Below are 55,628 nucleotides of genomic sequence, written 5' to 3' on the forward strand. Positions count from 1 at the left end.
AAAGACGATTACAGATCGTTTGGTTTTTCTGCATCTAACTGGGGCGGCAATACACTTGAAGTAGAAGTTCCTGACAACTTTAGCGGCGGCAACAAGACGTATAATCCAGATACCCGGGAGTGGGTTGATGACCCCGTACCGGAGCGAGATTACGCAGCAGAAGCCAACGGCCAGCGGCGTGAACTACTCAGCCTTTATTCTGCGACGATTGCGAACTGGAACACCGACCTAATGTTGGGGGATATCAGTGACGATGACCGGGCCAAACTGGTGGCCTGGCGCAATTGGCGTAAAGCCGTTGAGGCTGTCGACACGTCTATCGCATCAGAAGAAACCCCAGTAGAGTTTCCAGTTTCCCCCGTATAAATACATCAACTTATTCTACTGGAAGTGTTTTTTTGACGAATTAAATAGGGCCTGTAGATGATCGCCATCAGCTACAAGTGCTCGCTACATGTTTGAGATAATTGGAATTTGCTCACATATATTATTGTTTTTATTTGAGAAGATATGCATAAATACGACTTTGTTAGGTGAAAATAATGTCAAAAAAGCAATAGCTTACATCCGATTCTCCTCTTCTTCTCAACAGTATGGCGACTCTAAAAGACGTCAGGATCGGCTTATAGATGAATGGATATCACATAACCCTGGATATGAGTATACCCAAATAAATTCCTTATCAGATCATTGCCCTGACAATTTTCCCCTGTTATCCGGTTGATCATTCTCGTTAGTCATACTGTATATCCAAACAGTATTGAGGTGAGCATGGGTAGGCGAGATGACATTCCGTTAGCATTCAGAGAAAGCATAAAAGTCGAGGCAAGCGGGCGGCGCACGGTTGCTACAGCTGACTTTGTGAAAGCCCTGGTTGCTGTAAATCACCATGTCATTAATGCTAAATACGATTCATATGAAAATTATGTTAGTACACAACTTAGTACATATGTGTTAATTTACATTAAATTATTTGTTTTAAGTTGATGAATTATAAATAAAATGGATATAAAGCAACTTATTTATCTGTGTAATCTAGAGCGCGAGCGCCACTTTGGTCGCGCCGCCGAGGCCAGCTTTGTCAGCCAGCCTACGCTGTCGATGCGCCTGAAAAACCTGGAACGTGAGCTGGGACTGTCGCTGATTAACCGCAGCAATAACTTTGATGGTTTTACACCGGAAGGGGAACGCGTGCTGTCCTGGGCGCGGGAAATTGTCTCGGTTTATCAGGGGCTCAAGCTGGAGGTGGAGTCACTCAAACACGGCGTTAATGGAACGCTGCGTATTGGTGTGGTGCCGCAGTGCAGTATTTCCCTGCCAGTGATGCTGAAGGCGATCGGCGATCGTTACCCGCAGCTCGACTATCGTGTGGCCGTACTCAGTGCCGACCAACTGCTGGATGCGCTGAACAGTCATACCGTGGATGTAGGAATTGGCTTCTTTGAGCTGGCTACACTGCGTGAGCTGCATTTCCAGGCGGAAACCCTGGACGATAACGGCGTTGAGCTGCTTTATCATCCGCAGCATTTTCCTCAGTTACAGGGCGATGAGCCGCTGACACTGAAAGAAGTGGCCGCGCTACCGCTCTGCCTCGCTGAACAGACGCGCTATTTCCGCCGCTATATTGACGGGCACTTTCGTGATGCGGGGCTGACCCTGCGTGTGGTGCTGGAAACCACATCCGTCTTTCAACTGCTACAGGGTGTTCAGGTCGGGCTGGGATGTATGGTGTCGCCGGTCGGGCATCTGATTGACGGCATGACCAGCGGGTTGCAACGCCGCCGGGTGGCGATGCCGCCTATGTCCCGACAGGGGGCTGTGGTCATTGCTGAACCAGGGCGTGCTACGCCGCTGGCCCAGCATTTCTTTGATGAAGTCCGGCGCTGGTTAAAGGACTAGCGTTATTCGCCGTTAATGCCCAATCCCTGCATCAGCCGGTTACCCCAGCTGGCTGCCGCCACACTCAAAATAATATCGAATATCTGCGCACTGTTCAGACCCGCGTCTTTCAGCGGCTGAATATGGGCGGCATTCACTCTTTCTGGTGAACGTGTCAGCTGTGCTGCCAGTGAAATTACCGCCTGTTGCAGGGTATCCGCTACGCTCACAGCCTGTTCCACGCTCTCCTGTAATGCCGTCCGCCATTCGCTGCCTGCGGCATAACGTTCAAAACAGCTCACGCTGCCGTTGATACGTGAAGTGACTGCCGCAGCCAGCGAGGAATCGTTGCTGCTGCGTGCCGCCTCCAGCTGGTTGATCAGACGGCCCCAGCCATACAGTGCTTTGCCATCATGGGCAAACAGCCATGCGCCTGTTTCAAGTTCGGCCAGTGGCTGGCAGAAGGTGAGCGCTTCCAGCTGTTCCGGCGCTGCGTAGCGTAACTCCAGCGGCGGCAGCGCAGGGCGCCAGAGGAGGGAATTCAGGAAGTTTTCGCTGGCGGCATCCGGTGGAATGGTCACGCCGGGCATCCAGCGTACGGGCAGCGCCATCAGGGCATGAACCCCGGCGACAACGCGTGCCTGATAACTCACAAAACCGATAATCTGACCGAGCGTGATAATATCCGGCGCGCTCAGGCCGACATCGTCAAGCCGCTGCACGGAGAGGGCATCAATCAGTGTTGGCTGGCTGGCAAGCTGGCGTGCATATTCGGTGATTTGTGTCAGGCGATGATTGCTCTCACGTGATGAGTCTGGCCCCGGAAGCGGATTGAGGCGTGCAGCATAGTGATTGCAAAGACGTTGCACCCCGGTCACCTGCGCCACCGTCAGCGCACTGCTGAGGCGATCGTACAGTGTCAGCGTATGGCTCAGGGTGGTGGTGAGTTCCGATGGGAACAACAGTTGATAGAGATCGCGCGAAGCCAGCAGTGCGGGTTGCACCTGCTGTAATAAGGTGTTCAGTTCTCCTTCTGCCTGCTGCGCCAGACCCAGCAAAAACCGGTCTTCAATAGTGGCAGCTTCAGGCATCAGCGGTGCGCGCTGGGCGGGCAGGCTGGTCTGGGTTTCATGATACCAGTGGTTGTTGCCGGTAAAGCGGCGCTGTTCCATGATCATTCCTTTTCGGGTTCAAAGGCTCGCCGGGAGGGCGCCAGGAAAAGGCACCATGACCAGCGGGCCTGAATGTCATGGTTATCCTGGCGTAAGGCGCAACACGATAGAAATAATGATCTGTGCTATCAAATAGCTGAATGGCATATACCCTTTTTTACCCGTCATACTTCAAGCCGTAGCTGCGTTGGCTGCATCCGTTCAACCTGGTCACAGAGTGATTGTTGATAATACTTAGCGGTCTCTGCGCCAGGCATCAGCCGTCAGGGCTTCACCAAAATGGCTGGAGATAAGACGCTTCGTCAGGTCATGCAGCGGGCAGGCCAGCACATCGGCCGTGCTGCCGCGTTCGACAACTTCACCCTGGTGCATGACCAGCACCTTGTCGCTGATATGTTTCATCATTCCCAGATGCTGAGTGACGTAAATATAGGCGATCCCGTGTTTATCCTGCAGTTCCAGCATCAGGTTAATCAACTGAGACCGCATCGACATATCCAGCGCCGCCAGCGCCTCATCAGCAACAATCACTTTAGGCTGTAAAATCAGGGCGCGCGCCAGCCCGATACGCTGCTTCTGACCGGGAGCCAGCATATGGGGGTAGTAGGATGCGTGATCGCGCAGTAACCCGACCTGGCGCAGCGTGGCGATAATGCGTTTCTCCCGCTCGGCTGAATTCAGCTCAGTATTCAAACGCAGTGGAAAATCGAGGATCTGGCTGATGCGCTGACGCGGGTTCAGCGAGGTTGACGGGTCCTGGAAAATCATACGAATGCGCTGGCTGCGGTAACCGTAATCACCGTACTCCAGCGCATGGTCGTCAATCACGATCTCTCCGGCCGTCGGTGCGATCATGCCACTGAGCATTTTTGCCAGTGTCGACTTTCCTGAACCGTTCTCACCAATTATCGCCAGCGTCTGACGTTCCTGTAACGTGAAGCTGATCTCTTTGACCGCCTCGACGTGCTGACGTCTGAACAGACCGGTGCGGTAGCGATAGGTTTTACTCAGATTGCGCACTTCCAGCAGTGTATCAACCATTACTGACTCTCCATATTCAGCGGGAAGTGGCAGGCAAAAAGATGGCTTTTGCTGCCTGAAAGGCGCGGCGTTGCCATACAGTCTTTTTGCGCGTAAGGACAGCGTGGGCCAAGGCGGCAACCAATCGGCAGGTGTTCCAGCGAAGGAATGGTGCCTGGCAGCGTATTCAAACGACTCTTGTGCGGCAGAGAACGACCAAAATCCGGCATGGCGCGGATCAGGGCCTGAGTGTAGGGGTGGTGCGGCGCCGTAATCAACTCTTCGCTGACGGCGGTTTCAACGGTCTGTCCGCAGTACATGACGTTAATCCGATCCGCCCAGTGGCTGAGCATTTGCAGGTCATGACTGATCAGCAGAATAGTGGTGTTGTTATTCTGGTTCAGACGCGACAGCAGGCGGAAAATCTGCGCCTGCGTGGTCGGTTCCATGGCGTTGGTCGGTTCATCGGCAATCAACAGGCGCGGCTGATTGGCCAGCGCAATGGCAATCATCACTTTCTGGCATTCGCCATCTGTCAGCTCGTAAGGGAAGCTGCTCATGATGTCTTTATGATCTTTGATCCCCACGCGGTGCAGCAGCTCAATGGCACGGCGGTGGCGCCAGCCGAAGCGCTGATACCAGCGGCCTTTCCATGTCCAGCCGGGGATCGCCTGTTTTAACTGGGTGCCGATACTCTCAGATGGATCAAGGCACGACTGCGGCTCCTGAAAAATCATCGACACATTATGGCCGACGATCTTACGCCGTTCACGCGGCGAGAGGTGCAGCAGATCGATATCATTAAAGCGCATACGGTCGGCGGTGACGCGCCAGTTGTCGTTAGTGACGCCACAAATCGCTTTGGCAATCAGACTCTTCCCCGAACCTGACTCACCCACAAGGCCGCGAACCTCGCCTTCCGTCAGCGTAATACTTACCCGATCCACGGCTTTGACCGGGCCATCGGCCGTCATAAATTCAATGGTCAGGTTACGAATATCGAGTAGCGGCATTATTCAACTCCCGCATCGATGGCACGGCGTACACCGTCACCCAACAGGTTAACGATCAATACGCTCAACATAATGGCTGCACCGGGTAACATCACGGTCCAGGGCGCAACATAAATCAGTTCCAGCGAATCGCCCAGCATGGCGCCCCATTCTGGCGACGGCAACTGTGCGCCAAGATCGAGGAAGCCGAGAGCGGCAATATCGAGAATGGCCATCGACAGGGCGCGGGTAAACTCCGTCACCAGCAACGCCAGAATATTGGGCAGAATGGCGTACCACAGAATATCCAGACTGCTGGCCCCATCAAGGCGCGATGCCACCACATACTCTTTTTCCAGTTCGTCATGCACCGCACTGTAAATAGCGCGCACCAGACGCGGCAGGATGGCGAGGTACACCGCCAGCATGGCATGTTCCAGCCGCGGCCCGAGAAACGCGACGACGATTATCGCCAGCAGCAGAGAGGGGATCGACAGGAGTGTATCGAGCACATGATTAAGCGCCGCAGAGCGCAACCCGTGGGTCAGACCGGCCAGCACACCGAGCACCATGGCGCAGACGGAAGCCACCAGGGTGACGACAATCGCCGAGCCAACGGTGGGAGCAGCACCGCTCAGCAGGCGGCTTAACAGGTCGCGGCCCAGGTCGTCGGTGCCGAGGAAGAAGGAGACATCGCCGTAATGCGACCAGGACGGCGGCAGCAACTGATAGCCGAGAAATTGCTGATCAAGCCCGTAGGGGGCGATCAGGCCGCCGAAAATGCACAGCAGCAGCACGGCGATAAACGCATAGAAGCCGATCATCGCCGTGGTGTCACGGTAAAACAGCCCCCAGGTATGACGAAGGGGGCTGGGCGGTCGCTTCTCAGCGTAAATATTATCGGTGGGCATGAGTTTTCACTTCAATTCTTCTGGGTGTGTTGTCGTCTGCTATGGTTTTTTGATTCATATCATAACCTTAGTCTGCATCATCCCTTGATCGTCTCGTCATGTCAGTTTTTTTATCTCAGGCGACGTGACAATTTTCACTGTGCTCGCTGAAAAGCACAGCCTGTAACGATCAGCATAGGCGATTATCCTTCGATATCACTGTCGCAAGCAAGGGAACTCCGGCAGCAATTTATCCTCCTCACGGCACGAATGCTTCTCGGGTCTTATCGGTATCTGTTTCGGTCGAACGGTAGCCGTTTTAGTCGCCGCGTGCCGATAGTTTGCACAATCGAGCAGTCATCAAAATTTTGATTATCTTCATAACACATCCATTGTGATGGTTAAGATGAAAATGGCCCCAAACCCGAGGCCAGATTGTCATTATTGATAATCCTCTGCATCAGGGATAGGGACTGAATAGTCACGAGGATTGAAGGGATAGGGCACACCATTGACTATTTTGAACTCCGACATAATAAACCGGCGCTGCATCACCTTTGTCGGTGAGCGCAAGGCAATATCAACATTCACTTCACCTTTTTTTGGGAAATGATAGTAAGTCTGAGGGATACACAATTGGTCGTTTTCAATTTTCAATGCAGGAAGCTTTCTGTTAAAACCCGATCTCTCTGGAGCATTGCGATCTCTTATTGAAATATAGTGTGCATAATAGTCACTAGCGTTTTTTATTTGGAAACAGTATCCAGCAAAGTTTTTAGAAACGGGTGCTGTTTCATACTGAGGGAAGTATTCTCCAAACAATCCGCAACTAACAAGCAACGAAGATAACAGGATGGGACGTAGCATTTTAATTATCATCATTATATGCTCCATGGGAATGATCTCAGCGTATATTGATATTGGCGTAATAGCTCTTTATCGGATAATTCATCACAATTTTTACATGTATTGTTCGATTCCCAATCACTGCGCCCGCCGGGTTGCCTCAGAAGATAATAATCAGCAATGATCGATGCCTGTTGTTCCATACGATAGGTACTCAGTGGCCAGCTGTCTAAGGCATACTTATAGGATACCAGCCAGCTCAAACCCTTGGTTCCCTTATCAAACATAACCGCTCCTTGTTTCATCTATGGTAATTATCTTGTCAATATAGCAAATTCATTTCTTGCATCTTCATAACACAACGAGTGTGATCCTTAAGGGGAAAATGGCCCCGAAACAGGGCCAGGTTTTCTACTCTTTCTCGCGCATATAGTCAGCAGTAGGTACTGAGTATTCACGGGGAGTGAAAGGCTGCGGCTCACCATTTACCATTCTGAATTCAGAGACTATATTTCGGCGCTTCATTACTTTCGTTGGGGAATGTAAAGCAATGTCGACATTGATCTCACCATTTTCAGGGAATTTGTAGTAAGCCTCAGGGATGCACATCTGATTACTCGTGATTTTTAATGCTGGTAACAGCCTGTTAAATCCAGACATTTCCGGTGCATTCCGATCTCTTATTGAAAGGTAATGCACATAATAATCTCCGGGTTTTGTTATTTGGAAACATAACCCGGTGTTGTTTTTGGAAACCTGTGCAATTTCATATGGAGAGACGTAATAACCCAGCATTCCACATCCTGTCAAAAATGAAGAAAACAGAGCAATAATCGACATTTTACTTGTCTTCATTATAAACTCCATGGAAAGGATCTCAGTGTATATTCATACCGACTTAGTAAGTCATTGTAGGATAAATATTCACAATTAGCGCATGAATTATTCCTCTGCCAGTAGTTATGCCCATTGAATTGCGTAAGAAGATAATAATCCGCAATGATCGATGCCTGTTGTTCCATACGATAAGTAGTTAGTGGCCAACTGTCTAAAGCATATTTATAGGAGACTGCCCAGCTGATCAGGCCTCTTAACTTGACCTTCATACCCTTCTGATATTGCCAGACATGAGACAATTCATGGATGAAAATATGTTGATTGATTCGCATGGCCTTTGAAAAATCAGGACTGTAGTATTCCCTAAAATACATCTCTCCATTGGGTGACATCGATGTTCCCATACTCTGTAAACCAAAAGGCAGATAACTACCTTTATGTATCCATACCTTAGGATATGGTAATTATCTTGTCAATGAGCAGAAGTGTGCTGTTGCCTCATATGAGCCTTTGAGAAATCGGATCTGTAGTCATCTCTAAAATACATCTCTCCATTGGGTGACATCGATGTTCCCATACTCTGCAAGCCAAAAGGTAGGTAACTGCCTTTATGTATCCACACCTTCGCGTAATTAATCGTGTCACGAAAAATCTCTCGCGCCATCTTAAGCTCACCCGGTGTCATCAGGCGCAGACTGCCATCCTTAGTTCCCTTATCAAACATAACCGTTCCTTGTTTCATCCATGGTAATTACCTTGTCAATATAGCAAATTCATTTCTTGCATCTTCATAACATATAGAGCTTGATCCTTAAGGTGAAAATGGCCCCGAAACAGGGCCAGGTTTTCTACTCTTTCTCGCGCATATAGTCAGCAGTAGGTACTGAGTATTCACGGGGAGTGAAAGGCTGCGGCTCACCATCGACCATTCTGAATTCAGACACAATATAGCGACGTATCATCATTGTTTTCGTGGGTGACATTAGAGCAATGACAACGTTTATCTCACCGTATGCTGGGAATTGATAGTAATCCCCTGGGATGCAAAAATTATTTTTAGAAATGGTTAAGGCAGGTAGCTGCCTGTTGAAACCAGACATCTCGGGTGCATCTCTATCTCTGATTGCGAGGTAGTCGACATAATAATTCTCAGCATTTTTAATCTGGAAGCATAACCCATTATTCACTCTGAATGCCTCGCCGACCTCATATTGAGGTAGCTGCTCCCCTAGTAACCCACATCCAGTAAGCAGAGGGAAAAACAGGATGGTAAATAGTGATTTTTTTATTGTCATTAACGGATTCATGGGAATGCCCTTAACGTATATTTATACTGCTGCATTAACTCCTCAAAAGATAAGTCATCACAGTTAGTACATAATCTATTCATTCTCCAGTTAGTATGCCCGTTGAATTGTGTAAGGAGATAGTAATCTGCAATGATTGATGCCTGCTGCTCCATACGATAGGTACTCAGTGGCCAGCTGTCTAGAGCATATTTATAGGGCGCAGCCCAGCTTACCAGCCCCCTTAATTTAACATTCATACCGTGCTGAAACTGCCATACGTGAGACAGTTCATGAATGAAGGTGTGCTGATACAAAAAGTGAGCCTTTGAATAATCAGAGCTGTAATACTCTCGAAAATACATCTCTCCATTGGGTGACATTGATGCTCTTTTAAATTGTAAACCAAAAGGTAGGTAACTGCCTTTATGGATCCACACCTTAGGGTAATTAATCGCGTCACGAAAAATATCTCGCGCCATTTTAATCTCGCCCGGCGTCATCAGGCGCAGACTACCATCCTTAGTATCCTTATCAAACATCGTTAATCCTTGGTTCATCCGTGATTCATTCCTGGCAAGCATAGCAAATACACTTTGTACTAAACAGGTTGTGAGGTGTAATTTGCCTGGTGTGTCACGTTGGCCATCAATGACCGGAAAAAAGAAGGGGTAACTCGAAAGGGGTATACCCCGCCAGCTTTAAGACGTAGCGGGATATTTACATAGCGGCAGTCAAACGAATTTAATATTGCGGTGTTCAGGTTTATGAGTTGAACACCGCATAAGCACTATTGTTATTAACGCAGCGCATACCACTCTTTATGCTTCAGAGGATTGGTCATGGCGCCTAAAATATCGGAAAGCACGTTAACGGCAATCACCAGACTGCCCACTACCATCACGCCTGCGGAAATAGCGGCATAGTCCTGTTGGCGAATGGCATTAATCAGCCAGCGCCCCAGTCCAGGCCAGCTGAATACCACTTCGGTGATCATCGCCAGCGTCAGCATGGTTGAAAATTGCAGGCCAAGGCGAGGGATCACCGGTGGCAGGGCGTTATGCAGGACGTGGCGGCGAATAATGGTAAACAGTGACAACCCACGCGTGGCCGCTGCTTTCACGTAATTCTGCTCCATCACTTCACGGGTGCTGAGACGCAGCAGACGGATCACCTCCGTAGTGGGGGCAACGGCCAGCGCCGTCACTGGCAACACCATATGTTTCAGTGCGCTGATAATCATTTCATGGCGCCACGGTGAATCGGTAATCCAGGCGTCGATCAGGGCGAATCCGCTAACATGCTTTACCGGATAGAGCAGATCAAAACGACCGGACACCGGGAACCAACCGAGATTCAGTGAGAAAAACAGCGTTAACAGCAGTGCAAGCCAGAATACAGGTAATGAAAATCCGAGCAGCGCCACGGCGCTGATCGCTTTGTCCTGCCACTTGTTACGCATCACGCCTGCGGCAATCCCCAGCGGTATCCCCACCATCAGCGCCACGCTAAATGCCATAAAGCAGAGTTCCAGCGTGGCAGGGAAAACCTCGCGCAGTTGCAGATTGATCGACTGGCCGTTAATGCTGGAAACGCCAAAATCGAGCTGCAAAATCCCTTTAAACCAGAACAGCCAGGCATCCAGTAAAGACGCACCCTGCAACGGCGCGTGTGGCGTAAAGTAGCTCAGGCTGAAGCCGAGCAGCGTCAACATAAACAGCGTTACGGCAAACAGCACCAGACGGCGCAGCGTATAGATAATCACGGTGACTTCTCCTCGCCGCCATCGCGGTAAACACCGGCAAATGAGGCATTGCCAAACGGACTGAGTACCAGCCCTTTAATATCGTAGCGATAGGCCTGCAAACGCAGAGAGTAGGCCAGCGGCAGAACCGGCAGCTCCTGAGACAACATCGCCTGGGCGCGGTCATAATAATCGATGCGGTTTGCCAGTTGCTGCGACAGCAGCGCCTTGTGCAGCAATTCATCAAAGCCAGAGTGGCACCAGTGCGCATAGTTAGTCTGGGAAGCAATGCCGCACAGCTCAGCAACGGACGGAAGAAACTGTCCGGGTCATTACTGTCCGTTGCCCAGCCGGTCAGCGTCAGGTCGTGGTTCATCTCCATAAGTCTGGCTTCCTGGAAACGGCCTTCAACCTGCACGATGGTCACGCGAACGCCAACCTGGGCGAGATCTGCCTGAATCAACTCGGCAGTCTTCATCGGGCTGGGATTCCAGGACTGTGATGCCGAGGGTACCCACAGATTGAGGTGGAGATCGTCAATGCCCAGTGCCTTAAGCTGATCGCGGGATTTTTGGGGATCGTAAGGGGTCACGCGCGCATCGGTATCATAAGCCCAGGAAGCACGCGGCAGAATCGAAGCAGCGGTTTCTGCGGTACCGTAATAAATCGACTCCATCAAACGTTCGTTATTGATCGCCAGCGCCAGTGCCTGGCGTACCTCTGGGCGATCGAGCGGGGCTTTGCGCGTATTGAATGCCAGATAGGCAATATTCATTCCCGGCCGCAGCGTCAGTCGGAGGCGTGGATCATCGCGCAGGATAGAAAGCTGGCTGGCGGCAGGGTAGGCCAGCACATCGCATTCGCCGGTGAGCAGTTTGGACAACCGCCCGGTACCGCCCGCACTCATATCAATCACCACCTGTGACATGCGCGGCTTGCCCTTCCAGTAGGCGTCGTTACGTTGCAGGCGTACATACTGCCCGGCGTGATAATCGTTCAACATAAAGGGTCCGGTGCCGACCGGTTCACGGTCCAGCTGCTCCTGACGGTCCACTTTGGTGAGTTGGTCTGCGTACTCGGCCGACAGAACTGGCGCGTAGTGTGTTGCGAGATGCCAGAGGAATGAGGCGTCCGGGCTGTTAAGACGGATTTCGACGGTGTTTTTATCGATCTTTTTCACGCTCTGCACGGCGTCAGAGAACTGGAGGCTGTCAAAATAGGGATAGCTGCCGCCGTTGACGTTATGCCACGGATGCTGGCGATTAAACACACGTTCAAAGCTGAACACCACATCATCAGCGTTCATGGTACGGGTTGGCGTGAACCATGCAGTATGCTGGAAGGGCACTTTTTGGCGCAGATGGAAACGGTAGGTCGCGCCGTCGTCCAGCACTTCCCAGCTTTCAGCCAGCTCCGGCATCAGCCGATAGGTGTAAGGATCAACATCGAGCAGGCGATCGTAAAGCTGGGCGGCGAGGGTATCCACCACCAGCCCACTACTGGCCATCTGCGGATTAAACGTATTCATTACGCCATTGACGCAATACACGAAGCCACTCTGGCGAATATCACCAGGCGTGGATGACCATACAGGGGTACTCAGCGCGCTAAGGCTGAGAAGCAAAATCGAGAATAATTTGCGCATAACTCTTCTGAAAATTCAGGCAATAAACAGAGTGTACCGCACTCGGAGGCTGCACCCAAAGTTTGCGAGGGCGAGGGGAAGAAAAATGCCCACAAGCGGTTAAGGGGTGTTAATAATAAGCCTGAACTTGTTATGGAAATGAGAAAGATTCTCAACAAAGTGCTTTACAGATCGGCTTGAGAATGATTATTATTCCCCTGCGCTTCAACGGTGGCTCTACCGTGGAAGAGCACGACATTGCTCACATTGCTTCCAGTATTTTTAGCCCGCCTTGAGCGGGCTTTTTTTTGCCTGATTTCCCGGGCCTCAATCTTCACTGACACTGATATCATGCTTCTTTAACATGGCGCGCAGCTGATGATAGGTCACGCCCAGCAGCTCGGCAGCCCGGCGTTGATTAAAGCGAGCCTGAGTCAGCGCTTTTTCTACCAGCATTTTTTCCTGTTGATACTGCCAGTGACGTAAATCAAGCGGCAGGGCGGGCAGCGCATCATCACCCTGTGGTTCTGTCGTGACGGCAGGTTCCACACGCTGGAAGGGGTTAAGAATGATGTTGTCGAGTGGATCCTCGATGCTGGCATGGCGATAGACCGATCGCTCCACCACGTTTTTCAGCTCACGTACGTTACCCGGCCAGCCATAGCCCAGCAGGCGTTGCTCCGCTGCCGGGGTAAAACCCGGAAAAAGCGCCAGGCCCAGTTCGCGGCACATCTGGATGGCAAAGTGCTGTGCCATCACCAGGATGTCGCTACGGCGTTCGCGCAGCGGAGGCAGCTGCACCACATCAAACGCCAGCCTGTCGAGAAGATCGGCGCGGAATTTTCCCTCACGGGCCAGCAGCGGCAGATCGTCATTGGTGGCGCACACCAGCCGCACGCTGACCTGCAACGGCTGACTACCGCCAACGCGTTCCAGTTGGCCGTATTCAATGACACGCAGTAATTTCTCCTGCACCAGCATCGGCGCCGTTGCCAGTTCATCAAGAAACAACGTGCCGCCATCGGCACGTTCAAAGCGCCCCAGATGGCGCTTTTGCGCGCCGGTAAAGGCGCCTGCTTCATGGCCGAACAGTTCTGAGTCCAGCAGGTTTTCATTCAGTGCGGCGCAGTTCAGCGAAATAAACGGCCCCTGCCAGCGGTCAGAGAGGTAGTGCAGACGGCTGGCAATCAACTCTTTACCTGTGCCGCGTTCGCCGATGACCAGCACGGGCTTATTTAGCGGTGCCAGACGGGAAACCTGCTCCAGCACATCAATAAAGTTATTCGACTCGCCAAGCAGGGTATCAGGATTTTCACTCATCATTAATTTCACCAAGTGTTAGTGATAAAAACCACTTTAGTCGCTGCATGTCATCCTGTAAAGCGATGCACTCATTGAAAATCAATAAGATAAAAACTGGCACGCCTTTTGAATAGTGTTATGCAGCAAGAACAACAGACACTAACTCAAGAGGATTTTGATTATGGGTATTTTTTCCCGCTTTGCCGACATCGTGAATGCCAATATCAACTCGCTGCTGGAGAAAGCGGAAGATCCGCAGAAGCTGGTGCGCCTGATGATTCAGGAGATGGAAGATACGCTGGTTGAAGTTCGCTCCACCTCAGCCCGCGCGCTGGCAGAGAAGAAACAGCTGCTGCGCCGTATTGATCAGGCTGAAAGCCAGCAGGCAGAATGGCAGGAGAAAGCCGAACTGGCCCTGCGTAAAGACAAAGACGATCTCGCCCGCGCTGCGCTGATGGAAAAACAGAAACTCACCGACCTGACCGCCTCATTGCAGCAGGAGGCCAGCCAGGTTGAAGAGAGCCTGACCCGCATGAAAGGGGAAATTGGTGAACTGGAAAGCAAACTGAGCGAAACCCGCGCCCGCCAGCAGGCGCTGACGTTACGCCATCAGGCAGCATCTTCTTCGCGTGATGTTCGCCGTCAGCTCGACAGTGGTAAAATTGATGAAGCGATGGCGCGTTTTGAATCGTTCGAACGCCGCATCGACCATATGGAAGCTGAAGCCGAAAGCCACAGTTTCGGAAAAAAGAAAACGCTGGACCAGGAGTTTGCTGAGTTACAGGCTGACGATGAAATCAGCCAGCAGCTGGCGGCGTTGAAAGCGAAAATGAATCGCAGTGAGTAACGGAACTGGCCACGGCAGTGGCCAGAACAGTTAAGCTTAACCTTCAAGGAACGTGAATGAGTGTCTTCATTATTGCCTTACCCCTGACGTTGTTTCTGCTGTTCGTCGCGCCGATCTGGCTCTGGCTGCATTACACAAAACGCCAGAACGGTGGGGCGGAACTGTCGCAGAACGAACTGCAACGGCTTCAGCAGCTGACCCAGGACGCACGCAAAATGCGTGAGCGTATTCAGGCGCTGGAAGCCATCCTCGATGCCGAGCATCCTCAGTGGAGGCAGCCATGAGTCAGAAGAAACTGTACTGCATCCCTGAGCAGGGGAAGCTCAAAGGTGTCTGCGCAGGGATTGCCGACTATTTGGGTGTTCCGGTGTTACTGGTGCGTGTGATTGTTATCATGTCGCTGTTTTTCGGTTTGTTTTTACTGACCATCGTGGGCTATCTGCTGCTGGCCGCGATACTGCCGGATATGCCGCCGAGTGAGCAGGGCCGCGACAAACCACTCAGCGCACATCAGCTGTTGGATGAGCTGAGCACCGAGCTGAACGGTGGCGAGCGTGAGTTGCGCGAGGTAGAACGTTATGTCACCTCGGAAACCTTTAGCGTACGCAGCCGTTTCAGTCAGCTGTAATCTTCCGGTCCTTTTTCAGGAGTCATATTATGCGTCACTGGCAGCCCCATCCGCGCCTGAAAAAGGCCGGAAAATTTATTCTCATCAGCGCCATCACTTACGGTCCGGCCGGATTAAGCGGCTGGGCGGTGAAATCGGTGGCTCGCAGGCCGCTGAAGATCCTGCTGGCCTGGGCACTGGAACCGTTACTAAAACGCGTGATGCGCCGGGCCACCGCGCGCTGGGTGAAGCCCTCATCCTGAGTCAATATACCCGTCATACTTCAAGTTGCATGTGCGTTGGCTTCACTCAGTCACCCGAATCACATACTCGAGTAAGCTCATCGGGCCGCTTTCATGCAGCTCGAATTATTTTGGGTATAAAGCAGCAATGGCATGAGGATGTTACGATAAGGAACACACAACAATAAGGTGCCAACGCCACAGATGAAACGACTACAACATGAATTGCTGTCGCTGGTGAATCGCGGCGCGGATCGCCATCTGCGCCTGGCGGTCACCGGATTAAGCCGCAGCGGAAAAACCGCTTTTATTACCTCGCTGGTGAATCAACTTCTTAACGTCAATTCCGGTGCTCGTCTACCGATGTTCTCGGCCGTGCGCGAACAGCGTCTGCTGGGCGTGAAACGCGTCCCACAGCGCGATCTCGGTATCCCGCGTTTTACTTACGATGAAGGCGTGGCTCAACTCTATGGCACACCGGCGGCCTGGCCAACGCCAACCCGTGGCGTCAGTGAAATTCGCCTGGCGCTGCGCTACCGTTCGCAGGCATCACTGCTTCGCCACTTTAAAGAGACCTCCACGCTTTATCTGGAGATCGTCGACTACCCTGGCGAATGGCTGTTAGACCTGCCGATGCTGGAACAGGATTACCTGAGCTGGTCGCGTCAGATGACGGGCCTGTTACAGGGTGACCGCGCCGAATGGGCGCTGCAGTGGCGCCAGCTATGTGAAGGGCTGGACCCGCTGGCCCCGGCAGATGAAAACCGCCTGGCCGATATTGCCGCCGCCTGGACCGAATACCTGCAGCGCTGTAAACAGGAAGGCCTGCACTTTATCCAGCCAGGCCGCTTTGTGCTGCCCGGTGACATGGCCGGCGCACCCGCCCTGCAATTTTTCCCCTGGCCCGAGGTGGCAGAAGGGGGAGAGACGCGCCTGGCGCAGGCCGATGCGGGCAGTAATATCGGCACTTTGCGCGCCCGCTATCAGTATTATTGCCAGCACGTGGTGAAGGGGTTTTATAAAAATCACTTCCTGCGTTTCGATCGTCAGATCGTGCTGGTGGACTGTTTGCAACCGCTCAACAGCGGGCCGCAGGCGTTTAACGATATGCGCCTGGCATTGACCCAACTGATGCAAAGCTTCTCCTACGGCCAGCGCACGCTGTTTCGCCGTCTGTTTTCTCCGGTTATCGACAAACTGCAGTTTGCCGCCACCAAATCCGACCATGTCACCGCCGATCAACATGCCAATCTGGTGTCGCTGCTCCAGCAACTGGTGCAGGATGCCTGGCAGAACGCGGCGTTTGAAGGCATCAAGATGGACTGCATCGGGCTGGCATCCGTGCAGGCCACCCAAAGTGGCCGTGTTGATCACCAGGGCGAAAGCATTCCGGCACTGCGAGGGCACCGTCTGTCCGACAACACCCCGCTGACGGTTTACCCCGGTGAAGTGCCACCTCGCCTGCCGGGACAGGCATTCTGGCAGGATCAGGGATTCCATTTTGAACAGTTCCGCCCGCAGGATCTGGATGTTGACCGGCCTTTGCCACATATCCGGATGGATGCTGCACTGGAGTTTTTACTGGGAGATAAACTGCGATGAACGCACCCATTAAACCAAGAATTGATTTTGCCCAGCCGCTCAGTGACGAACCGGCGCCTGTTTTACGCCAGCAGCAGGCGTTTGCTGAGCAGCAGGATAACTTCGTGGCTACGGAGCCAGAGCTGGATGTTGAACCGGAAGGTGCCGGTGAGCTGGCGGTGGAAGCCGCACTGCGGCCTAAACGCAGCCTGTGGCGCAAAATGGTGATGGCGGGTCTGGGTCTGTTTGGTGTCAGCGTGGTTGCTCAGGGCGTACAGTGGGCACACCAGGCATGGATAACCCAGGACTGGATCGGCCTCGGCGGCAGCGTGGCGGGCGGATTGATTATCGCGGCAGGGGCCGGATCGTTGATCGGTGAATGGCGCCGTCTTTACCGCCTGCGTGAAAGGGCGGAAGAACGTGACGTGGCGCGTGAACTGCTGGCCAGCCACGGCAGCGGTCAGGGCCGCGCGTTCTGCGAAAAGCTGGCGCAGCAGGCGGGGCTGGAGTCCGGTCACCCGGCCCTGCAACGCTGGCAGGCTTCGTTGCATGAAACGCAAAACGATCGTGAAGTGGTTGCACTGTATGCCCAACTGGTGCAGCCGGTGCTGGATCGGCAGGCGCGGCGTGAAATCAGCCGTTATGCCGCTGAATCGACGTTGATGATTGCCGTCAGCCCGCTGGCGTTGGTGGATATGGCCTTTATCGCCTGGCGCAATCTGCGTCTGGTGAACCGCATTGCTGCGCTGTATGGCATTGAGCTGGGTTATTTCAGTCGGCTGCGGCTGTTCCGCCTGGTGCTGTTGAACATCGCTTTTGCAGGTGCGTCGGAGCTGATCCGCGAAGTGGGCATGGACTGGATGTCACAAGATCTTGCCGCCCGACTTTCCACCCGCGCCGCACAGGGGATTGGAGCCGGGCTGCTGACCGCCCGGCTCGGGATTAAAGCGATGGAGCTGTGCCGCCCGCTGCCGTGGCTGGAAGGAGATAAACCCCGCCTTGGTGATTTCCGCCGTGAGCTGATAGGGCAGTTAAAAGAGAGCGTGCAGCGCAGCGGGAAGGACAATCCATAAACAGACTGTCAACTTTTCATGACAGAACACTTCTGGCCTGACGAGGGATAGCGTATTATCCATCAATACGCTCCGCACTGTGATAATAAAGGTTAAAACGCATGCGTCTTGAAGTTTTTTGCCAGGATCGAATCGGTCTGACCCGTGAACTGCTGGATCTGCTGGTTGAACGCAGCATCGATCTACGCGGTATCGAAATTGCCGCCATTGGCCGCATCTATCTTAACTTTTCCACCGTCAGCTTTGAGCAGTTCAGCCAGCTGATGGCGGAAATCCGCCGCATTCCCGGCGTCACTGACGTGCGTACCGTCTCCTATTTGCCCTCAGAGCGTGAACATCGCGCACTGAGCGCGCTGCTGGTCGCCCTGCCTGATCCGGTGTTCTCCATTGACCTGAAAAGCAAAGTGGAACTGGCGAACCCGGCGGCCCAGGCCCTGTTTTCCCTTAATGAAGAGAAGATGCGCAATTACAGTGCCGGATCGTTGATCGCCGGTTTCAATTTCCAGCACTGGCTGGAAAGCGAACGCATTGAGGCTGAAGCGCATCACGTTGTGCTGCAGGGGCGCGACTTCCTGATGGAGATCACACCGATCTATGCACAGGACGAAGATACGGCGGCCCCGAACCCGGTCGGCGGCGTGGTACTGCTGAAATCCACAGCGCGTATGGGCCAGCAGCTGCAGAATCTTATCGTGAATGATGATAGTGAGTTCCAGCACATTGTTGCCGTCAGCAGCAAAATGCGCCAGGTGGTGGATCAGGCACGAAAACTGGCAATGCTTGATGCACCCCTGTTGATTGTGGGCGATACCGGTACCGGAAAAGATATGCTGGCCCGCGCCTGCCATCTGCGCAGTGCGCGCGGGAAAAAACCTTTCCTGGCGTTGAACTGTGCCTCGCTGCCGGATGATGTGGCCGAAAGTGAGCTGTTCGGACATGCGGCTGGCGCTTACCCCAATGCGCTGGAAGGGAAAAAAGGGTTCTTTGAACAGGCCAGCGGTGGCTCCGTGCTACTGGATGAGATCGGGGAAATGTCACCCCGCATGCAGACCAAACTGCTGCGTTTCCTCAACGATGGCACTTTCCGCCGTGTCGGCGAAGAGCACGAAGTTCATGTGAATGTGCGGGTGATCTGTGCCACGCAGAAAAACCTGATGGAGCTGGTGCAGCGCGGTGAGTTCCGCGAGGATCTGTTCTACCGTCTGAATGTACTGACGCTTAACCTGCCGCCGTTGCGCGATCGTCCACAGGACATCCTGCCGCTGACCGAAATGTTTGTCGCACGCTTTGCAGATGAGCAGGGCGTACCACGGCCAAAACTCTCCGCACAGCTGAATGCCTTCCTGACCCGTTACACCTGGCCGGGCAACGTGCGCCAGTTGAAAAATGCGCTGTATCGCGCACTGACTCAACTGGACGGCTATGAGCTGCGTCCACAGGATATTGTGTTGCCTGAATATGCGATGGAGATGCCGCTGGGGGATGATGCGATTGAAGGGTCGCTGGACGATATCACCAGCCGCTTTGAGCGCTCAGTATTGACCCGGCTTTATCTCTCTTATCCCAGCACGCGCAAACTGGCAAAACGCCTGGGTGTCTCGCACACCGCGATTGCCAATAAGTTGCGTGAATATGGCTTGAGTCAGAAAAAGAGCGATCCTGAATAAGGGTTACGCGTTTCGCGTCCAGTCACTGAGGAGCGGCACCAGCTCACCGTCTGCTATCGCCACGTCCACCAGGGCGCCGAACAGATAGCTGATGCCCGCCCCTTGTTTCACGGCGGCAACCAGTAATTCCGGCTCATTGACTCTCAAGGGGGCTGCGATATCCACCTCCAGCCTTTTTCCGTTCTTCTCAAACTCCCATCGCCACGCTGTATGATCCGACGGGCGAAAGTAAGAGAGACAGCGGTGCTGATGCAGATCTGCGGGATGCTGTGGGCATCCGTTTTGTGCCAGATACTGAGGGGAGGCCACCACGTGCATCTGCACATTGCCTCCCAGTGGAACAGCAATCATATCCTGATGCAGTTTTTCCCCCAGCCGTATCCCCGCGTCATACCCTGCGCTGACAATATCAATCAATCCCTCTTCTGACACAATCTCCACCTCAATCTCTGGATAACGGGCCATAAATCCGGCCACTTGAGGGGCCAGCAGATGCAGCGCTGCCAGCCTTGGAGCATTGATGCGCAACGTGCCTCTGGGAATGCGGCTGTGGCTGGCAAGGTCGGCTACTGCCGCATCCAGCTCGGCCAGCAGCGGATGCAACCGGGCAATCAGCGCTGCACCGGCTTCCGTCGCAGCCACGCTCCGCGTGGTCCGGTTCAACAGGCGAACGCCGTGGCGCTGTTCCAGAGATTTGATGGTCTGGCTGAGTGCTGAGGGCGTCAGCGCCAGGCGAGCGGCAGCACGGGCAAAATTGCCGCATTCCGCAATAGCCATCAGCGCCCGCAACTCCATAAATTCACTGCCACGCATTCTGTCTTTCCTGCTTAATACTCCATGAAGATTAAACAGTATTATTTAATAACCCGCTCAGTGCCAGACTCTCCTCTCTTAACACGAGGAGTAAACCATGAGTTTTAAGCAGCAACGCATCCTGATTACCGGCGGCAGCAGTGGTATTGGTCTGGCAGGCGCACAGCAATTAGCACGTGAAGGGGCTGAACTGATCGTTACCGGTCGTAACCCACAACACCTGGCAGAGGCAGCCAGGTTATTACCGGGGGAAACCCGGGTACTGCGTTCGGACAATAGTGAGCCTGACGATTTGACGGCATTAGTTGAGTGCGTGAAACAGACGGGGCCGCTGGATGGGCTGTGGCTGAACGCGGGTTATGCCGCTGTGGCACCCTGCGATCGGCAAGATAAGACGTTCTTTGATGCGATGATGTCGGCGAATGTGCGTGGCCCGGTATTACAACTGGCCGCGCTGTCCACTTTCCTGAAACCGGGGGCAGCCGTTGTTGTGACAGCCTCGTCTTCAGCCTATGAAGGTGCGGCGGCGACCAGTATCTATGCCGCCACTAAAGCGGCGCTGATAGCCTTAACGCGCTGCTGGGCAACGGAACTGGCGGCACGTCAGATTCGGGTTAATTGTCTGGTGCCTGGCCCGATAAGCAGCGAACTGCGCAGCTTCCTGCCGGTGGATCAACGTGAGGAATTTGAACAGGGTGTGCTGGCTCAGGTGCCGTTAGCGAGGATAGGGCGAGCAGAAGAAGCGGCGGCGGTCGCGCTGTTTTTGCTGTCAAGCGCTGCGAGTTATGTGACCGGGAGTCAGTACTGCGTGGACGGGGGATTGCTGATGCGATAGAGCAGGCCACAAGGACCAACAAACTGCGTGAATATGGCTTGAGCCAGAAGAAGAGCGATCCGTCGTAGGGGCGAGGCACGCCTCGCCCTGGGTCGGGCATGCCCGACCCCTACGAAAAAATATTACTTCAACGCTGCCAGTGCGGCATCGTAGTCTGGCTCGGTGGTGATCTCATTCACCAGTTGGCTGTAGATGACGTTATCTTTTTCATCCAGAACCACAACCGCGCGCGCAGTCAGTCCGGCCAGTGGGCCGTCAACGATTGCCACGCCGTAGTCCTTTTTGAAGTCGCCGCCACGCAGGGTGGAGAGGGTGACCACATTGCTCAGGCCATCGGAGCCGCAGAAACGGGACTGGGCAAACGGCAGGTCTGCTGAAATACACAACACAACGGCGTTATTCACATCACCCGCCAGCTGATTAAATTTACGCACAGACGTGGCACACACGCCGGTATCAATGCTTGGGAAGATGTTAAGCACTTTGCGTTTGCCCGCATAGTGGGACAGGGAGACATCGGAGAGATCTTTGGCCACCAGGGTGAACGGCTTTGCTGGCTGGCCCGGCGCTGGCAGTTGCCCGTCAACGGAAACCGGATTGCCCTGGAAATGTACGGTCTGAGACATAATCTATCCTTTTAATGTTAATGGTGTTTAACCTGCTTCAGTGTATGCCATGCTGAAGCAGTGAGACAGTATAAATGCGATACAATGTGCTGGCATCAACTCAGATTAAGGATTGAAGCATGAGATCAGTGAAGACTTATCCGGAAAGCTGGCCGTTACATACGCCGTTTGTGATCGCACGTGGCGCCCGCAGTGAAGCGGGTGTGGTGGTGGTTGAGCTGGAAGAAAATGGCATTAAATCCATCGGCGAATGCACCCCCTATGCGCGTTACGGCGAGAGTGAAGCGTCGGTGCTGGCGCAAATTACCGCGTTGTTGCCTGCGTTGCAGCAGGGGCTGACCCGGGCAGAGCTTCAGCAGCAACTGCCTGCGGGTGCCGCGCGCAATGCGATCGACAGCGCTCTGTGGGATCTGGAGGTGGCGCATGCCGGGCAAAGCCTGTGGCAATTAACAGGAAGCCATGCACCTGCGCAAATCACGATGGCGCAAACCGTGAGCATCGATGTACCCGAAATGATGGCCAGCAGTGCTTTGGCGCTATGGGAGAACGGGGCCAGATTACTGAAAATTAAACTCGACGATCATCTGATTACCGAACGTCTGGTGGCGATCCGCAGCGCCGTGCCGCAGGCCACGTTGATTGTTGATGCTAACGAGTCCTGGCACAGCGAGGGGCTGGCGGCCCGTTGCCAGTTGCTGGCTGATCTCGGCATCGCCATGCTGGAACAGCCACTGCCTGCGGCTGACGATGCCGCGCTGGAGAACTTTATTCACCCCTTGCCGATCTGTGCAGATGAGAGCTGCCATACCGCGGACAGCCTGCCTGCGCTGCACGGGCGCTATGACATGGTGAACATCAAACTGGACAAAACCGGGGGCCTGACGGCCGCGCTGGAACTGGCTCAGGCCGCGCAGGCACAGGGGTTTGCCATTATGCTCGGCTGCATGCTGTGCACCTCACGCGCCATTCGTGCCGCATTGCCGCTGGTGCCTCAGGCGCGTTTTGTCGACCTGGATGGCCCCACCTGGCTGGCGGTGGACGCCGAGCCTGCTCTACCGTTTAGCTGCGGAAGCATTGAGCTTTCACGGCTGCCAGTAGAGTAAATCGACCAGCGCCCCCAGATAGCGTTCGGTCGCTTCATCGGCGGCAATCGGTGGGAATTCGGCGGTGATGCAGGGCAGGTTGATATCGGCGCACCAGCTGCCAAACGAGCCTGGCGTGGCATAACCGACGCTGGTGACCAGCGGCAGGCCCGTTTTGGCCGCCAGCCAGTGCCCCAGTGGGCTGCTGTGCGGATCTTCAATACAGGCCAGGGGCTCATGAAAGGTGACAATCCAGGCCGGGGAGAGCTGGTGAATCAGCTGGCAAAGCGCCTTCGTTTCGGGTTCGGAAGCGGCATGCTCACCGGTGGACAACAGCACATCGCGTTCCTCGGCCACGCTGTTCCAGCGGTAAACCGTGTCGCCATGCTGCCAGTTGGCGGCAGGAAAGTTGCGGTTGAGATCCACACCATTAGCATTAGCGCGCAGCCCAAGCTGGCAACCGTCCGGGTTTACCGCGAGCACCACATGATGCCGCCGATGGCTATCCTGCAACGTGCGCATGGCGCAGGAGAGAGTAACCACCGCAGCGGTTTCATCGCCATGCGTACCCGCGAGGATCAGCCCGCTGTCATCGTCCGCCAGCGGGGCCGGGAACCAGAGCAGCGGTGCGCCCAGCACGGACTGTCCATAGTGTTGCGTGGGGGCATCCAGACGACCACGCAGAGGCCGGGGGTGAAGTAATGACATTGTCCTGCTCCTGAGAGAAAGTTCTGCGCTAAGCCTGGCACATCACCCGCTGCGGTTCATCATAAAAACACTGTTTCGCAGCGTGCAATTTGCGTTAGAGTGCCAGCAGTACAAAAACACCCGCCGTTTCGCTGACAGGTAAGGATATCTCTATGAGGACATCATCATCTTTTGCGCTGGCTGCTTTAGCGCTATGTATCAGCTCAACTTTGCACGCTGCCGACGTTCCGGCAGGGACTCAACTGGCCGCACGACAGGAAATTGTCCGTCATATTAAAGATGAACCGGCCTCGCTGGACCCGGTGAAAGCGGTCGGCTTACCTGAAATTCCGGTGATCCGCGATCTGTTTGAGGGGCTGACCAATCAGGATGCCAGCGGGAAAATCATTCCCGGCGTGGCGACGGCCTGGCAGACCAATGATAATAAAACCTGGATTTTCACGCTAAGAAAAGATGCCCGCTGGTCAAATGGTGACACTGTCACAGCGGCGGATTTTGTTTACAGCTGGCAGCGCCTGGTTGATCCAAAAAACACCTCAACCTTCGCCTGGTTTGCTGAGCTGGCCGGGATTGAAAATGCGGGTGCGATTGTTAAAGGTGAGATGAGCCCGGATAAACTGGGCGTCAGTGCCATTGATGCCACCCATCTGAAAGTCACACTCGATAAACCGGTACCTTATTTTGTCAGCCTGACGGCCAACTTCAGCCTGTTCCCGGTGCCGCAAAAGGTGATTGCACAATATGGCGATCAGTGGACGCGTGCGGGCAATCTGGTCGGTAACGGGGCGTATCAGCTAAACAACCGGGTGGTGAATGAGAAGGTCGAGCTGGTGCGTAATCCGCACTACTGGGATGATGCACATTCGGTGCTTACCAAGGTCACCTTTGTACCGATCAGTGAAGAGTCCAGCGCGACCAAACGTTACCGCGCCGGGGATATCGATATTACCGAGTCCTTCCCGAAAGAGCTTTACGGGCTGCTGAAGAAAGAGATCCCTGCAGAGGTCTACACACCTGACCAGCTCGGCACCTATTATTATGCATTCAACACCCAGAAGGGCCCGACGGCCGATGTTCGCGTGCGTCAGGCGCTCTCCTGGTCCATCGACCGTAAAGTCATTGCGGAGAAAGTGCTGGGCACGGGCGAAAAACCCGCCTGGCATTTTACGCCGGATGTCACGGCAGGTTTTACCCCGAAAGCCAGCTTTATGCAGCAGCACAGTCAGGCAGAACTTAACGCGCAGGCCAAAGCACTGCTCGCGGCGGCAGGTTATGGTCCCACGCATCCGCTCAATTTGACGCTGTTGTATAACACCTCGGAAACACACAAGAAGATCGCCATTGCCGTGGCCTCCATGTGGAAGAAAAACCTTGGGGTCAATGTGAAGCTGCAAAACCAGGAGTGGAAGACTTACATTGATAACCGTAACAGCGGGAATTTCGATGTTATCCGCGCTTCCTGGGTGGGGGATTACAACGAGCCTTCGACGTTCCTCAGCCTGCTGACCTCAACGCATAGCGGTAATATCGCCCGCTTTAAAAGCAGCGAATATGATGCGGTGCTGGCGCAGGCCAGTCGTCAGACCAATGACAAAGCGCGTAACGACGACTACAACCGTGCTGAACAGATGATCGCCGGGCAGGCTCCGATTGCGCCGATCTATCAGTACACCAATGGTCGGTTGATTAAGCCTTATGTGAAGGGGTATCCCATCACCAATCCGGAAGATGTTGCTTACAGTCGTACACTGTATATTTTGAAGCACTGATAGATAGCGAGCGCCACGTCGTCTTAAGGTCCAGGTCAAGGGCGTTGACGTTGACCCGGACCTTGACTTGGCCCTAACCCTGGCCACGCCCCTAACACAACCAATACCCACGAAAAGCAGCAGTTAACGCTGCTGCTTCCGCTATTGAATCGCGCACGTTATGTGCACAATGATGCCATTCTGTCCGAAACGGTAATGATGATGAAACTGACCCCTCTGCTGGTACTCTCTCTGCTACTCAGTGGCTGCGCTTTGAAGCAATATCCTGATTCTCCCCCGGTCAGTGCCGTGCAGGCCGATCAGCTGGATTGCCTGGGCGTACAGCAGCAACTTGCTGAACAACAAAAGGTCCAGCAGGATATCGATAAAACAGGGGAGTTTGACGCGTTGACGGTGGTCGGTGCCGCCATGGACTTCGGTATTGGCAACGGTATTGCGAAACATCAGGCGCAGAAGCAGGCGACAGAGCGCGAAGAACAGTTACAACAGCTGGCCGCAGCGAAGTGTTCACGCGCCAGTTAAGACACAAATCGTAACAAACCGGGAGATCTGTCACAGATTGGCAGCCTGGTACTTGAGACGCGCGTATAATCCCTTATCGTGTTCATCACTGGATTGTTACTGCATTTATGCAGGCAAAACCTGACCGCTGGAGCATATCCGGCTGTCAGGTTTTTTTGTTTCAGGCAGGGAAATGAAAATAGCAAAAGTTCTGAATAATAATGTAGTCATCGTTCATGACGAACAGGGTAATGAACAGGTGGTGATGGGGCGCGGGCTGGCGTTTAAAAAACGCAGTGGCGACGAGCTGGACCCAACGCTGGTCGAAAAAACCTTTGCCCTGAAAAGTCGGGAGCTGACCGGGCGCCTGAGCGAACTCTTGTCCGAAATTCCGCTGGAAGTGGTGATTGCCAGCGAATGCATTATCGCGCTGGCACGTGAGCAGTTGTCGTGTGCGCTGCACGAAAGCCTGGCGATTGCACTGACCGACCACGTCAATTTTGCGTTGACCCGTCATCAGCAGAATTTGCCGATCCGTAATGTGTTGCAGTGGGAAATTCGCAGTCTTTATCCGAAAGAGTATGCGGTCGGGCTGGCGGCACTGGATATTATAGAAAAGCGCTTAAAGGCGCGCTTACCTGAAGATGAGGCGGGGTTTATTGCCCTGCACCTGGTCAATGCCCAGCTGGGCAGCGAGATGCCTGCGGTGATGCATATCACCAAATTTATGCAGGAAATCCTGCATATTGTTAAGTATCAGCTGCAGCTGGATTACCAGACCGACTCGCTGAGTTACAACCGTTTTGTGACCCACCTGAAATTCTTTTCTCAGCGTATGCTGGGGAAACGCGGTGTCTATAGCGACGATGAATCGCTGCATGACGTGGTGCGCGACCGTTATCCTGATGCGTATAAGTGCGTGGAGAAAATTGACCGTCATGTGATGAAAAATTACGAATATACGCTGGGCAGTGAGGAGCGGATGTTTTTGACGATTCACATCGAGCGGGTCAGAAAAGAGACGCTGGCGTTGGGGGAGAGCCAGGACGAGGCGTGATGTTTTTCGTTTGAGCGTGATGCAGTCAGGAGCGGGCATGAACACCCGATCCTGACCGCCACCGGTCAACCGTTGAGGCGCAACTGCGGATAACGCTTCATGCTGATGGCACACCACAACAGCGAAAGCATCCCGATGGCACCGCCGACGTAGCCGACACTTGCCATATTCAGGTGGAGACTCACCTGATTTCCCAGTAGCGCACCCGCACCGATACCAATATTGTAGATCCCGGACAGCAGCGACATCGCCACATCGGTCGCATCCGGTGCCAGGGCCAGCACGCGCACCTGCACGGCCAGACCAATCACCATCATCGCCATGCCCCAGACAATACACAGCGTGGAAATCGCCAGCGTGTGGGTGGCAGACACATACAGTGACAGCATCGACAGCGTAATTAATGCAATCGCGCCGAGCAAAAAGGTTGCCGGATATTTATTGCCGTAAATGCTGAACAGAATACTTCCCACAATGCCCGCTGCGCCGAAAATTAACAGCAGGAACGTGGTGAAACCGCCGCTCAGTGACGCCACACTCTGAATAAACGGCTCAATATAACTGTACGCGGTGTAGTGCGCCGTTACTGTTACTGCAATCAGAAGATACAGTGCGACCAGCGCCGGGCGGCGAAACAGCATAGGAACGCTTTTCAACGATCCGGTATGTTCACTTGGCAGCTTCGGTAACAGTTTGACCAGCAGCAGCATAGTCACCAGCGCCACCACACCAATCACCGCAAACGTGATGCGCCAGCCCAGCAACTGGCCAATCATACGGCCAATCGGCAAGCCCAGAACCATTGCCAGCGCGGTGCCCGTGGCCAGCATACTCAGTGCCTGGGTCTTTTTCCCCGGAGGGGCCACACGGATCGCCAGTGAAGCGGTAATGGACCAAAAAATCGCATGTGAAAAGGCAATACCAATGCGGGAGGCCACCAGGGTCGTGAAGTCCCACGCCACCGAGGAGAGAGCATGGCTGGCAATAAACAGCACAAAGATCACAATCAACAACAGGCGACGCTCGACATTACGCGTCAGCAACATCATTGGCAGTGACATCAGCGCCACCACCCACGCGTAAATCGTGAGCATCAGGCCGACCTGCGCCGTCTGCATGGAAAAACTGCTACCGATATCTGACAGCAGGCCCACCGGAACAAACTCCGTGGTATTGAAAATAAACGCAGCAATAGCGAGCATGACCACGCGTAGCCATGCGGTCTTACGGGAAACAGTAGTTGATTGCATTGAAGTTAGCGATGTGTTGAAGGAATGTTAACCCGAAAGAACAGGTCAAAGAATAACGTGGGGATATTGTCTTTTATTTATTCGCCAGATGAAATAAAAAAATCAATAAAATTGTAAATCAGAATTTTTATATAAGCCGGGGTTATGACGAGCGCTTATTTCCCTGTGTAAAAGTGTCTGAACGTTTATCTGCATCAATGTTTGACGCCAATGCGGCCAGGCCGCAGAATCGCGCAGTAATTCAACTCATCAGGCAGCAGCAGAGGAAAGGTATACGTGAGCGTTCTGGATAATGCATTGTTGACGGACATCCTGCAGCAGGTCAGGCCATTAATTGGTCAGGGAAAGGTGGCTGACTACATTCCGGCTCTGGCCGAGGTGCCTGCCGACCGTCTGGGTATTGCGGTCTGCATGCTTGACGGCACCGTCTATCAGGCGGGCGATGCGCAGGAGCGTTTCTCCATCCAGTCGATCTCCAAAGTGCTGTCACTGACGCTGGCGCTGACGCGCTATCAGGACAGTGAAATCTGGCAGCGGGTCGGCAAAGAACCCTCCGGCCAGCCGTTTAACTCGCTGTTGCAGCTCGAGTTGGAGCAGGGTAAACCACGAAATCCGTTTATCAATGCCGGCGCGCTGGTCGTGTGTGACATGCTGGAAACCCGCCTTACCGCGCCGCGCCAGCGTATGCTGGAGGTGGTCAGAAGCCTGACCCAGGAGCCGGACATTGCCTATGATCGCTATGTGGCGCGTTCGGAGTATGACCATTCCGCGCGCAATGCCGCTATTGCCTGGCTGATGAAGTCTTTCGGTAATTTCGACAATGATGTACCGAAGGTACTGCAAACCTATTTTCATTACTGCTCAATGACGCTGAGCTGTGTCGAACTGGCGCGCTGCTTCCTTTATCTTGCTAACCACGGCAAAGGTCTGGGGCAGGAGGAACCGCTGCTGACGCCGAAACAGACGCGACAGATCAATGCGTTAATGGTCACCAGTGGTATGTATGATGGCGCGGGCGAATTCGCCTGGCGCGTTGGCATGCCGGGTAAATCGGGCGTCGGTGGAGGTATTGTTGCGGTGGTGCCGGGGGAAATGAGCATCGCCGTCTGGTCGCCGGAGCTGGATGGTTCAGGCAACTCGCTGGCCGGAACAGCCGCGCTGGAGCTGCTGGCGGAGCGTATTGGCCGGTCGATATTTTGATGCCGGATCCGGTCTACTTCAACAGCGATTAATCACATAGCGTAATCAATGATTGATCGTGGTCAACGACCGGTTTAGCATGAATTGCTAATATTTTGCGCAGCGAAATAATACGACGTTCCACACAGCAATCCATGAACCTGAGAGGATAGGTATGACTATTCAGGCACGGCAGTTAACGCTTAATCATCAATTGCGCCAGTTTGGCGCGCTGGTCAAACTGGCTATGATCCGTTCCACGCCACAGAGTGTCGAAGTCTGGACCATGAGCGGCAATCGTCTGCGTTTCAGACCGACTCAGCAGGTTGAGGCCCAGTTCGTCGCATGTTAAGCCCCGCTTTGTGAAGATCGCCCGACACCGCGGTAACGGTGGGGTCGGGCTCCTGACCCTCATTCGATTTGTGCGTGTTAATAGTGCTGCCGTTTCAGCTCGTCTGGGCTGCCATTCTGCGCCGTGACATCAACGTCCGCACCACCAGTAACAGCATAATCAGCCACTCCGCTGCCAGCGCAGTCAGCACCGCATGCTGGTAATGACCCTGCATGTGCAGCGCCTGACTGAACACGGTGCCCAGTAGCATCGGCCCCAGACCGAACGCCGCCTGCTGCACTGTCGACAGCATCGCACTGCCTGCACCAGCATGATCTTTCGATACCTCAGCCAGACCAATGCGGAAGAAACAGCTGACGATAAACGATTGCCCAAAGCCAACCAGTATCGTCGCCGGGATCAGGCTTCTCACCCCAATCTGCGGCCAGTCCATGTTGAACGTCAGCATCAGCGCAAGCAGTCCTGTCATCTGCACCAGACAGCCGATCAGCAGCGTGTTGACTTTGCCCAGCCGCTCGACAATCCGCGTCGACAGTAATGAACCGATAAAGTAGGCCACGCCGAGAGCAATAAAGGCATTACCTGACTGGAAGGCGTTCAGACCCAGTCCCGATTGCAGCGTCAGTGCCACCACAAACATGAAGCCACTCCAGCAGGAGAAAAACAGCACGGCAATCGATAAGCCGAAACGCACGCTGTACAACCGCATCAGCGCTGGCGGCAGCAGTGGGGCGCCGCCCTGTTGTTCAATGCGCTCTTCTACCTGCCACAGGCGTTTCAGGAGCAGGGGGAAAGCAGCGAGCAGGGCAATACAGGGCCACGACCAGTGCAGTAGCGGGCCTAACGCCAGGGCGACCAGCAGACAGCCAATACTTCCGGCCAGATACAGCGTTCCAGCCCAGTCGATGGCTACGCGCTGCGGCTTTTTCGTTTCAGGAATGGTGCGGGGTGCCATCAGTAAAACCAGCAGGCAGATGGGAATATTAATCAGAAACACACTGCGCCAGCCGTAACCGCCGGGATTGGCGTTAATCAGAAAACCACCCAAAACCTGACCAATGATAAAGGCCATGCCGCCAATGCCGCCGTACAAACCGAGCGCACGCGAATGTTCGCGCCCGTGCAACGTAACATGCAGGGTCGCTAAGATCTGCGGCACGACCAGCGCTGCACCAATCCCCTGTAGAGCGCGTGCCAGTAATAATGTCCACACATCCGGTGTGATGCCGCACAGCAGGGAAGCGATGGCAAACACCACGACGCCGATGCAGAAGATGCGGCGGCGGCCAAAGTTATCGCCGAGCCGGCTTCCCATCGCCAGGCTGACGGCAAAGGCGATGCCGTAGATCGCGACGATCAGTTCCAGTTGGATAGGGCTGGCGTGCAGCGTGGTGGACATGGCATCGAGCGCCACATTGACAATAGAAAAATCAATCATCGGTAACAGCTGACCCGCTAACAGCACTATCAAACCGCTGTGGCCGAGAGTGGTGGAATCAAAACCGCTTTTCATGATGCGTAACCCTTGTGTTAATCAGTATCCGGGCATAGCATCAGTGAAATCTTAAACGGGTACCAGTTCTTGATTATCATAGTACCTGCACTACCTGCCTGAGTGGAGTGCCCCCCAATGAGTGAGATTCCGCTGTCGTTGAGCAGCAGTGAAAAAAACCGTCAGCTGCTGGCCACATTTTTACGCAGTCGTCGTGAAAGCATTGATCCGGCGCGGCTGGGAATGCCGCACCATCGCTCACGTCGCACCCCGGGCTTACGCCGTGAAGAGGTGGCTCAGCTGGCGGACGTGGGCGTGACCTGGTACACCTGGCTTGAGCAGGGGCGTGAGATAAAACCCTCGCCGAAAACCCTGGCCGCAATTGCCACTGCGTTACAGTGTAACGAAGCCGAGACGCAGCACCTATACCGGCTGGCCGGGCATCCCATGCCGGCCACTGCGGCAGCGAAAACCTGTGCCAAGGTCTCGGCGCATGGGCAGATCCTCCTCGACCACCTCAACCCACTACCGGCCATTATCCAGACGCCGCGCTTCGATATTCTCGGTTACAACCCGGCATGGTGCCGCCTGATGAATGTCGACCTGGAGAGCATCGCGCCAGAAGACCGTAATTGTATTCTGCTGGCCTTCACCCATCCGCAATGGCGGCAGGCGGTTGCCGATCAGGAACAGCTGATGCCGCATATGGTGGCGCTGTTTCGTACTCAAATGGGAGAACACCTCGACGACCCGCGTTGGCAGGAATTACTGGAACGCCTGTTGTCCGAATCCGAGGAATTTCGCGCCATGTGGCAGCGCTACGAGATCCGCGCCATCGACAATCATGTAAAGCGCTTTTACCATCCGGATGTGGGCATTATCACGCTGCGGCAGAATAACTGGTGGTCTGCACCGCGCAACGGCGACCGTCTGTTGGTGTACATTCCCAACGATGAACAGAGCGCGGCAGCACTCAAAAAAATTACCGATTGACTCTCTCAAGGCTCAGGTATTCCTGAGTCAATCATGAAACAGGACAAGGACAGGAAGTGACTATGAATCAATACCCTTCGGTCGCGGTACTCGGACTGGGCGCTATGGGCCACGCTTTTGCGGCTAATCTGCTGAAAAAATCATTTCACGTTTCCGGCTGGAACCGCACGCGCGCACGTGGTGATGATCTGACGGCTGACGGGCTGGTGCTGTGTGATACCCCGGAACAGGCGGTGGCAGATGCGGAGGTGATCATCGTGATGCTTTCGGATGGTGCCACCACACTGAAGACCTGTGCGCAGATCCTGCCGGGGCTGAAACCGGGTGCGGTACTGTGCCAGATGGGTACCATCGGCGTTGACGCCACAAAGCAGCTGATTGACAGCATTCACCAACAGCGCCCGGATGTGGTGCTGCTGGATGCCCCGGTATCCGGGACCAAAGCCCCCGCAGAGCAGGCACAGATACTGGTGCTGGCCAGCGGCGATCGTCAGCGTGCTGCCGCCATTGAACCGGTGTTTGCAGCGATTTCCAAAGGCGCAAAATGGCTGGGTGAAGCGGGTGCGGGATCAAAAATGAAACTGGTGGCGAACGCCTGGCTGGTTTCCGTGATGCAGGGCGTGGCGGAGAGTACTCAGCTGGCGCAGCAATTTGGCTTCACCCCGGATGATTTCTGGCAGGTACTGGAGGGCGGCCCGCTGGCGGCACCCTATGTGAAAGGCAAGCTGGCGATGATCGCCGCAGGGGAATACCCGGCACAGATGCAGCTCACCTGGGCGCTGAAGGACGCAAGGCTGGCGCTGGATGCGGCGGGCGACCGACCGATGCCTGGGCTGCAAACCATTGCCACCCAGTGGCAGGGTGCCGTCGATGCGGGTTATGGCGATAAAGATCTGTCTGTGGTCTATCGTTACCTGCATGAGCAGCATAAAAAGTAATCTGACAGGCGGGCAGGGCGCCGTGTATAAATCCCTGCAAATCATCATGATATGGTCAATAGCCCATAGTGCTTAGCCGGGTGCTTCATAAATGTGTCAAAGTTTGTTATATTATTAAACTCATATGTTTTATATTTGACTGATTTTTAATGCTTTTATTGCAGTGATTCGTTTCCAGATGAACAGAAAAAAGCAAGGATCACATCATGCTTGATATTCGCTTTCCCACCGCATTACAAATGGTGTTATGTATCGCCAAGGCGGATGGCGAGGGGCAACGTTGCACCAGTAAAATTCTCGCCGATGGTTTAGATGCCAACCCGAGTTTTGTGCGCAAAATGATGGTGCCACTGACGCGTGACGGCATTATTATCTCGACGCTTGGCCGCTGCGGGACGATCCGTCTTGGACGCCCGGCCGATCGCATCACGCTGTGCGAAATTTATACGTCAGTAATTGAAGATAAACCGTTGATGGCAGGGCGCCCGGACGTTCCGGCGCTGTGCGTGGTCAGCGCAAATGCCTGCTGGTATTTCAAAGAACTGGCAAGAGAAGCCGAGCAGGCGTCTCTCGATGTCCTGGCTAAACGCACGGTCGCTGATGCGCTGCGTGACATCATGCAGCGCGACTGCATCAATCCGGATCAGCGCTGCGCCTCCTGAGCATCGTCTCAAGCCCCTGTACTCACCGCGTGCGGGGGACTTGTCTTTCTTAACTTATTTCTGAAAATCCACAATTGACGATCCCCGATCGCGTTAACGATCGCACTTAATGCAACAATAAAACTTGCATTAAATGGATGGCTGCCTTACCGTAATTAAATGCATTCGTGATAGTTGCTCTTTAGCATTCACCACCAACATTCATTTATAAATAGTGACCAATAAATCAGGGGATTTCCGATGAGCCATGATGATTTTATTAACGATCTCGTCAAGTGGATCGATACACACATTGAAGGGAAAATGGATTTAGACACCGTTTCTGCCCGTGCCGGTTACTCAAAATGGCACCTGCAACGTATGTTTAAACAGCACACCGGCCATGCGCTGGGCGAATATATTCGTGAACGCCGCCTGAAAAAATCCGCTGAACGTCTCGCAAGGGGCGGTGAGCCGATTCTGGACGTGGCCATCAGTTTTGGTTTTGATTCTCAGCAGTCATTTAACCGCAGCTTCAAACGTCAGTTCGGTCAGTCACCGGGCGCATGGCGTCGTCAGGTTCAGATTGCAGCCCACGCAGCCTGATAGCAGCATCCCCCTGACAGGTGAGCGGGCAACAGTTTGTCCGCTCACATGAGTCACTTTCGCGTAAGCTGCCCAGCCTTGTGCCCACTGCAAATACCGCCCAGTCCCCCCCCCCCCTCATTTCTGCCGCCACCTTCAGATGATCGTCGCTGACGAAAATAACAATCACGCATTCAGCATTGCAGATTGATGTTATCCATCTATGTATAAACCATTGCCAATATTGATATTTTACCGCCAGCTCAAAACACGGAATATTGTTCTTATAAGACAGCAATAAGGAGAAGGGCAGCGCCCTTCGCCGCGCGTCCTGAACCCGTTACGGAGCAACCATGACCCAGATCACCTCACTACCGATCCTCGACTTCTCGCAGCTGGATGGCAATGCCGAACAGCAGCAGGCGTTTTTACATAAACTCAGCCGCTCCGCGCGCGATGTCGGTTTTTTCTACCTGATCAATCACGGCGTTGATGCAGCACTGTCGGCGAAGGTACAGCAGTTGTCTCGTCAGTTTTTCGCCCTGTCGGACGACGACAAGCAGCAGGTATCGATGATCCACTCTCCGCATTTTCGCGGCTATAACCGCGCGGGATCGGAACTGACGCGCAGCCAGCCAGACTGGCGTGAACAGTTTGATATCGGTGCTGAACGCCCGGCGCTGGCGCTGCAATCGGGTGAAGCAGGCTGGAAGCGCCTGCAGGGACCGAACCTGTGGCCGGAAGCCCTGCCGGAACTGAAGCCCACGCTGCTGCACTGGCAGCAGGAGATGACCGCCATGTCTCAGCGACTGCTGCGCGCTTTCGCTCAGGCACTTGAGCTGGCCCCGGATGCCTTCGACCCGCTGTACGGCGAAAAACCTAACGAACATATCAAGTTGATCCGCTACCCCGGCCAGACGGCAGAAACCACCAGTCAGGGCGTGGGCGCACACAAAGATTCTGGCTTCCTCAGCTTCCTGTTGCAGGACCAGCAGCGCGGTTTACAGGTGGAAGTGGAGCCGGATCGCTGGGTGGATGCTCTGCCTTTGCAGGGGGCTTTTGTGGTCAATATCGGCGAACTGCTTGAGCTGGCCAGCAACGGCTATCTGCGCGCTACCGTCCACCGCGTGGAATCCCCGCCCAACGGGCAGGACCGTCTGTCGATTGCCTTTTTCCTTGGCGCACAGCTGGATGCCGTGGTGCCTGTTTTCACGCTGCCGGAAGAGATTGCCCGCCTGGCACAAGGCCCGGCGAGCGATCCGCTCAACCCGCTGCTGCGTGACGTCGGCTGGAACTATCTGAAAGGCCGGTTGCGCTCCCATCCGGATGTCGCAGCCCGCTGGTATCAGGAATTACAACAACAACAACAACAACAACCTCAACACACCGCTTAATGAAAGGAACTGCAATGATCAAACATGCTCCATTTTCTCTGGCAGGGATCGCGTTATCCATGACACTGGCTTTTTCAGCTCAGGCGGCGGAGGCGCTACGCATCGCGGCCGATGCCGTGCCGCACGCTGAAATTCTTAACTATGTGAAGAAAATTGACCCGTCACTCGATCTCAAAATTATTGAACTGACCAGCGGCGTCAACGCCAACGAACTGCTGGCGCATGGCGATGTCGATGCCAACTATTTCCAGCACGTGCCGTATCTGCGCGATCAGGAAAAAGCGCTGGGGCAGACCTTTACCGTGGCCGCCACGGTGCACATTGAGCCGCTCGGCATCTATTCACATAAAGTGAAAAACCTGAAAGACGTGCCGAACAAAGGGACGGTGGCGGTTCCGAACAACGTCACCAACCTGAGCCGTGCACTTTACCTGCTGCAAAGCGAGGGGCTGATCACCCTGAAACCGGGCTTCAACGATCCGGCAAAAAACCAGGCAACGCCGAAAGATATCGCGACTAACCCGAAAAACCTGAAAATTCTTGAAGTGGAGTCGCCACAGATCCCACGTTCGCTGGATGATGTCGATCTGGCGATCATCAACGGCAACTATGCGCTGGAAGCAGGGCTGAACCCGGCAAAAGACGCACTGGGCCTGGAAAGCGCCAAAAATAACCCATATGCCAATATCCTGGTCACCACACCCAAACTGGCTAATGATCCGCGCATCAAACAGCTGGCGAAAGATCTGGAGTCGAAGCAGGTCGCTGAGTTTATTCAGCAGACTTATAAAGGCTCTGTGATCCCGGTCGCAGGGAAATAATATGATTGATATCGAGAATGTCACCCGGCGCTACAGCCCAGACCAGCGCCCGGCGCTGGATAATGTCTCGCTGACCATCCCCGATGGTTCGATATTTGGCATTCTCGGCCGCAGCGGGGCGGGGAAAAGTACCCTGATCCGCTGTCTTAATCTGCTTGAACGCCCAGACGCCGGTCGGGTACTGGTCGATGGACAGGACATTACCCGCCTGAGCCAGGCCGCCTTGCGCCAGCAGCGGCAGCGCAGTGGGATGATTTTTCAGCATTTCAATCTGCTGCACTCGCGCAGCGTGGCGGGTAATGTGGCTGTACCGCTGGAAATTGCCGGGGTGAAAGCCTCACAGCGGCGGGTACGCGTGGCAGAGCTGCTGGATTTAGTCGGGTTGAGTGATAAAGCGAACGCCTTTCCTACTCAGCTTTCCGGTGGTCAGCAGCAGCGGGTCGGTATTGCGCGTGCGCTGGCTGCACAGCCGGGATATCTGCTCTGCGATGAAGCGACAAGCGCCCTCGACGTGGAGACCACGGCATCGGTGCTGGCGCTGTTACAGCAGATTAATCAGCAGTTTGGTCTGACCATCGTGATGATCACCCATCAGCTGGAGGTAGTGAAAGCGATTTGCGATCGTGCTGCGCTGCTGGAGGGCGGTAAGATCGTTGAGAGCGGGGCGCTGAGCACGCTCCTGCGTCAGCCGGACTCAGTACTGCGTAAAGCATTGCTGCACGATCCGCAGGCAGAACACCGTTTCCTGCAACGTCATGGCATCCACGGAGGTGACCTGTGCGCGGTAGCCTAGACCTGAATGAGCTGTGGGAACTGATGTCGGCGGCCACGCTGGAAACCCTGTATATGGTGGCGCTGGCCGGGCTGTTTACGTTTCTGATCGGCCTGCCGCTGGGTGTGCTGCTGAAGGTCGGGCGTCACGACGGTATTCTGCCGCTGCCGCGCCTGAATGCGCTGCTGGGTGCGGTGGTTAACGTCGGTCGTTCTCTGCCGTTTGTGGTGCTGCTGATTGCGCTGATCCCGCTGACGCGCATCATTGTCGGGACCACGCTGGGCAGCAGTGCGGCTGTCGTACCGATCACCATTGGTGCCATCCCGTTTTTTGCCCGCATCGTCGAAAACGCGCTGGATGAGGTCAATAAAGGACGGATTGAAGCCATCGTGTCAATGGGCGGTAGCGGCTGGCATGTGGTCAGCAAAGTCCTGTTGCCGGAAGCGTTACCCGCACTGCTTGCAGGCATGACGCTGACGCTGGTGATGCTGATTGGTTTCTCTTCGATGGCAGGCGTGATTGGCGGCGGCGGGTTAGGGGACCTGGCTATCCGCTACGGTTACCAGCGTTTTAATCAGCCAGTGATGATTGGCACCGTGGTCGTTTTGATCCTGCTGGTGCAGGCCGTACAGATGGTGGGCGATCGCCTGGTGCGACAGCTGGCTCATCGCCGTTAATTCAGCAAAATCTGGCGCCCGCATAGTATACTGTCTGAATTCGCTTCATTTTTTTCCTTCAGACAGGATTGGTCATGGAAATACGGAACGTTAATCGGGCGCAATTATGCCAGGTCACCAGCTACGGCCTGATTTTTATTGCGCTGTTCGCCATCTTCCCGCTGCGTTTGTTGCCCTGTTTTCTTGCCGGCTTTATCGTTTATGAAACCATTCTGGCCCTGACGCCCTTAGTGGAACGTCTGGTGAAAGGGCCGATTGCCCGCTGGATCAGCATTATGTTTCTTAGCGTGGTGATTATTCTTTCGCTGGTCACCGGCATCACCAAGCTGATCGGCTTCCTTTTGCATGACTTCCAGAACCCTGCCGCTTTCCACGCCACGGCCAGCAAACTGCTGGAGGATGCCCAGCACACGCTGTCGCCCGTGATTACGCGCTATCTGCCTTCGGACATCGATGAACTGCAGAACCAGGTAGTGACCTGGCTGCGTGAACATCTGGTGGTGGTGCAGACCTTTGGCCGCAGTGCGGCACATACCTTTGCCACCATGCTGATTGGCATGCTGCTGGGCGCGATCATCTCGCTGCGCACCAGCAGCGGCATCCGCCCTGAAGCGCCGCTGAAGCAGGCGATGCTGGACCGCTTAACCACCCTGGCGGCGGCGTTTCACAATGTGGTGTTTGCACAGATTAAAGTGTCGCTGGTCAATACCATCCTGACCTGCGGTTTCCTGTTCGGCGTGTTGCCGATGTTTGGCCTGCATTTTCCGTTTGCTAAAACCGTCGTGGTGCTGACCTTTATCGCCGGGCTGCTGCCGATTATCGGTAATCTGATTTCCAATACGGTGATTGTGCTGATCGGTCTTTCAATCTCGCTGGAAGCCGCGCTGATTGCCCTGATTTACCTCGTGCTGATCCACAAGCTGGAATACTTTATCAACGCGCGGATTTTTGGCAGCCGCATCAGCGCCAAAACCTGGGAGATCCTGTTAGCGATGCTGGTGTTTGAATCGGCCTTTGGCCTGGCCGGCGTGGTGGCCGCCCCGGTCTATTACGCCTACCTGAAAGCGGAGCTGCGTGCCAGCAGACTGATTTAGGGCCTGGCCTGTCAGGCTATTTTACTTGCGCTATGCTGGCCGGGAAACTTCCCGGCCCTGACGGATAATCCATGTCGTTATTGACCACGCTGCTTCATCAGATCTTTATTTCCATGCCGCTGTTTGTGCTGATCGCTCTGGGATGGCTGCTGGTGCGCTGGCGTCAGTGGCCGGAGAGTATCACCAGCGCCATTAACCGGCTGGTGTTCCGCGTGGCGCTGCCTGCCATGCTGTTTCGCCTGATGTGCGACTTCAGTGATGGGCCGTCGGTGGATGCCCGCCTGCTGATTGCCTTTTTCGGCGGCTGTCTGCTGGTGTTTATCATTGGCCGGATTGTGGCATCTAAGGTGTTTAAGCTTGATGGCGTGGCCGGTTCGGTGTTTGCCCTCGGCGGGATTTTCTCCAATAATGTGCTGCTGGGCCTGCCCATTGCCCGCGTGATGCTGGGTGACGAGGCGATCCCCTCCGTTGCGCTGGTGCTGGTGTTTAACGGCTTAATTCTCTGGACGCTGGCCACCATTTCGGTGGAGTGGTTCAGGCACGGGGCACTCAACCTGAAGGGCTTCGGCAATACCGCGCTCAGCGTACTGAAAAACCCCCTGATTATCGGCATCCTTTCCGGCACCTTGTTCAGCCTGACCGGGCTGCCATTGCCTGTCTTCGTTGATCAGCCCGTGACCATGCTGGGGCAGATCGCCGTGCCGTTGGCGCTGGTGGCACTGGGCATGAGTCTGGCGAGTTACCGGATTAAAGAAGGGCTGGCCATCAGCTATGCGCTGAGCGCCATTAAGCTGATCGTGCAACCCCTGGTCGTGTGGGGCCGGGCCTGGATGATTGGGCTGCCGCCGATGGAAAGTAAAGTGGTGGTACTGCTGGCCTCCATGGCCGTGGGCGTGAACGTGTATCTAATGTCGCAGCAGTTTAACGCGCTGACGGGGCCTGCGGCGACGAGCATGCTTTTGACCACGCTTTTTTCGGCAATTACCACGCCAATTCTGATGCTTACGATGGATTGGGCGTATGGGTGAGTGAGGGAAAATGTGGGGGTGAAAAGCTCTTCTGCAAAACCCCTGCAAAACTCTTCTGCAAAACCCGGCAGTTTTATACTGCCATGACCTTCCATTCCTTACCCCGATCATCATTATATTTATCAGTCATTGACCTGCTTTTATGGCCCAAAAGAGTCTGTGTATCGATACCCTGATCCCGGTATAAGCGTTCTGATAATGAGCGCTGTTCATGGAAACCGGGCGGGTTCAGCAATGCGCTTCTCGCGTATAAGCCGATTGGTTGTGCGCAGATTAATCAGCTCATCAGCAACTGCCTTGACCACTGCGGCGGGCGTGGCTGTCATTAATGTCGTCCCACCGTTCGCACATTTTAGAGCTATTATTGGGGTTAACCTCTTCATTATCGTCGCGTAGCGTATCAAGAAGCGTTTTGGTTATTTTGAAACTCTAAGTAAATCAGTCAATCGTACACTGAGCACCTCACGGCGCTGGCACTTCTGGCAGCGGCATCCAGTGGGTAATCTCAGAATTCTGAAATCCTTCATGATGTTTACCTTTGGTAAACCACACTGGGCCTTGCCGCCTTTCATCGCTCCACCATCCCCAACAATTCCCATCTGAACGAGGTATGCGCTCCCTCGCCTTGGCGTTTTTTTGTTATGATACCTCACAAAAAAGGAGGTGTTATGGCTTGGCAAGGTATTCCATATCCGCTCGCCGGAAATATGGGTTTATTAATTGAAAAAATACCACACATTGATGTGACAACCGATAGTGGATTTGGCTGGGATACTATTGCCGCCAGCGTAGCTGGTGCATTCATCGCTGCCGCGATACCAGCTTTAATTGCATGGTGGTCAATTAAAAACAGCAATAAAACTCTTCGAGAAGATAGAGAGGTGCAACTGAGGGATATTGAACACAGCAGAGATACGCAGATTAAATTAGCAGAAGAAAGCAGAAAGGCTCAAATAATTGCTTCAAACAGGCTTGTATGGATAAAAGATCTGCGGGAGGCATCAGCAGAGTTTGTAGCTAGTGCCGTAAATTATTTATCCATAAGTCAAAAATATGTGATTGAAATAAAAGCTAGTGATGAACCAGGTATTTCTCAAAAGGAGAAGACAGAACTCCTCAGTTTACTCGCACAAACGAAAAATGAGTCGTATGCAGCAATGATACAATTAGTGCTTCATCCCTTGAACTGACATGTTTCTCAAAGGCTGCCATTAGGTGGCTTTTTTTTCTACTAACAGCTCCCGCACAAAGTGAGGTGAGAGCTTGAGTTGCTCACTGAATTTGGCTACATGATAGAGGTGATATGCTCGCCTCGAAATTTTACAGAAAAGGTGAAAGTCATCTGCCTGAATTTGCGAGAATTTTCACCCGGTGAGATAGCCGTTTCGCTTCCCATTGCATCACTTTTTCTTTAGGATTGTTCCGAACTTTACTGATGGGATAGGGATATGAAGAAGTTGCTGTTAGTTGTTGCTGTTTTAACTCTTGCTGGTTGTGCACGGCCTCACGGGCCTGCTGAAAAAATACTCGATAGTCAGATTGTTACTCCCCAACCGGGTGTTGCTCAGACGAAAGTCACCGTAACAAGAAATAAACAATTTATTGGTGGTGGCAGTGGCGGTCTGTGTAAGTTCCTGGTATCGATAGACGACAGAGACGTAGCTTTGTTGCGTCAAAACCAGTTTGTGACGGCGTACCTGAATAACGGCTCACACAAGTTAAAGGTCAGTAATGAATGCAATGTCCTGTCTATGGGAATGCGTAAAACGCTAGACGTGAACGCGGATGGTCAGGATCAGGAATACATTGCGGAAGTGGGTTTTTGGGGGCAGTACCGCTGGGTGAACGGGAATGCCGGGATGATGATTTTGCCTGGCCAGATATTGCCGAGACGGATATCACCTGCATAGATGTTTTTGCTGCGAACCTGCTCGGGCCTGACGCCATCACCCAGCAAATCGATAATATGCTGGGTGCCCGGCCCGCGCAGCGTTTCTGGATCCATTTCGATATCGATATCGATATCGATGTCCTTGATCAGGTGGTTATGCCCGCGGTGGACTCCCCCGGTAGTCCGGGTATTGATCGTCTTTGGCTGGAAAATATCTGCGCACAGCTGCTGCTTAATCCTTTATGTTGCGGAATGACTTTGTCAGTCTTTGATCCCGAGCTGGATCCTGGCGGTCACTGCGTAACGCTGATTGTCGAAATGCTTGAGGCCATGTTCCATGAGCGCCTGCCAGGCAGCGGGCATGCTGTTACTCGATCTCTTTTTCCTTTAAGTAAATGGCAAGCCAGGAAACGAATTCAAGAGGAGAAGGGCGTAAAAAAGACACATCACCGATATCTCCCTGGGTGAGATTATTAAGATACAACCTGGCTGTTTCATTATTTGAGAACTCACGGATGAATTCAGAGGCTTCGTTCTGAAGATCTGATTTCAATCCGGTAACCAATTCAGTTGCAGCGTCAACGATCTCAGGATAGTTTTCTCCGTAGGCATCCGCATCGTTGCCTAAGAAGGTTGTCAGAAACACTTTTATCGTTTCATATTTTTCCATGATCATCACTTTATGGGGTAGGCGGTAAGTATGTAATAGGGTTTTTTATTATAGATTTCTTTCAATAAAACAACCCAGAGCTTGTTAGCATCGACCAGCCATTCTCTTGGTTTTCTAGTTCTCAATGGAAACTTCCCAAAATAGAAAGGCTATTAAGCATTAAATTCTACTTGATAGACCTGCGGAGATGAAGAAGACAAATGACGGACACCTAAGTGGAAGGTGGGGAAGAATTTGTCGTAAATTATTGACGGCACTGACGCTGGTGATATAGTAACCGCATTCTGAACAGTTACAAGTATCGTGTTCTTTATACCATCGAGAATCACACTGCTCATGTGCATATTTTCTGTAGCACCAGGGAAGATTTTAACCGGCTGCTCTATCTGGTAATGATGTCCTGACCCTGGCCTTTCCTTTTACAGGTAATGCACATCTTCTTGCAGCTAGTCGCTTAAATCGTTCCTATGGTTCAGCATATCCCGAGCTCTGCCAGGCTGTATATCGGAGAATCTCTACCTTCACCAAGAAAGTGCCATCCCTTACACAACAACACTCTGTCGCACAATTACTCACCACGTGGTGATATAGTGGCAAGGCGTTATCAGCGCTGAGTGATAACCAGGTAAATACAATTATTTTTATTAACAGTGTATTAAAGGAGTTCTTATGTCTAACGGAATGGTTAATTTCAAAGCAAAAGTTATCAGTGGGTCAATGACCCTTCCACTCGTGCGTCGAGCTATTGAGTCGGCCGAACCGGGGCGACCAGATATTAATGTGGATATGGGGCAGGTGAGTGAAAGCCTTTTCACTATGGTGGATGAAACGGCCTCAGGCGTGATATTTGAAATACGGTTTAATAACCCGGATGCGCAAAAAGTGAGTATTACTTTCAACGGCGTTGCCTCCGACGTCATCGATGGGGTTATCGGTACAACCAATCCCACGGTGGGGGTTCAGTTGCAAGATGACGACGGCAATATTGTGCCAATAAACGAAGCACGCGACTATCCAGTTTACCCAGGGCCAAACGTGATCAGGTTCACATCCAGCCTGATTGCCACGCACGTCCCTGTGATGACAGGCCCTCTTGTCGCCAATGCCGTCTTCACCCTGGCGTACATGTGATAGTGAGTGAGCTAAACGTCAGCCCCGGCATCGTCCGGGGCTGAGTTATTACTGTGGAGGCGCAAACCCTTCTCTGATGTATTCCTGCAGTTCGGCCCCGAAGTACCAGGCAACCAAACCCATTCCAATCACGACGATCGTGATAATTTTCTTGTTCATGGCGACGACATCCTGTGTTGAGAGGGGCCTACCTGAGGTATCCCATAAAATATGACAGGCATAAACCTGTACAGGCTAAGTTCTTTCGGTTTGCCAGTGGCACACACCATCAACACGGAGCGATCGGAAAAAACGATCGACCTCTACGATAAATCGCATTGTCGTGGCGGTTTTAAAATCCACAGCGAACAACTGCTCTGCGGGGATGGGGCCAGTTTGAGGTAAGCCGGACGTCACGCGACAGGACGTCGCGTGCCGAGGCCCGCATGGATGCGGCCGTTGCCGTTCCGGCGTGCTCAAACTGGCCTCAGACCTGAAACCAGACTGTCAGCCACAAATAACCGGGGATCCTTAAGGCCTTATCCTGCCATGTGTGGTGCAGATGCTGAAGTGTTAAACAGGCCCTCATGCTGTAATTTTATTTTATGCTGCTATACGTACAAATAACCCGCAATTATAAGCATAAACATGCTGAATATTCAGTGCCGTGTCTCGCGTTCTCCGAGGGGAGTAATTTCGGATCTGGCATAATATGCTGTTTGGCCTGGTGTGAATCGGTCATGCAGAGGAACCACTCCCGATCGTCAGGCATAAAAAACCCGGCTTTCGCCGGGCGGTATAATCTGCACCATTAACGGAACCAGCAATGATCCCGGGCTAAGAATAGCCTCAGGTCAAAAAAGCGCCAGTAAGAATGAGAAATATAATTTTTTCTTAACCCACCACTATGCCAACCACGAGATTGACCAGTCCTGCCACAAAACATCTTTCAGTCCAGTGAGAATAGAAAGCACTATAACCCAAACGCTGACACTGAACGCTAAAGCGTGACCGATGTTATGGTTTCGTTAAATTTCGATTGCTGACAAACCATTTATTTCATTATCCTCTAAATGTGGTTATTGCATTTCATTTAACCCGTGCGAACATCTTGCTGCCTCTGGAGAATAATAATGAAACATATGAAAAAACTGCTGCTGGTTGCGGCGTTAAGCTGCTCCACTTCTGCACTGGCTGAAACCATCGGTGTTTCAATGGCCTACTTCGACCAGAACTTCCTGACCATTATTCGCCAGGCCATCGATAAAGAAGCGAAGGCACGCGGGATCACCGTACAGTTTGAAGATGCGCGCGGCGACGTAGGGCGTCAGACCGATCAGGTTCAGAGTTTTATCAGTGCCGGTGTGGATGCGATTATCGTTGACCCGGTCAACTCGGCGGGCACCCCGGCGATGACCAAACTGGTCAGCCAGGCCAAAGTGCCGCTGGTGTATGTTAACCGCACGCCAGGTGATAAAACGCTGCCGCCGGGCGTGGTGTTTGTTGGTTCTGATGAGAAACAGTCAGGCACCTTGCAGATGGAAGAGCTGGCGCGTCTGGCTAACTATCAGGGCAAAGTGGGCGTGATGATCGGTAACCTCAGCGATGCAGGTGCGCTGCAACGTACCAAAGACGTTGAACAGGTGGTAGCCAAGTACCCGAAAATGAAAGTGGTGCAGAAGCAGAGCGCTAACTACTCGCGCAGCGAAGGGATGGACCTGATGCTGAGCTGGATCACCAACGGTGAAGAGATCGATATTGTGGCCGCCAACAATGATGAAATGGCGATTGGTGCCATTATGGCACTGCAACAGTCCGGTAAAAAAGACAGCAAAGTGCTGGTGGGCGGGATTGATGCCACGCCGGACGGCCTGAAAGCGATGTCCTCCGGTAAAATGCAGGTCACGGTATTCCAGGATGCGGTAGGCCAGGGCAAAGCCTCTGTGGATGTGGCCCAGCGCATGATCAAAGGCGAAAAACTCGATTCCTATCACTGGATCCCGTTTGAGCTGGTCACCCCGGAAAATATGAAAAAGTACGAAGAGAAGTAATCTTTTCTGCCAGCGGCCCTGAGAACAAGGCCGCTGTGCATTTTTCCCCTCGCTCCGCATCGTCGTTTTGCTAAACTGCTCAAATGAATAAAAAACTCATTATTGCCGCTATCTTGGCGATCGTCGCCAGCTACGCCGGTCTGCGTCAACAGGGCGAGTCGCGTGCGCCTGCCACCCGCCATGAGCAACCCGTATCCCGCCAGCAGAACGGCAGCAACGACATCATCGCGCTGACGCAGCAACAGCGCGTGGCGGACTATCTGCATCAGCACCAGCGGCTGCCGGACTATTACATCCGCAAAGGGGATGCGCGGCGTCAGGGCTGGGATCCGTCCAAAGGCAATCTGTGTGACGTGCTGCCTGGCCGGGCAATCGGGGGCGATCGCTTCAGTAATCGTGAAGGGGGCTTGCCGGAGAAAAACGGACGGCACTGGTTCGAGGCTGACGTTAACTATCAGTGCGGGCGGCGTGGAACGGATCGCATGCTCTATTCCAGCGATGGCCTGATCTATGTGACCCGCGACCATTACCGTCACTTTGAGCAGGTGAACTGAGATGCAGATGGCGACGTTCGATTTACAGCAGGTGCGCGACAGCGACGATTTCTACCGTCAGTTTGCGCTGAAATTTGACCTGAGCTACTTCGGGAACAATCTCGATGCGCTGTGGGATATGTTAACGGCGGGGATTGAACTGCCGGTGCGCATCACCCTGCGACATCTCGATCGGCATCCGCAGCGGGCGGCGCTGGAGCGCATTCTGGCGGTGATGCAGGAGGCAGAGCAGGAAACCGGCGGGGCATTCAGTGTGCGTGTCAGCCGAATGCCCGCCGGAGATTAGCGGCGGATAACCTTCAAAATTTGCGCCAGTTTCTCGCGCTGTTCCAGACTGATTTCGCGCGAAGCGGCATAACCGGCATTCTGCACAATCATCTCATTTAACCGCAGCAGGCGCAGCTGATTCACCCAGTGGCGATACACGCTCTGCGCAAACTCCGCTTCTTGATCGACGGCGGGCACGCTGTGATAGCTGGTCTGTACCGCAGTGAGCGGTTCGTCGCTGAGCAGGTCGATGGTCATTCCGATGCCAAAAGGATCGTCTTCGTTGATACTGTACTCATCGGCAGCGGTGCGTTCGGTACGCAACTGACGTTGCAGGAAAAGATGGCGCAGCGTATCGCGTACCGGCACCAGGCGCTCCAGCAGTTCACCGTGCACCCCGGTACGGGTTTGCAGGGCTTTTAACAGGGATTCCGCAATACGCAGACGCTCCGCCGGATCTTCCCCTTCGGCTGCCTGATACCAGCGACCAAGCAGATTTTCACTCAGTTCGCGCTGGATCTCGGCACGCTGTGTGGCAATACGCGCCAGTTTGCTGTCGGTGCGCACTTCATTGACCAGATAGCCCGCCATACGCTGCACGCCTTTCTCATCCATCGCCAGCATGGCGCCCCAGGCATCACCCGGGTTGCCAACAAAGCGCTGCACGGCGGCATCATGATTGTGGCCGTGAGTAATGCGCTGATCGAACGGGGTCATCGCCCAGATCAACCCCGGCTTACGACCGGTTCGCTGCGCGGTGGTCTCGCCCTGGGTCTGTTTTACCCAGAAGTCGAGCAGGCGGCCAATATGGCGGGTTTCATTACGGTGAGCCGAGGCGCTGCACACCAGCAGATGGGTCACATCCTGCTCAATGGCTGCACGCTGTAACAGGAACGGGCGACGAGCCTGTAAAAACTCCAGCGCCAGTTCGTGATGCTCGTCGTCAGGCAACACGGTTAATTCGATAAAGCCCGGGAAATCGAGCAGGTCGACTTCGGTAAACAGCTCTTCACGCGGCGCGCTATAGAGCGGCAGCAGCACTTCACGGCTGAGCAGCGTCAGTTCGGCCAGCGCCACGCTGACCGGGGCGAGTGCGCGACCGTTATGGCGCGGCACCACTTGCAACGTCAGGTCGGCAGTGGCATTAAACTGGCTGACCCCGGAGCTGTTTAACAGACTGTAAGAGGGTTCATCCAGCACGCTTAACGGTGCCAGCACCTGCGGCACGCAGGAGAGGTGATGCAGCACGTGGGCCAACTGGCGATACAGCGCAGTCAGCTGACGATCTTCGCCCCACAACAGGGAGAACAGTCTGGCGCGGTCGTCAACACCCAGCTGCGGTGCGAGTTCAACGGCCTGCGGCCAGAAATGGCTGTCCAGCGCGCTGCTGCGCGCCAGGCTGATGGTCAGTGCATCCCACAACGCCACCATCTGATGGCGGTTAATGCCTGCAACCGGTTCCGGCTGGCGATACATCGCCACGTTTTGCACGCGTTCGCCCAGCTGGGATTCATCCAGTGGCGTGACAGTGTCACTGCCACGTTGCGCGTATTGCAGTGCCAGCACCGCCACCAAATCACATTCGGTCAACAGGGAGAGCTGTACCGGCCAGTTGCTGTCGCTGCTCTGCTGCTGGCCGCTGAAGCGCTGCACCAGATTCGCTGTATGCTGCTGTGGATTGAGCTGGCTGGCGTAATCCACCACGCTGTTACCCAGTGCACATTCCAGGCGGCCTTTCTCGCTGGATGCCAGTGCACCAATCAAATAGGACTTGCCCGCCTGGGCCAGGCCAAACAGCCCAATGGCACAGTTCAGCGGGGTATTCCGCGCCAGTACGCTGGCATGGTTATGCTGACGCAGCAGTTTGATCGCCAGACGATCCGCTTCCATATTCAGGCGAGGCGCCTGCGAACGGTTCACATCCAGCCAGGCCAGCGCCTGCTCAATGCCCTGGGTCAGGGCATCACGTTTTTTATTCGCCTGGGCGGTCAGGATTTTATTCAGAGATTTCATTTCTTGTAGACGCTCCCGCTGTCAATCCAGTAATGCGCCATACCTGAAGCGCTGCTGGCCAGCGTATTCAGACGCAGGCGCAGATGCTCCAGCGGCACCTGGCTGCCATCATCCAGAGTGGCATCGGCAATATCAAACCGTTCCGGGCCAAATTCACCAAACGGACGGCTGACCGCCAGCTTGATACGTAACACTTTATCGCCCGCAACGCTGCGCGCCAGCTGAGAATCCACAATGGTCAATGTATAGAGCGGCGAAGCAGGCCAGCGGTCGTTATCCAACTGACGGAAGCCAAGCGTGATGGCCCCGCGCACCTGGAAGCGGCTGCGGACATCCAGCGTGAAGTTGTGCTGATCCAGATCGATATCACTGTACCAGACGTTTTCGGCCGTCAGTGCGCCGGTGCCGTCGAGCATGCCAAGATAGCGGATTGTTGAGTACGGCTGGAAATCACCGGCTTTAAACCAGAAGTTAGCCAGTCGCAGGTCAAGTGACAGCAGGCATAGCATCGCACCCACCGCCGCCGTTGATTTCGGGTTCTCGATTTTTCCCTGCTTGTTGAACGGATACCAGTCATTGGTGTGGTAACCATCCAGCGACAGAATGCGGCTGACCGGCAGCGGTTGCAGATGGCGGAACAGCGCCTGAACACCGGGGAAGCGCGAAGGGCGCCCGGTCAGCAACAGCACGTCACAATCATAAACCGCCACCACTTCGGACATGGAACGCAGGCTGTGCGTGATATTCATACGTGGGGAGAGGAACTCCGCATGCAGTTTGCTGAGGCGCACAATCAGCGGCACCGAGAGAATATCAAAGCCTTTGGCTTCGCCCGGCAGCTCGCGCTGGATCTCGCGGTTAATATAGTCGAGTAATTTTTCCGTCGGTGCCTGTGCCAGCAGTTCACCAAAGCGGGCATCAATTTCAGCCGTCAGATCGAGCGGGTCGAAAGTCTCATAGGCTTCGAGGATCGCCTGGCCCAGCGGAATAAACAGTTGTAATGTCACCTGCTGACGCAGCGTGGAGTGCCCGTCAAGACGGCCTTCATGCCCGAACAGACGCGTCATCACTGCTTCCGGATTGACCATGCCTGCCTGCTTAAATGCCCCCTGCAAAGCGGGCAGCACGTACAGTTGGATCACATCCAGCAGAATATCGTCACCCGCCAGCTTAAAGCCTTCACGGAACAGCAGGCGCGGCATGATTTTGACGTTATTGCCCACGCCGTCGTCCAGGCGGTACTGGGTAATCGCCAGGTCGGTGGTGCCGCCGCCAATATCAATGGAGGCGATGCGCAGGGTTTTGCCCGCCGGTTCATCGGCGGCGCGCGCGCGATCCGGGCGCGCCATGCTGGCGAAGAAGGCTTCGGCACGGCCGCCAAAGTTCACCTGGGTTTCGTTATACAGGTACACCATCTGCCCACAGGTGGCTTCATCCCATTCCATCTGCACATCCGGCACCGGCACGCTGCTTTTGGCTTTGTCGGCGGCGCTGGTGAAATCATCATCCATCGGGTGCCAGCCCATCGCTTTCCACACCAGTGCAATGGCTTCCAGCATCCGGCGGCGGAAGATCTCACGTTCCGGCTTTGGCATCGCCGACGGCAGGGTGAGGATAATATTGCGCAGCTGGCGCGGGGCGCTGCTGTGCAGCATCTTCTGGCGTTGCAGCGGGCTGTTCATCTGCAACAGCGCCTGCGCCAGCAGTTCAGAAAGCATCAGGCTCATCACCGAACTGCGGCTGTAGTGCGGCGCGAACACCGGCAGGCGTTCCTCCAGCGGAATGCTGTAGAGCGGCTGGCCCTCGTCATTGATCAGATAGGTCAGCGGCAGTGCCGTCGCCAGCGGTTCCTGCAACACATTGCCGGGCGTGCGGCTGAAGCGCCAGCCCGGCGTATAGCTCTCTTCATCCCACAGATAACGACGCGGGCTGGAGAGACCGGTGGCGCCTTCAGTGCCAAGGCGCTGTAACGCCAGCTGCCCGGCTTCACGGCCGACGCGGGTAATGGAAGGCCAGATAAAGGCATCATCACGGCCACTTTCCAATGAGAAGTTCTGCTTACCAAAACTGGCCTGGGCGAACTCCACCCGGCTTTCAAACAGCTCGTTATACAGCTGATGCGGCTCGCTGAGGTTACGCATCTGCAATTCGTAGGTGTGCTTCAGCCCCTGATGATCGTCAACATGATCTTCCACCATGATGCCGCAGGTGTGTGAGTTGCCGACGTCGAGGATCAAATCAACGGCAATGGCGGGTTCCTGAAGGGTGGCCGCGCTGATTTTCAGCTCCGGCACGGAGAGTTGCTGACCGAGCAGATGCAGAATATTCAGATAGTGTGCCTGGTACTCGAACTCACGCAGTGATGCTTTGATGTTCACCTGCGGGCGCTGTTCCAGCGTGGCGGCTGCCTGAGTAAAGGCCTCGCGCAGCCAGCCGTCAATCCAGGTGTGATCGAGAAACTCACCCAGTTCATCGCTGCGATGGGCCAGCGCAAAACTGACGCCGTTCTTCACATCGTTAACGTTCAGCGCCAGCGATTCATCCTCTCCATCGGCCCAGACTTTGGTATCGAACGCCAGCACCACGCGGTGAGTATTACCATTGGCGTCCGGCGTATCCAGTGCCACGATGCGCACGCGTGCCCAGTTATCCGGCCCACCAATAAAGGTGCGAGGAGGATTAAAACGGAAGAACGGCAACGGCAACCACTGGCCGTTAAGCAGCGTCAGCGACTGTGCCAGCGGGAAACTGAATTCGGGTTTCACCACTTCCGGTGGCGTGCCCGCTGCCTGTGGCAGCAGGTATTTCCCGGCCTGCGCGTGATAATTCAGGCGCAGCAGCGGGCCATTCGCGGTCTGACGGACAAATTTTCCCGGCCAGTCAGCGTTCAGATCCGGGTTTAACGCAAAGTCGAGGAACTGAATGCCGCTGTTCTGAACCAGCGTCATATTCGGTTTGAAGTCAGCAATTGTCGCCAGCATTATGATTTACTCTCACGCTTCATGGTCATTGGCAGCACGGTGTCGTCGTTATAGCGGCCACTGCATTCGGCAGCACCAGTCAGACCCTGTTTACACACCAGTTCCGGCATCTGATAGCGGGAACCGTCGGTGCAGCGTGCTTTGGTGCGGCTGTTAATCACCAGGTTACCGGAAGACATCAGCCCGGCAAACACATCCACCTTACAGGTGACGCCACTTCCCTGGGTAATGCGGGCAGTGCCTTTGCCGTTTTTCAGCTGATATTTCAGCATCGGTGGGGTGCCGGTCGGCAGGTTTTTCTGCACCAGCACACGCCAGTTGCCGTTGAGGAATTTCGTTGAACCAATCTTAACGGCATCCTGCGGCATCACCAGGTCATCTTTGCCTGCCGGACGCGCATCCGAGACCGCTTCAGGGGCCGGAGCAGGCTCTGTCGCTGCTACCGCCGGGGTAGCTGGAACAGGTGCAATCACTGCTGCGGCCAGCGGCAGTGTGGTGGTTTTCACCGGAACCACCGCCGCGGCGGTCGCGACAGGCTGAGGTTCAGGCTGTGGTGCGGGTTCAGCGGCCGTTTGTTTGGCGATGGGCGCATCATGCGGTTCTTCTGCCGGTTTGTCGCTGCGGTTTTTCAGCTGCACGCCAAAGGTGATCAGCAGAGCAACGGCGGGCAATACCCAGCTGTAACGCAGCCAGATTTTAGCTTTCGGTTTCGTGGTTGCAGCGGCAGGTGCCACTGGAGCAGACTCTGGCTCGGATTCCTCAACCGCTTCTGGCTCATCGATAATTTCCAGTGCTGGCATCGGCGGAACCACCACCGGAGGCGGCACCGGAACGGGCGCGGCCACAGCAGGCTCGGGCGCGATCAGCGGGGCAATCACCGGGGAGACTGTCGCGGCAATCGAAGTCGGCGTGACCAGCGGCGCAGCAGCAGGAGCCAGGCGCGACAGACCGAGGGACGGCACATCATCTTCTTCAATGCGCAGACAGTCGAAGACATCCTGACGTGATTTTTTATCCAGGCTGACAAAGCCCCAGAAGGTAATCACCGGTTTGCCACCGACAAGGTAAACGTAGTTTTGATCGGGGAATTGCAGGGCTTTGTTGAGCAGGGCGCCAAACAGTTTCTGGCTGGGTTTATCCGACTGCTGCGCACGTTCGCCGATGTCGGCAATCGTGGTCTGACAGGCCAGCAGTTGATTCAGTGCTGCGGTGCGCGCAGCGTTGCTGGCAGCGGCCCAGGAGGTGACTTTTCCCTCCACCGGGGAGTACCAGTCAAGGCGGTCTCCGGCATCGTTCGGCTGCGGGATAGCCAGGCAGTCGGCAACCTGCGATTGTTTTCTCAGGCGCAGGGTTTCGCGCAGTTGCAAAGCCGACAGATAAACGGGCTGCCCGTTCTCACCGAGGGCGAGGATGGCGTCGAGATTACCGCTGCGTAAGAAGATTTTTGCCACGCAAAGAGACCTTATAGTCAGAGTTCGGAAGTAAAAAGCGTGTGTAATCAGACTATTTTAGTTCTACGTGACTTAAATCAAATGCGCAAATAAGCAATAAAACAGGTGAGTACTTAGGGCATAACCCGGTGATCTGGTGAAGATTTCGCCAGTGCTGGTGACCATCGTCATCTGTCGACTGCTGACTGCATGTTCAGTTCTGATATACAGGTTATATTAGTTTCATTAATGACTTCTAATATTGAATCGCATAATATCGCATTTTTGGGATCTCGCCCGCGATGGAGTCGTAAACTTGTTAATCGTAGGGCGTACTGCTGGCCCTAAAAATAAAGAGGTTTATGAGGCTGTTACAGATAAACAAAATGAGTCTCTTAAATGGCTTGTTTCTGAGATTGCTTCTAAATTTAATGTTCCTATGACTGAGGTTTACAGGCATCCTGATATAGGAAGGAAAAACAAAACGGAAGCGAGTACAGCAAAATGGAAATAGCAAAATACTTACTTTATGCATTTACACTACTTTCCTTATCTGCTGAGGCAGCAAGAGAAGTAGCACATGTAAAAATTATCAAGAGTGGTTACTTCGATGAAATCGATAAGGAAGATCCTTACAACTACGCCGAGGGATGTAAATTATTTAAACCCACCAAAGAGAAACTTATCAACTACTTCTCTAAAGCTGAAGAAAATGGATACGGATGGATGCACGAGTATTACACGCCTTGCATCGCCTCTGGCACGGTAACGTTTAAGGACGGCTCTTATGGGGATTGGGTAATGCACGATAGTGGTTATGGATGGGTAACCTTTAAAGATAAGAAGAATGATGGAAAGGAAGTGTCTTTTCTTCATGTCAATAATGGATGGGGGTTGGAATAGAAATACCCCCCTCTGTTACCCGGCCCATTCGTTATTGCCGTAAACGCACAACATCACCGCCACTGATCGCCGCCAGATTCTGCGTGATCTTCTCTGGCGACCAGTCCCACCAGGCGATTTTCTCCAGCTCGGCAATCACTTCATCGCTGAAACGCTGACGGATCACCTTCGCCGGGTTTCCTCCTACAATGCTGTAAGCAGGAACATCAGACACCACCACTGAACGTGATGAGATAATCGCGCCGTTACCGATGGTGACGCCGGGCATAATCAGGCAGTCATAACCCATCCACACGTCATTACCCACGCGGGTGTCGCCTTTATAGGGCAGGTCACCAGGCTCGGGCGCAGCACTTTCCCAGCCGTTGCCGAAGATAAAGAAAGGGAAGGTAGAGAGGCCGGAGGTCTTATGATTGGCGCCATTCATGATAAATTTCACCCCGCGCGCCAGGGCGCAAAATTTACCAATAATCAGCTTATCGCCGATGAACGGGTAGTGATAAAGCACGTTACGCTCAAAGTTCTCTGCACCTTCCGGGTCGTCGTAATAGGTGTAATCACCAATCAGGATATTGGGATTGCTCACGCTATTTTTGATAAAACAGACCTGCGGAAAGCCAGGCAAGGGGTGAAGAGGAACAACCCTAATCAGAGACGGGTGTTTTTAGCCTGGTGCAGGAGTATTATAGCCGTCTGAAATTACGCTGAGGATAGACCGCTTCATGTTTTCTCGTTCCACGCTCGCCGCGCTCACGGCCACCTTAATGCTGGCAGGTTGCAGCCACAAAACAACGCAGGCCCCGGCAACGGTAGATGTATCTGCCGCCGAAGCGACACCTGCGGTTTCCGCGTTTGCTGCCGGCCCGACGCAGCTTAACGTGACCCACGTTATCTCCCGTGCTGACGATGGCTCCTCCGTCATCCTGACCATCGACGGCGTTGAAGCCGGTACGCTGACGCGCGGAGAAAACAAAGAACTGTTTGTTCCTGAAGGCAAGCATAAGGTCGGTGGCTATGTTCAGACACTGTTCGGCCTGGGCCGTGTGACCATTCAGTCGGTGGAAGTCACCACCAAAACGGATCAGGCAACGCATGTGTCCTATTCCGTCACCAAAAACAAACCCGCGTTTACCCTGACAGAAAAAGCCGCAGGCTGATGCTGTTCTTACCCTGTTCCACGCAAGGAACAGGGTAATCGCCCCCATTCTCAGACGATCCCTAACCCTGTACTGCCGATCTCTCCGCACTGAGCCGCTATAATGTTCAGTTCATTTTCCGATGGAGAGTCTTCCATGTTATATCGCCTTACCCTAACCACCCTCACTGCCGCACTGCTATTGACGGGTTGCGCGCGCCAATCCGTAGAGGTTCCTGACGATCAGTATGCCCGAGGCCCCACGCAGATTAACGTGTCGCATATTGTGACTCAGACTGATGATGGTTCTGCGGTCGTCGTCACCGTGGATGGACGAGATGCGGGGGTTCTGGACAATGGCGAAGGGACACTGTTGCATGTGCCGGAAGGCAAACATAAAGTCGGTGG

The 55,628-nt window shown here is 54.0% G+C and carries 60 protein-coding genes and 2 pseudogenes (2 of these 62 cut by a window edge); 37 read left to right on the forward strand and 25 right to left on the reverse strand.

Translation table 11 applies throughout. From position 1 onward, the window contains the following. A protein-coding gene (locus tag WH277_RS17435) for a tail fiber assembly protein (protein WP_339506047.1) crosses the window boundary here: on the forward strand, window positions 1-366 show its 3' portion. The gene continues 18 nt to the left of window position 1, outside the view; the window shows 366 of its 384 coding nt (coding positions 19-384); the start codon falls outside the window, past its left edge; it ends in the stop codon at window positions 364-366. 636 nt (window positions 367-1,002) lie between these two features. Continuing rightward, window positions 1,003-1,899 (forward strand): LysR family transcriptional regulator, encoded by an 897-nt coding sequence (locus WH277_RS17445; protein ID WP_339506048.1) that lies wholly within the window; start codon window positions 1,003-1,005, stop codon window positions 1,897-1,899. A 2-nt stretch (window positions 1,900-1,901) separates the two neighbouring features. Here the strand turns inward: WH277_RS17445 and WH277_RS17450 are convergent, their stop codons facing one another. The 13 genes and pseudogenes from WH277_RS17450 to pspF form a co-directional block, all read right to left on the reverse strand. Next, complete coding sequence (locus WH277_RS17450; protein WP_133845066.1) at window positions 1,902-3,050, reverse strand: CMD domain-containing protein; 1,149 nt, start codon at window positions 3,048-3,050, stop codon at window positions 1,902-1,904. 234 nt (window positions 3,051-3,284) lie between these two features. Beyond that, window positions 3,285-4,091 (reverse strand): putrescine export ABC transporter ATP-binding protein SapF, encoded by an 807-nt coding sequence (sapF, locus tag WH277_RS17455; protein ID WP_133845064.1) that lies wholly within the window; start codon window positions 4,089-4,091, stop codon window positions 3,285-3,287. Further along, window positions 4,091-5,083: a putrescine export ABC transporter ATP-binding protein SapD gene (gene sapD, locus WH277_RS17460; RefSeq protein WP_133845062.1), complete on the reverse strand. Its 993-nt coding sequence runs from the start codon at window positions 5,081-5,083 to the stop codon at window positions 4,091-4,093. The genes sapF and sapD overlap by 1 nt, the downstream gene beginning before the upstream one ends. Further along, window positions 5,083-5,973, reverse strand: coding sequence for a putrescine export ABC transporter permease SapC (sapC, locus tag WH277_RS17465; protein WP_133845060.1), 891 nt, complete (start codon window positions 5,971-5,973; stop codon window positions 5,083-5,085). The genes sapD and sapC overlap by 1 nt, the downstream gene beginning before the upstream one ends. Before the next feature lie 420 nt (window positions 5,974-6,393). Next, window positions 6,394-6,834, reverse strand: a complete 441-nt coding sequence (locus WH277_RS17470) for a putative T6SS immunity periplasmic lipoprotein (RefSeq protein WP_339506052.1) — start codon at window positions 6,832-6,834, stop codon at window positions 6,394-6,396. Beyond that, window positions 6,834-7,085 carry a hypothetical protein gene (locus WH277_RS17475; protein ID WP_339506053.1) on the reverse strand — a complete coding sequence of 84 codons (252 nt, stop codon included), beginning with the start codon at window positions 7,083-7,085 and terminating at the stop codon, window positions 6,834-6,836. The genes WH277_RS17470 and WH277_RS17475 overlap by 1 nt, the downstream gene beginning before the upstream one ends. Window positions 7,086-7,209: 124 nt before the next feature. Beyond that, window positions 7,210-7,653 carry a putative T6SS immunity periplasmic lipoprotein gene (locus WH277_RS17480; protein ID WP_159337169.1) on the reverse strand — a complete coding sequence of 148 codons (444 nt, stop codon included), beginning with the start codon at window positions 7,651-7,653 and terminating at the stop codon, window positions 7,210-7,212. A gap of 454 nt (window positions 7,654-8,107) precedes the next feature. Beyond that, the gene (locus tag WH277_RS17485; protein WP_339506054.1) at window positions 8,108-8,359 is read right to left on the reverse strand and encodes a hypothetical protein; all 252 of its coding nucleotides are present in this window, start codon (window positions 8,357-8,359) and stop codon (window positions 8,108-8,110) included. 124 nt (window positions 8,360-8,483) lie between these two features. Further along, window positions 8,484-8,942, reverse strand: coding sequence for a putative T6SS immunity periplasmic lipoprotein (locus WH277_RS17490; RefSeq protein WP_339506056.1), 459 nt, complete (start codon window positions 8,940-8,942; stop codon window positions 8,484-8,486). Further along, window positions 8,939-9,481, reverse strand: a complete 543-nt coding sequence (locus tag WH277_RS17495) for a type IV secretion protein Rhs (protein WP_339506058.1) — start codon at window positions 9,479-9,481, stop codon at window positions 8,939-8,941. Before WH277_RS17495 ends, WH277_RS17490 begins: the two co-directional genes overlap by 4 nt. A gap of 239 nt (window positions 9,482-9,720) precedes the next feature. Beyond that, window positions 9,721-10,686 (reverse strand): putrescine export ABC transporter permease SapB, encoded by a 966-nt coding sequence (gene sapB, locus WH277_RS17500; protein ID WP_159337165.1) that lies wholly within the window; start codon window positions 10,684-10,686, stop codon window positions 9,721-9,723. Beyond that, window positions 10,683-12,310, reverse strand: a pseudogene (gene sapA, locus WH277_RS17505) (ABC transporter substrate-binding protein SapA). Before sapA ends, sapB begins: the two are co-directional and overlap by 4 nt. 306 nt (window positions 12,311-12,616) lie before the next feature. Beyond that, window positions 12,617-13,612 carry a phage shock protein operon transcriptional activator gene (pspF, locus tag WH277_RS17510; protein WP_133845038.1) on the reverse strand — a complete coding sequence of 332 codons (996 nt, stop codon included), beginning with the start codon at window positions 13,610-13,612 and terminating at the stop codon, window positions 12,617-12,619. A gap of 160 nt (window positions 13,613-13,772) precedes the next feature. On the opposite strand from pspF, the gene pspA reads away from it, so the two are divergent. The 7 genes from pspA to tyrR all read left to right on the forward strand — a co-directional run bounded on the left by pspA (window position 13,773) and on the right by tyrR (window position 19,608). Continuing rightward, complete coding sequence (pspA, locus tag WH277_RS17515) at window positions 13,773-14,438, forward strand: phage shock protein PspA (protein ID WP_133845036.1); 666 nt, start codon at window positions 13,773-13,775, stop codon at window positions 14,436-14,438. A 56-nt stretch (window positions 14,439-14,494) separates the two neighbouring features. After that, window positions 14,495-14,722 (forward strand): envelope stress response membrane protein PspB, encoded by a 228-nt coding sequence (gene pspB, locus WH277_RS17520; RefSeq protein ID WP_133845034.1) that lies wholly within the window; start codon window positions 14,495-14,497, stop codon window positions 14,720-14,722. Then, a complete protein-coding gene (pspC, locus tag WH277_RS17525; RefSeq protein ID WP_200642094.1) occupies window positions 14,719-15,066 on the forward strand; it encodes an envelope stress response membrane protein PspC in 348 nt (115 codons plus the stop codon). Before pspB ends, pspC begins: the two co-directional genes overlap by 4 nt. Window positions 15,067-15,095: 29 nt before the next feature. Next, window positions 15,096-15,308: a phage shock protein PspD gene (gene pspD / locus WH277_RS17530; RefSeq protein WP_133845030.1), complete on the forward strand. Its 213-nt coding sequence runs from the start codon at window positions 15,096-15,098 to the stop codon at window positions 15,306-15,308. 183 nt (window positions 15,309-15,491) lie between these two features. After that, window positions 15,492-16,889: a YcjX family protein gene (locus WH277_RS17535; RefSeq protein ID WP_133845028.1), complete on the forward strand. Its 1,398-nt coding sequence runs from the start codon at window positions 15,492-15,494 to the stop codon at window positions 16,887-16,889. After that, a complete protein-coding gene (locus WH277_RS17540) occupies window positions 16,886-17,941 on the forward strand; it encodes a YcjF family protein (protein WP_133845026.1) in 1,056 nt (351 codons plus the stop codon). Before WH277_RS17535 ends, WH277_RS17540 begins: the two co-directional genes overlap by 4 nt. A 101-nt stretch (window positions 17,942-18,042) precedes the next feature. After that, window positions 18,043-19,608, forward strand: coding sequence for a transcriptional regulator TyrR (tyrR, locus tag WH277_RS17545; RefSeq protein WP_133845024.1), 1,566 nt, complete (start codon window positions 18,043-18,045; stop codon window positions 19,606-19,608). Window positions 19,609-19,611: 3 nt separating this feature from the next. Here tyrR and WH277_RS17550 read toward each other — a convergent pair whose 3' ends face one another. Then, window positions 19,612-20,421, reverse strand: a complete 810-nt coding sequence (locus WH277_RS17550; RefSeq protein WP_339506063.1) for a LysR family transcriptional regulator — start codon at window positions 20,419-20,421, stop codon at window positions 19,612-19,614. Window positions 20,422-20,518: 97 nt separating this feature from the next. Between WH277_RS17550 and WH277_RS17555 the strand changes: the two genes are divergently transcribed. Continuing rightward, complete coding sequence (locus WH277_RS17555) at window positions 20,519-21,256, forward strand: SDR family NAD(P)-dependent oxidoreductase (RefSeq protein WP_159337162.1); 738 nt, start codon at window positions 20,519-20,521, stop codon at window positions 21,254-21,256. A gap of 122 nt (window positions 21,257-21,378) precedes the next feature. Here WH277_RS17555 and tpx read toward each other — a convergent pair whose 3' ends face one another. Beyond that, on the reverse strand, window positions 21,379-21,882 hold the full coding sequence (gene tpx / locus WH277_RS17560; protein ID WP_133845018.1) for a thiol peroxidase: 504 nt from the start codon (window positions 21,880-21,882) through the stop codon (window positions 21,379-21,381). A gap of 119 nt (window positions 21,883-22,001) precedes the next feature. Here tpx and ycjG point away from each other — a divergent pair, with 119 nt between their 5' ends. Further along, window positions 22,002-22,985 (forward strand): L-Ala-D/L-Glu epimerase, encoded by a 984-nt coding sequence (ycjG, locus tag WH277_RS17565; protein WP_159337161.1) that lies wholly within the window; start codon window positions 22,002-22,004, stop codon window positions 22,983-22,985. Here ycjG and mpaA read toward each other — a convergent pair. Next, the gene (gene mpaA, locus WH277_RS17570; protein WP_133845014.1) at window positions 22,965-23,672 is read right to left on the reverse strand and encodes a murein tripeptide amidase MpaA; all 708 of its coding nucleotides are present in this window, start codon (window positions 23,670-23,672) and stop codon (window positions 22,965-22,967) included. The genes ycjG and mpaA overlap by 21 nt on opposite strands. 152 nt (window positions 23,673-23,824) lie before the next feature. On the opposite strand from mpaA, the gene WH277_RS17575 reads away from it, so the two are divergent. From WH277_RS17575 to licT, 3 genes are all read left to right on the forward strand, one after another. Beyond that, window positions 23,825-25,441, forward strand: a complete 1,617-nt coding sequence (locus WH277_RS17575; protein ID WP_133845012.1) for an ABC transporter substrate-binding protein — start codon at window positions 23,825-23,827, stop codon at window positions 25,439-25,441. A 198-nt stretch (window positions 25,442-25,639) separates the two neighbouring features. Continuing rightward, window positions 25,640-25,963, forward strand: coding sequence for a hypothetical protein (locus tag WH277_RS17580; protein ID WP_212814453.1), 324 nt, complete (start codon window positions 25,640-25,642; stop codon window positions 25,961-25,963). Between the two features lie 172 nt (window positions 25,964-26,135). Continuing rightward, on the forward strand, window positions 26,136-26,999 hold the full coding sequence (gene licT / locus WH277_RS17585) for a BglG family transcription antiterminator LicT (protein ID WP_133845010.1): 864 nt from the start codon (window positions 26,136-26,138) through the stop codon (window positions 26,997-26,999). 65 nt (window positions 27,000-27,064) lie between these two features. Here licT and WH277_RS17590 read toward each other — a convergent pair whose 3' ends face one another. Next, window positions 27,065-28,249: a sugar transporter gene (locus tag WH277_RS17590; RefSeq protein WP_133845009.1), complete on the reverse strand. Its 1,185-nt coding sequence runs from the start codon at window positions 28,247-28,249 to the stop codon at window positions 27,065-27,067. Window positions 28,250-28,525: 276 nt separating this feature from the next. Between WH277_RS17590 and glsB the strand changes: the two genes are divergently transcribed. Both glsB and WH277_RS17600 read left to right on the forward strand, forming a co-directional pair. Next, window positions 28,526-29,449 (forward strand): glutaminase B, encoded by a 924-nt coding sequence (glsB, locus tag WH277_RS17595; RefSeq protein WP_133845007.1) that lies wholly within the window; start codon window positions 28,526-28,528, stop codon window positions 29,447-29,449. Window positions 29,450-29,603: 154 nt separating this feature from the next. After that, a complete protein-coding gene (locus WH277_RS17600) occupies window positions 29,604-29,780 on the forward strand; it encodes a hypothetical protein (protein ID WP_159337159.1) in 177 nt (58 codons plus the stop codon). 94 nt (window positions 29,781-29,874) lie between these two features. Here the strand turns inward: WH277_RS17600 and WH277_RS17605 are convergent, their stop codons facing one another. After that, window positions 29,875-31,293 carry an MFS transporter gene (locus tag WH277_RS17605; RefSeq protein WP_159337158.1) on the reverse strand — a complete coding sequence of 473 codons (1,419 nt, stop codon included), beginning with the start codon at window positions 31,291-31,293 and terminating at the stop codon, window positions 29,875-29,877. 117 nt (window positions 31,294-31,410) lie between these two features. Between WH277_RS17605 and WH277_RS17610 the strand changes: the two genes are divergently transcribed. The 10 genes from WH277_RS17610 to WH277_RS17655 all read left to right on the forward strand — a co-directional run bounded on the left by WH277_RS17610 (window position 31,411) and on the right by WH277_RS17655 (window position 40,215). Then, window positions 31,411-32,265 (forward strand): helix-turn-helix transcriptional regulator, encoded by an 855-nt coding sequence (locus tag WH277_RS17610; protein WP_212814304.1) that lies wholly within the window; start codon window positions 31,411-31,413, stop codon window positions 32,263-32,265. Window positions 32,266-32,327: 62 nt separating this feature from the next. After that, a complete protein-coding gene (locus tag WH277_RS17615) occupies window positions 32,328-33,203 on the forward strand; it encodes an NAD(P)-dependent oxidoreductase (RefSeq protein ID WP_339506073.1) in 876 nt (291 codons plus the stop codon). Between the two features lie 206 nt (window positions 33,204-33,409). After that, window positions 33,410-33,865, forward strand: a complete 456-nt coding sequence (locus WH277_RS17620; protein ID WP_133845000.1) for an RrF2 family transcriptional regulator — start codon at window positions 33,410-33,412, stop codon at window positions 33,863-33,865. A 240-nt stretch (window positions 33,866-34,105) separates the two neighbouring features. Next, window positions 34,106-34,450, forward strand: a complete 345-nt coding sequence (locus tag WH277_RS17625; RefSeq protein WP_133844997.1) for a helix-turn-helix domain-containing protein — start codon at window positions 34,106-34,108, stop codon at window positions 34,448-34,450. A gap of 332 nt (window positions 34,451-34,782) precedes the next feature. Beyond that, window positions 34,783-35,823 (forward strand): isopenicillin N synthase family dioxygenase, encoded by a 1,041-nt coding sequence (locus tag WH277_RS17630; protein ID WP_339506078.1) that lies wholly within the window; start codon window positions 34,783-34,785, stop codon window positions 35,821-35,823. Between the two features lie 14 nt (window positions 35,824-35,837). Further along, complete coding sequence (locus WH277_RS17635; protein ID WP_133844993.1) at window positions 35,838-36,644, forward strand: MetQ/NlpA family ABC transporter substrate-binding protein; 807 nt, start codon at window positions 35,838-35,840, stop codon at window positions 36,642-36,644. Window position 36,645: 1 nt separating this feature from the next. Further along, complete coding sequence (locus WH277_RS17640; protein WP_133844991.1) at window positions 36,646-37,437, forward strand: methionine ABC transporter ATP-binding protein; 792 nt, start codon at window positions 36,646-36,648, stop codon at window positions 37,435-37,437. 23 nt (window positions 37,438-37,460) lie between these two features. Beyond that, window positions 37,461-38,093, forward strand: coding sequence for a methionine ABC transporter permease (locus WH277_RS17645; RefSeq protein ID WP_167864770.1), 633 nt, complete (start codon window positions 37,461-37,463; stop codon window positions 38,091-38,093). 74 nt (window positions 38,094-38,167) lie between these two features. Continuing rightward, the gene (locus WH277_RS17650; RefSeq protein WP_133844989.1) at window positions 38,168-39,187 is read left to right on the forward strand and encodes an AI-2E family transporter; all 1,020 of its coding nucleotides are present in this window, start codon (window positions 38,168-38,170) and stop codon (window positions 39,185-39,187) included. Between the two features lie 71 nt (window positions 39,188-39,258). Next, the gene (locus WH277_RS17655) at window positions 39,259-40,215 is read left to right on the forward strand and encodes an AEC family transporter (RefSeq protein ID WP_339506084.1); all 957 of its coding nucleotides are present in this window, start codon (window positions 39,259-39,261) and stop codon (window positions 40,213-40,215) included. A gap of 73 nt (window positions 40,216-40,288) precedes the next feature. Here the strand turns inward: WH277_RS17655 and WH277_RS17660 are convergent. Next, window positions 40,289-40,441: pseudogene (locus WH277_RS17660) on the reverse strand (integrase); the annotation flags it as partial. Between the two features lie 236 nt (window positions 40,442-40,677). Beyond that, window positions 40,678-40,827: a DUF551 domain-containing protein gene (locus WH277_RS28765; RefSeq protein WP_200642159.1), complete on the reverse strand. Its 150-nt coding sequence runs from the start codon at window positions 40,825-40,827 to the stop codon at window positions 40,678-40,680. Window positions 40,828-40,883: 56 nt separating this feature from the next. On the opposite strand from WH277_RS28765, the gene WH277_RS17665 reads away from it, so the two are divergent. The 3 genes from WH277_RS17665 to WH277_RS17675 all read left to right on the forward strand — a co-directional run bounded on the left by WH277_RS17665 (window position 40,884) and on the right by WH277_RS17675 (window position 42,574). Further along, window positions 40,884-41,405, forward strand: a complete 522-nt coding sequence (locus tag WH277_RS17665) for a hypothetical protein (protein WP_339506086.1) — start codon at window positions 40,884-40,886, stop codon at window positions 41,403-41,405. A 258-nt stretch (window positions 41,406-41,663) separates the two neighbouring features. Then, a complete protein-coding gene (locus WH277_RS17670) occupies window positions 41,664-42,125 on the forward strand; it encodes a hypothetical protein (RefSeq protein WP_339506088.1) in 462 nt (153 codons plus the stop codon). Continuing rightward, window positions 42,038-42,574: an arginase family protein gene (locus tag WH277_RS17675; RefSeq protein ID WP_339506090.1), complete on the forward strand. Its 537-nt coding sequence runs from the start codon at window positions 42,038-42,040 to the stop codon at window positions 42,572-42,574. Before WH277_RS17670 ends, WH277_RS17675 begins: the two co-directional genes overlap by 88 nt. Here the strand turns inward: WH277_RS17675 and WH277_RS17680 are convergent. Then, window positions 42,474-42,776: a hypothetical protein gene (locus WH277_RS17680; RefSeq protein ID WP_339506427.1), complete on the reverse strand. Its 303-nt coding sequence runs from the start codon at window positions 42,774-42,776 to the stop codon at window positions 42,474-42,476. The genes WH277_RS17675 and WH277_RS17680 overlap by 101 nt on opposite strands. A gap of 669 nt (window positions 42,777-43,445) precedes the next feature. Between WH277_RS17680 and WH277_RS17685 the strand changes: the two genes are divergently transcribed. From WH277_RS17685 to WH277_RS17700, 4 genes are all read left to right on the forward strand, one after another. Then, window positions 43,446-43,907, forward strand: a complete 462-nt coding sequence (locus WH277_RS17685) for a fimbrial protein (protein WP_259149989.1) — start codon at window positions 43,446-43,448, stop codon at window positions 43,905-43,907. 1,112 nt (window positions 43,908-45,019) lie between these two features. Then, window positions 45,020-45,937, forward strand: a complete 918-nt coding sequence (locus WH277_RS17690; protein WP_133846497.1) for a sugar ABC transporter substrate-binding protein — start codon at window positions 45,020-45,022, stop codon at window positions 45,935-45,937. An 83-nt stretch (window positions 45,938-46,020) separates the two neighbouring features. Continuing rightward, window positions 46,021-46,491 carry a ribonuclease domain-containing protein gene (locus WH277_RS17695; protein ID WP_212816088.1) on the forward strand — a complete coding sequence of 157 codons (471 nt, stop codon included), beginning with the start codon at window positions 46,021-46,023 and terminating at the stop codon, window positions 46,489-46,491. Between the two features lies 1 nt (window position 46,492). Further along, complete coding sequence (locus tag WH277_RS17700) at window positions 46,493-46,777, forward strand: barstar family protein (RefSeq protein ID WP_133846499.1); 285 nt, start codon at window positions 46,493-46,495, stop codon at window positions 46,775-46,777. On the opposite strand, the gene WH277_RS17705 is transcribed toward WH277_RS17700, so the two are convergent. Genes WH277_RS17705 through WH277_RS17715 form a run of 3 tightly spaced genes read right to left on the reverse strand, consistent with a single transcriptional unit; the run spans window position 46,774 to window position 53,203 of the window. Continuing rightward, window positions 46,774-48,771 (reverse strand): virulence factor SrfC family protein, encoded by a 1,998-nt coding sequence (locus WH277_RS17705; protein ID WP_339506094.1) that lies wholly within the window; start codon window positions 48,769-48,771, stop codon window positions 46,774-46,776. The genes WH277_RS17700 and WH277_RS17705 overlap by 4 nt on opposite strands. After that, window positions 48,768-51,752, reverse strand: a complete 2,985-nt coding sequence (locus WH277_RS17710) for a virulence factor SrfB (protein WP_159338175.1) — start codon at window positions 51,750-51,752, stop codon at window positions 48,768-48,770. The genes WH277_RS17705 and WH277_RS17710 overlap by 4 nt, the downstream gene beginning before the upstream one ends. Beyond that, window positions 51,752-53,203: an SrfA family protein gene (locus tag WH277_RS17715; RefSeq protein WP_339506095.1), complete on the reverse strand. Its 1,452-nt coding sequence runs from the start codon at window positions 53,201-53,203 to the stop codon at window positions 51,752-51,754. The genes WH277_RS17710 and WH277_RS17715 overlap by 1 nt, the downstream gene beginning before the upstream one ends. 295 nt (window positions 53,204-53,498) lie before the next feature. Between WH277_RS17715 and WH277_RS17720 the strand changes: the two genes are divergently transcribed. Beyond that, window positions 53,499-53,696 carry a peptidoglycan recognition protein family protein gene (locus tag WH277_RS17720; protein ID WP_166653765.1) on the forward strand — a complete coding sequence of 66 codons (198 nt, stop codon included), beginning with the start codon at window positions 53,499-53,501 and terminating at the stop codon, window positions 53,694-53,696. Further along, complete coding sequence (locus WH277_RS17725) at window positions 53,687-54,085, forward strand: hypothetical protein (RefSeq protein WP_339506098.1); 399 nt, start codon at window positions 53,687-53,689, stop codon at window positions 54,083-54,085. Before WH277_RS17720 ends, WH277_RS17725 begins: the two co-directional genes overlap by 10 nt. Window positions 54,086-54,116: 31 nt before the next feature. On the opposite strand, the gene WH277_RS17730 is transcribed toward WH277_RS17725, so the two are convergent. Next, window positions 54,117-54,737 (reverse strand): Vat family streptogramin A O-acetyltransferase, encoded by a 621-nt coding sequence (locus WH277_RS17730; RefSeq protein WP_339506401.1) that lies wholly within the window; start codon window positions 54,735-54,737, stop codon window positions 54,117-54,119. A 70-nt stretch (window positions 54,738-54,807) separates the two neighbouring features. Between WH277_RS17730 and WH277_RS17735 the strand changes: the two genes are divergently transcribed. Together WH277_RS17735 and WH277_RS17740 are read left to right on the forward strand one after the other, a co-directional pair. Continuing rightward, the gene (locus WH277_RS17735) at window positions 54,808-55,242 is read left to right on the forward strand and encodes a hypothetical protein (protein WP_133846506.1); all 435 of its coding nucleotides are present in this window, start codon (window positions 54,808-54,810) and stop codon (window positions 55,240-55,242) included. Between the two features lie 135 nt (window positions 55,243-55,377). Further along, a protein-coding gene (locus WH277_RS17740) for a hypothetical protein (protein ID WP_133846507.1) crosses the window boundary here: on the forward strand, window positions 55,378-55,628 show its 5' portion. It continues 139 nt past the right edge of the window; the window shows 251 of its 390 coding nt (coding positions 1-251); it begins with the start codon at window positions 55,378-55,380; the stop codon falls past the right edge of the window.

Source organism: Erwinia sp. MYb416, assembly GCF_037479575.1.
Lineage (GTDB): Bacteria > Pseudomonadota > Gammaproteobacteria > Enterobacterales > Enterobacteriaceae > Erwinia > Erwinia rhapontici.

What these genes read in the sequence shown, in the direction of transcription:
- WH277_RS17445 (WP_339506048.1), top strand. Translation starts at nt 1,003, where the DNA reads ATGGATATAAAGCAACTTATTTATCTGTGTAATCTAGAGCGCGAGCGC.
- WH277_RS17450 (WP_133845066.1), bottom strand. Translation starts at nt 3,050, where the DNA reads ATGGAACAGCGCCGCTTTACCGGCAACAACCACTGGTATCATGAAACC.
- sapF (WP_133845064.1), bottom strand. Translation starts at nt 4,091, where the DNA reads ATGGTTGATACACTGCTGGAAGTGCGCAATCTGAGTAAAACCTATCGC.
- sapD (WP_133845062.1), bottom strand. Translation starts at nt 5,083, where the DNA reads ATGCCGCTACTCGATATTCGTAACCTGACCATTGAATTTATGACGGCC.
- sapC (WP_133845060.1), bottom strand. Translation starts at nt 5,973, where the DNA reads ATGCCCACCGATAATATTTACGCTGAGAAGCGACCGCCCAGCCCCCTT.
- WH277_RS17470 (WP_339506052.1), bottom strand. Translation starts at nt 6,834, where the DNA reads ATGATGATAATTAAAATGCTACGTCCCATCCTGTTATCTTCGTTGCTT.
- WH277_RS17475 (WP_339506053.1), bottom strand. Translation starts at nt 7,085, where the DNA reads ATGTTTGATAAGGGAACCAAGGGTTTGAGCTGGCTGGTATCCTATAAG.
- WH277_RS17480 (WP_159337169.1), bottom strand. Translation starts at nt 7,653, where the DNA reads ATGAAGACAAGTAAAATGTCGATTATTGCTCTGTTTTCTTCATTTTTG.
- WH277_RS17485 (WP_339506054.1), bottom strand. Translation starts at nt 8,359, where the DNA reads ATGTTTGATAAGGGAACTAAGGATGGCAGTCTGCGCCTGATGACACCG.
- WH277_RS17490 (WP_339506056.1), bottom strand. Translation starts at nt 8,942, where the DNA reads ATGAATCCGTTAATGACAATAAAAAAATCACTATTTACCATCCTGTTT.
- WH277_RS17495 (WP_339506058.1), bottom strand. Translation starts at nt 9,481, where the DNA reads ATGAACCAAGGATTAACGATGTTTGATAAGGATACTAAGGATGGTAGT.
- pspF (WP_133845038.1), bottom strand. Translation starts at nt 13,612, where the DNA reads ATGATGAGTGAAAATCCTGATACCCTGCTTGGCGAGTCGAATAACTTT.
- pspA (WP_133845036.1), top strand. Translation starts at nt 13,773, where the DNA reads ATGGGTATTTTTTCCCGCTTTGCCGACATCGTGAATGCCAATATCAAC.
- pspB (WP_133845034.1), top strand. Translation starts at nt 14,495, where the DNA reads ATGAGTGTCTTCATTATTGCCTTACCCCTGACGTTGTTTCTGCTGTTC.
- pspC (WP_200642094.1), top strand. Translation starts at nt 14,719, where the DNA reads ATGAGTCAGAAGAAACTGTACTGCATCCCTGAGCAGGGGAAGCTCAAA.
- pspD (WP_133845030.1), top strand. Translation starts at nt 15,096, where the DNA reads ATGCGTCACTGGCAGCCCCATCCGCGCCTGAAAAAGGCCGGAAAATTT.
- WH277_RS17535 (WP_133845028.1), top strand. Translation starts at nt 15,492, where the DNA reads ATGAAACGACTACAACATGAATTGCTGTCGCTGGTGAATCGCGGCGCG.
- WH277_RS17540 (WP_133845026.1), top strand. Translation starts at nt 16,886, where the DNA reads ATGAACGCACCCATTAAACCAAGAATTGATTTTGCCCAGCCGCTCAGT.
- tyrR (WP_133845024.1), top strand. Translation starts at nt 18,043, where the DNA reads ATGCGTCTTGAAGTTTTTTGCCAGGATCGAATCGGTCTGACCCGTGAA.
- WH277_RS17550 (WP_339506063.1), bottom strand. Translation starts at nt 20,421, where the DNA reads ATGCGTGGCAGTGAATTTATGGAGTTGCGGGCGCTGATGGCTATTGCG.
- WH277_RS17555 (WP_159337162.1), top strand. Translation starts at nt 20,519, where the DNA reads ATGAGTTTTAAGCAGCAACGCATCCTGATTACCGGCGGCAGCAGTGGT.
- tpx (WP_133845018.1), bottom strand. Translation starts at nt 21,882, where the DNA reads ATGTCTCAGACCGTACATTTCCAGGGCAATCCGGTTTCCGTTGACGGG.
- ycjG (WP_159337161.1), top strand. Translation starts at nt 22,002, where the DNA reads ATGAGATCAGTGAAGACTTATCCGGAAAGCTGGCCGTTACATACGCCG.
- mpaA (WP_133845014.1), bottom strand. Translation starts at nt 23,672, where the DNA reads ATGTCATTACTTCACCCCCGGCCTCTGCGTGGTCGTCTGGATGCCCCC.
- WH277_RS17575 (WP_133845012.1), top strand. Translation starts at nt 23,825, where the DNA reads ATGAGGACATCATCATCTTTTGCGCTGGCTGCTTTAGCGCTATGTATC.
- WH277_RS17580 (WP_212814453.1), top strand. Translation starts at nt 25,640, where the DNA reads ATGATGAAACTGACCCCTCTGCTGGTACTCTCTCTGCTACTCAGTGGC.
- licT (WP_133845010.1), top strand. Translation starts at nt 26,136, where the DNA reads ATGAAAATAGCAAAAGTTCTGAATAATAATGTAGTCATCGTTCATGAC.
- WH277_RS17590 (WP_133845009.1), bottom strand. Translation starts at nt 28,249, where the DNA reads ATGCAATCAACTACTGTTTCCCGTAAGACCGCATGGCTACGCGTGGTC.
- WH277_RS17600 (WP_159337159.1), top strand. Translation starts at nt 29,604, where the DNA reads ATGACTATTCAGGCACGGCAGTTAACGCTTAATCATCAATTGCGCCAG.
- WH277_RS17605 (WP_159337158.1), bottom strand. Translation starts at nt 31,293, where the DNA reads ATGAAAAGCGGTTTTGATTCCACCACTCTCGGCCACAGCGGTTTGATA.
- WH277_RS17610 (WP_212814304.1), top strand. Translation starts at nt 31,411, where the DNA reads ATGAGTGAGATTCCGCTGTCGTTGAGCAGCAGTGAAAAAAACCGTCAG.
- WH277_RS17615 (WP_339506073.1), top strand. Translation starts at nt 32,328, where the DNA reads ATGAATCAATACCCTTCGGTCGCGGTACTCGGACTGGGCGCTATGGGC.
- WH277_RS17620 (WP_133845000.1), top strand. Translation starts at nt 33,410, where the DNA reads ATGCTTGATATTCGCTTTCCCACCGCATTACAAATGGTGTTATGTATC.
- WH277_RS17625 (WP_133844997.1), top strand. Translation starts at nt 34,106, where the DNA reads ATGAGCCATGATGATTTTATTAACGATCTCGTCAAGTGGATCGATACA.
- WH277_RS17630 (WP_339506078.1), top strand. Translation starts at nt 34,783, where the DNA reads ATGACCCAGATCACCTCACTACCGATCCTCGACTTCTCGCAGCTGGAT.
- WH277_RS17635 (WP_133844993.1), top strand. Translation starts at nt 35,838, where the DNA reads ATGATCAAACATGCTCCATTTTCTCTGGCAGGGATCGCGTTATCCATG.
- WH277_RS17640 (WP_133844991.1), top strand. Translation starts at nt 36,646, where the DNA reads ATGATTGATATCGAGAATGTCACCCGGCGCTACAGCCCAGACCAGCGC.
- WH277_RS17645 (WP_167864770.1), top strand. Translation starts at nt 37,461, where the DNA reads ATGTCGGCGGCCACGCTGGAAACCCTGTATATGGTGGCGCTGGCCGGG.
- WH277_RS17650 (WP_133844989.1), top strand. Translation starts at nt 38,168, where the DNA reads ATGGAAATACGGAACGTTAATCGGGCGCAATTATGCCAGGTCACCAGC.
- WH277_RS17655 (WP_339506084.1), top strand. Translation starts at nt 39,259, where the DNA reads ATGTCGTTATTGACCACGCTGCTTCATCAGATCTTTATTTCCATGCCG.
- WH277_RS17665 (WP_339506086.1), top strand. Translation starts at nt 40,884, where the DNA reads ATGGCTTGGCAAGGTATTCCATATCCGCTCGCCGGAAATATGGGTTTA.
- WH277_RS17670 (WP_339506088.1), top strand. Translation starts at nt 41,664, where the DNA reads ATGAAGAAGTTGCTGTTAGTTGTTGCTGTTTTAACTCTTGCTGGTTGT.
- WH277_RS17680 (WP_339506427.1), bottom strand. Translation starts at nt 42,776, where the DNA reads ATGGAAAAATATGAAACGATAAAAGTGTTTCTGACAACCTTCTTAGGC.
- WH277_RS17685 (WP_259149989.1), top strand. Translation starts at nt 43,446, where the DNA reads ATGTCTAACGGAATGGTTAATTTCAAAGCAAAAGTTATCAGTGGGTCA.
- WH277_RS17690 (WP_133846497.1), top strand. Translation starts at nt 45,020, where the DNA reads ATGAAACATATGAAAAAACTGCTGCTGGTTGCGGCGTTAAGCTGCTCC.
- WH277_RS17695 (WP_212816088.1), top strand. Translation starts at nt 46,021, where the DNA reads ATGAATAAAAAACTCATTATTGCCGCTATCTTGGCGATCGTCGCCAGC.
- WH277_RS17700 (WP_133846499.1), top strand. Translation starts at nt 46,493, where the DNA reads ATGCAGATGGCGACGTTCGATTTACAGCAGGTGCGCGACAGCGACGAT.
- WH277_RS17705 (WP_339506094.1), bottom strand. Translation starts at nt 48,771, where the DNA reads ATGAAATCTCTGAATAAAATCCTGACCGCCCAGGCGAATAAAAAACGT.
- WH277_RS17710 (WP_159338175.1), bottom strand. Translation starts at nt 51,752, where the DNA reads ATGCTGGCGACAATTGCTGACTTCAAACCGAATATGACGCTGGTTCAG.
- WH277_RS17725 (WP_339506098.1), top strand. Translation starts at nt 53,687, where the DNA reads ATGGAAATAGCAAAATACTTACTTTATGCATTTACACTACTTTCCTTA.
- WH277_RS17735 (WP_133846506.1), top strand. Translation starts at nt 54,808, where the DNA reads ATGTTTTCTCGTTCCACGCTCGCCGCGCTCACGGCCACCTTAATGCTG.